Below are 41,375 nucleotides of genomic sequence, written 5' to 3'. Positions count from 1 at the left end.
TCTTTTAAGGGTCGTCGGAGACTACGACGTTGATAGGCTACAGATGTAAAACTGGTAACAGTAAAGTCGAGTAGTACTAATTGCCCGTACGCTTTAATTTTTTTAATCAATTTTGTGAATACAACATGGTTAATATCTGTTGCTGTTCATTTACAACTTCCCAATATGTAACTTATTGACTGGATAATCATGGTCGCAAGATCAAATCAAATCCGGTATTACCTTCTTATGGTGGTTTTACCGAGGGTGTTCACCTCTTCCCATACCGAACAGAGTAGTTAAGCCCCTCATGGCCGATGGTACTGCACAACAATGCGGGAGAGTAGGTAGCTGCCATATTTATTGAGCCCTGTAGTTTACTACAGGGCTTTTTTGTTTCTATACGGTGAGCTAAATAACACATAACGCTGCCGCATACTGCCCCCTTCAAACGATATTGTTATACACCCTGTAACGAATAAAAAAAGCCGTTCACGATCATGAACGGCTTTTGTATTTTCAGTTTGGTGGAAGCCTACGCATCCGCCTTTTTCTTACCCAGAAACTTCGCCCGGTTCTCCTGAAACTGCATGATGCTCATATCATACACCACGCTGTCCCGGTGATTGCGCCGATACACGAAATGCACTTTAGAAATATAAGGCTCTACGATCTTCACTTCATCTGCCTTCGCGGGTGATACTACCATCAACTGCAAATGCAATTGACGGCAAAGATCCATCAGGTAACGCGCCTTCTCCTCATCCTGCCGGCTGAAAGCCTCGTCCACACAAATGAAACGGAATGATTTGGTTTCATAACCATCACTGTGTATACCAAACTGGTGCGCAATTGCCGAACCCAGGATCGTATACGTCAGCTGGGCCTGCTCTCCCCCACTCAACTTTTCCGTGCCCGTATAGCTGCGATGCACCGTTACCATATCTTCCGCCTTCACCTCTTTCGCCGTAAACTTCAACCAGTTCCTTACATCCAACACCTCACGGCGCCAGTTCTCCTGCTTCGTTAGTTCATCGAGCAGGTCCTTGATCTTGATAAAACTATTCTCCAGGATACTGTCGTCCTGCGTACGTTGGTATTCAGCCAGGTTAGGCTTCCAGTTATTCAGCTGGTGCTTGAAATCCTTGATCTGCTGGTTCAACTCTTCCTTTACATCCAACTGAATAAACGTCTTGGGGTTCTGCCGGTAGGTGATCGCCTTCAACGCCTGGTTCAACTTGCTGATATTGTCTTTGATCTTCGCCGCTTCCGCATCCAGCCCTTCCTTGAAACTGCTCATGCGGTTGATCATCTCTTCGTTCAGGTACTTCTTAAAGCGTTGCTGCTGTTCCTTCAGTTCCTCCTGCTGCAACTTGCTCAGCAATACAATATACTCTGCCACAAACTCTGCACTGTCACTCAGGGTAAAAGTGCTGTTCTTCCAATCCGGGAACCGTGCATGCAGTGATGCATCGTCCGGATTCTTGAAACGACGCATGGCCTGTTCCAGCTTGCGTGTAGTATTTTGTACATCCTCTACATACACCATCGCTTTTTTGCGGATAGAGGTACGTATCTGGTTGCGCACCTTATCCAGCACATCGAGGTCGATGGTATAATCTATTTCTTCTTTGATATAGGTTTCTATGAGCGGTAAGAAAAGATCTACATCCACGCCGGCATAGCCATTCTTAATATCCTCCGACCGTTGGAAAGACATATTCCATCCTTCGATCTTATTTTTTAACCGACCCATTTTCTCCGCCATCGTTTCATGCTCCACCTTCAACTGACGCAGCTCCTCCCGCAATACCTGTTGCTGACTGCGCAAGGTCTCCATCGTCTTGTTGCCCTTCTGTAAGGCGAGTAACTGTTTGTTGGTCTGCTCGATGGTCGTAGTGGTAGCCTTCCAGTCAATCGCCTCAAATTCTTTGACGTCTATGATCTGTCGTAGTGTCCCCTGTTTCAGCTCCAGCTCTCTGATCTGCAACTCCTGTTTCTTGCTCTGTCGTTTACTTTCTTCGATGGCCTTTTCCAGTTCCGCGAGGTCCTTTACCAGCGACTTGATCTTGGCGTGGTTATCCCACCCCAATACATATTGCTGGCGACGCCTGGCGTCGGGACTGTCATTCTTTTCATGGCGGTGCCTGTTCTTGGTAAGGCCCTGCACCGTGATTGCCTTATCGTATTGCTGCAACTGCTTCACATTCTGCACTGCGGCATAGTCATACGACTGCAGCAATTGCTCATAAACCCAATTGGCATAAGGCGACTCCTCTCGAAGCTCCAACTTGTGCAGTATACTGTCGCGGTCGGCCTTCATCATGCGGCCCAGGCCTTCGTCTTTGTGGTAATGGTGATAAACGATCCTGCCACGCAGATCGTTTTCGTTGATAAAGCTGGTAGCTTGCTGGTAATACTTCGTAGGGATGATCATGCGCAAGGCAAACCCATGTAACAGGTTCTCCAACGCAGGCTCCCATTTGTGTTCTTCCGGTTTCACCTGGATCAGCTCGCCGATAAAAGGGATCTCATCGGGTGAGGCGTCGCAATGTTCCAGGATCTCGGCCCTGATCTGCGCTACCCTACCGGTAATATTATTCTTCTGCTGGCGCAGGCTGGAGATCTCCCGGTCCAGTTGATCATACTCACGCTGTTGCACCGCGATCACATCTTCGGCCTGGTAAAGCTTGCGACGTGCCACGGCAATATCATTATCCAGCGTTGTCATCTGCTGGCCTGCTTTTTCCCGGTATCGCTCCAGTTCCAGTTTAGAGGGATTGACACCAAAGCCGGCACTGCGCAGCCATTCATTTAACTGATCACTTTGGCTGATCTGCTGCTGCTTCTTTGCTTCCAGTTGTCGCTGCTCGCGTTCAAGGTCGGCGATCTGCCGACCGATATCGCTGTTGCGGATATCACTGTCGATCTTACGCTCGCGTTCATCGGTGCTGGCAATATGGTTTTCCAGTTCCTGCTTACTCTTTTTAACAGTCACCAATTGTTGGTTGGCTTCTTCGATCAGTTCGCTCAGCAACCCGCTTTCGAGCATAGCAAAATAGAGGGGCTGTATCTGTTGCAGGTTCTCGTAGTATTCCGATTGCTTCTTCAGCTCCAGTTCTTTCTGGTGCAGGTCTTGAATGGGCAACAGCAGCTCGATCTGCTTTACGGTCTTTTCGATCGCCGTGTGTGTGTCGCTCAACATCTGGAACTGATCCTTGAGGTTGAGGAACTCTGTTTCCATATCAGCCTCTTCCAGCATCTGGTTGCGGATGAAATCATCCAGGCTACCCAATATCTTTAAGCTGATCGTTTGGTTAAATAGCATCTGTGCCTTCTCGCTCCGCATACCGAAATAATGCCGCACCTTCTGTCCGTATTCTTTGGGGCCGTCGAAGAACTCTATCAGGTCCTTGCTGCCCCGTTTGGGAAAGCGTTGGCGCAATAGTTTCTTCCAGTTGCCGGCTGCATCAAAATGCTTGAAATCTTCTTCGATGCTCAATTCGGCATGGGCCACGATAAAGCTCTTCTTCAATTCTCCCTGGCTATACCAGCGGCACTGCACGAGGCTCACAAAACGATCTTCGTTCTTAAAAGTGCCAATGAGGATGGAATACGCTTTGGCTTTATCACTACGTAAGCGTTGGGCCGTTTGAATACCCGTTTCGCTATCCGTTTCTTCGCCATATTCCCCCAGCACATAACTGTCTTCACTACGCTCGTTCTTTGTTTTACCTTCTGCACTCTGGTTGAAGGAGCGCATCCGGCGTTCTGCTGCCAGCAAGGTCAGCATGGCATGCACCAACGTCGTTTTACCACTACCATTGGCGCCGGTGAGCAAACTATTCTCCCCCTCCGGACTAATGGTGTAGATTGCGCCGTCGAAGGTGCCCCAGTTGTACAATTGCATCTTGTGCAACCGGAACCCTGCCTTGCTGCTATCGGTACTAAACAGGCTTAACATCTTCTTTCAATTGGTTTAGGAATTCCAGGCATACATCGTTGCTGAAACGTGCTTTGATGATGCTGCGCACTTCAAACGTATCCTCATCCCGGTATTGACCATCTGCATCCGTTACCTTGATGTAGCCCAGGTCCAGCACCTGGTTGATATAGCTATCGAGGTCCTTCAGCAGCTTTACCTTATTACTTTTCTCCTTGAAGAAAGTTTCCAACTCTGCACGCAATTGCTTGCGTTTTATAAAGAATCTTTTGTTCTCCGTATTGCTGATCTCGAAGTCGTCGAGCAGCTTGCGCAGCAGTACGCACAACAGGCTTACCTCATACGTGAGTGGCCGGCGGCTGATAAGGCCGATGGTACTGCCGCGGTCATCCAGTTCTACCTGGCGTATGAACGCGTAGCCGTCTTCTTTTTGTATCACGGTATCCAATCCCAACCCGCTGAAATGCTGCGTGATCTCCACCTGGTATTTCAGGATCTGGTTCCAGTAGTCCTGGTCGTCGCTGTACACCGGGCCTCTCAGCAACTGCACGATCGACTTTGCATAAGGCAACAACGTCACACTCATTTCGTGAATATTATTTGCGGTAACCGTAAATGTTTTTTCTGCAACACGTCAAACAGGATATCCTCCGTCGCCTCCTCACTCACCGCATGTTTGTCGTATTGCTGGATCAGGGTAATATAAGCCAATAATTCGGCCAAACCCTTCTTCAGCGGATGGGCCTCCACCACCTGTTTGAGGCTTACCTGATTTTTATCCTTCAGCATGGACTGAATATTCTTCAGCAATAGGGCTTTATCGATCATATCATCACCGTACAATCCATTGAGTGCTTCGGCCGCATCCAGTTTGAAGGTGGCCAATTTAGGGGCTGCTTCAAATTTACTTTCGACGGGCTTCTCCCCCGGCCTGCGTTCGAGCGGCATCCTGATCTCGGGTTTGTCATCGACGGTGATGTAGAAAGGACGTTCCGCCACTGGTTTTTCCAATCGTTGAATGGCCATCTGGAATACCTGCTGTAATGTTTCCTTCAAGGCACGTCTATCTGCCTGTTCTTTTTCAGCAACGATACGGCTGAGCTTGTAGCCCAGCAGTTCGTTCGTGTCGAGCACCTTCCGGGCGGCGTAGTGCAGCCGCGTCTTCAACTTGCGTAGGCTCTGGTGTTCCGTAGTTACCTGGTGTGTTTCCAGCACGCGGTACACGGCATCGGTCAGTTGGTTCAGCTCTTCCTGCTTTTCGTCATTCATCAGGAACATCCAGAAAGCATAAAAGCTTTTGCCCTGGTCATTGTCGCGCAGCTCATCGAGGGCATCGAAGGTGAGTTTGAGCAACTGACCCTTGGTGAGCTTGGCATCGGCATGTTCGAGACTGATCTGCCGATAGATGTCCTTGAAATTATCTTCTACTTCTTTGAAATCGCCGGTGAGTTCGTTGCTCAGTCGAACAATTTCTTCCCAGCGGCTTTTGACCTGGTACCCTTCGAAGGTATAGGCCGTATTGCTGCGTTTGATATCGTTGATCTTGGCCTGTAGTTCTTTCTTCTCTTTTTCTAACGCCAGAATCCGTTCATCCGGATTGCTGTTGCTGTTCGTGACGAGGGCCTGCAACTTATTGAATAGGTCCTCAAACTTGCTCTCCGTACCTACAAATTCCCGCTCCTGCAGCAAGTCGTACACCTGGAAGGCCTTGGCGGTGTGCCGGCTCAACTGGTACATGACCTGTTTACTATGGTCATCGATAAAATTGTGCAGGTAGGCTTCGTCGGTCCAGCGGTTGATATAGTTGCGGGCCTTGTCTTCGTACGAGTAGCCGAGCTCGCGTACAGCTGTTTCCTGGTCGGCATCGGTATAGTCGATCTCCTGCAGGTAATTGGCCAGGTGCTGGATAAGGTCGGGACCGGGAATATATATCTTGTCGTGGTCCCTAAAAGCGGTGTGTAAGAAGCTGAGTATCAATGAGGCATTGCCCGTTCGCAACAACTTCAGCGTCACAGTATCCTTTATAAACTTCGAGTAAGTAAAAAACGGATGCGTCATTCAAGAATAATGGTGGACAACAAATCTAAGGATGTATTCGGCTCAGCGAACAGATATGGGCAAATGTGGATTATATGCCAGCTGTGGTGGGGAAATAAAAGTAGATTGTGGGGCAATCAGGGGCATCAGCAGCACAGCTCCATGGGCCAATCTCGTGGGCGAAAATGGTAAGCATGAACAAGGTGATCATGCCCGGCCCGGTATTTATGCGTTTTCTCTATACAAACCTTGCTATATGGCGAATCAGCAAATCCACCTTTCCAACCATTGGGGCTATTTCCGGTCCACTGGCGAAATATTCAATATTGTCTTCGAAAGAGACCTGCCGCATTCCGTCGACACCGTCTGGAATGCCCTGACGCAGCCTGACCAACTGGCCCAATGGCTGGGAAAAGCGACCGTGGAGCCACAGGTCGGCGGCACGGTGACCATTGATTTTCAAGGCATGGCCATTGTGGGCCAGGTATTGCAATGGAAAGACCGGGAGTTGATCGAATACACTTGGACCAGTGATTCTTTTCCCGGCGAACTCAGTATTGTGCATTGGGCGCTGAAGAAGAAATCCGACAATCGCTGTCACCTGCAATTTATGGAGAAACTGGTGTCGCCCCATTACCTCACCGGCGCTGGCCCCGGTTGGCATTATGTGCTGGATACCCTGGCCCTGGCACTGGATAACAAGCCCATTCCTGTTTGGAACGACCATTCGTGGCAGGAGATCGCCGAGCAGGCCAAAAACAAATACAAAGCCATTTTGACCGATATGCCGGAAGCGGAAAAGAGTACTGGTGGGGAAGATACACCTGGTGCGGCAGCGGGGATGGATCAACGCCCTGCGGCAGATTCTGATGCCGCTATTGTGGCCAGCGCCAACCACGCCACGGAACGTAAGGGCGATAGCACTTCGCCCGCGGAAACTGTCAGCGAAAACAGCGCTAAACCTGCCGCCAAAGCATCCTTGCTGATCCGCAAACCGGCCGCCGATGTATTCGAGGCTTTCATCGACCCGGCACATACCACACAATTTTGGTTTAGCCGCAGTACGGGTAAGCTCGAAGCGGGCAAATCCGTCACCTGGTATTGGGATGATTATGGCGTCAGCGGCGACGTGACCGCGCAAATGCTTACATCCGACTCGCTCATTGTGTGGACCTGGCCAGCCCAGGGTAATATCAACAGTACGGTAACCATTACGTTGGCACGACGTGGAGAAAATGCTGTATTTGTTACCGCCGAAGAAACCGGCTGGGATGCGGGTACGGAGGGATTGCATGAAATACTGGTAGGCCAAACGGAAGGCTGGGCGCTCGTGCTCACCGGCCTGAAAGCTTATCTGGAATATGGCCTTCGGCTCAACCTCGTCGCCGACCACAATCCTGAAGCGTTGAAAGAGGCACCCTAGTTTCGTGGCTCCTGCGGGAACAACGCCACCATCTTCTTACCTTGCGCCAGCGTTTAACAGCAATTACCATGGCAGCACCTGTTGTAACAGAAGTCGTATTGGAAGCACCGCCTACCGCAGTATGGGAAGCGATCACCGTAGCAGAGAAAATGAATCAGTGGTATTTCAAGATCCCGGTATTCAAAGCAGAAGTCGGGTACAGCTTTAAATATTTTGGCGGGGAGCCCGGAGGCAAAGAATATCCGATCAGCTGTAAAGTATTGGAAGTCGTTCCGGGCAGTAAACTGGTGCATACCTGGAGTTACGATGATTATCCCCACGAAACCATCGTCAGTTTTGAACTGTTTCCGGAAGAGGAGAAAAACACCCGTATACGTCTCAGCCATACCGGGCTCGATACGATGCCGGCCGCTTACCCCGAAAAGGTATCCGCCGCCAGTCACCAGCAAGGCTGGGATTATATCATCGGCCGGTCACTCCGCGGTTTTGTAGAAGAATAAACCGACCGCCAATAGCCGGCGAAAAAGAAAGACTTACAACAACGGCTTCACGTAGCCCCATACCGTATTGGCCACAATCTGGTGACCACGGGGTGTGGGGTGTATGCCATCCTGTTGGTTCAATTCAGGAACACCGCCCACCCCTTCCAGGAGGAAATTGATCAGGGGAATATTGTTTTTCTCTGCCAGCGATTTGAATACGGCACGGAAGTCGCCGGCATATTTGCTGCCCATATTAGGAGGCACCTGCATACCTGCCAATACGATCTTTGCCTGGGGGTATTTCGCCTTGACCCGGTCGATGATATCCTGCAAATTTTTTCCCGTCTCACTCACCGGAATGCCCCGTAATCCATCATTGGCGCCCAGCTCCAAAACAAATACATCGAGTGGTTGTTGCAGCAGCCAATCGATCCGTCCCTTACCGCCGGCAGTGGTTTCTCCACTCAGTCCCGCATTCACCACTTTATATCCCAACTGCAAAGAATCGATCTTACCCTGGATAATGGCGGGGAAAGCCTCCGACGGATCGACACCATACCCTGCCGTAAGGCTATTGCCGAAAAATACGATCCGCTTGCTGGAATCGGCCGGTGTGACGGCATTCGTTGAAGCAGTGGCCGAATCGGTTGAAGGCGTTTGCTGATCTTTGGTGGCTGGCTTATCCTTGCAACTGGTCATGGCCAGCAGGGCCATCAGACCGCTTATCACCCCTATTTTCGACATATAAACTTTCGGCATTTGATTTATGATTCCGTTAAACATGTAACGCTCTTTTATGTTCGTTAATGATGTATTTTCAGATGCTATAAATGTGGTGCCGCCCTGTACAATATCCGGGCAGCTGGCACGTCTACTTAAACAAACTTATGGAGTCTATTCTGAATATCCGGCAATTAAGTAAAACTTACCAGGGGGGAGGCCGCACCCTGCAAGTGTTGAACGATATCAACTTTATGGTAGAGGCTGGTTCCACGCTGTCGATTGTTGGTCCATCCGGTAGTGGCAAGACCACTTTACTGGGTTTGTGCGCTGGTCTCGATCGTGCCAGCAGCGGCAGCGTCGAGCTCAACAATATTACGCTCAACGAGCTCAGCGAAGATGAACGGGCGCAGGTGCGCAACCGGTATGTGGGCTTTATCTTCCAGAACTTTCAGTTGCTGCCTACACTGACGGCGCTCGAAAATGTGATGGTACCGCTCGAATTGCGGGGTGAGAAGAATATTCGTCCGCGGGCGATGGAGTTATTGGAAAAAGTAGCGTTGGCCGATCGCATGCACCATTATCCCCTGCAGTTATCAGGTGGTGAACAGCAGCGCGTATCCCTAGCCCGGGCATTTTCCAACAATCCGCGCATTCTCTTTGCCGATGAGCCTACGGGTAACCTCGATGCCGAGACCAGCGACCGTGTGATCAAATTACTGTTTGACCTCAACAAAGAGGCCGGCACTACCCTGGTCATCGTGACGCACAACCTGGAGCTCGCTGCCTTAACCAATCGCATCATCCGGATCAAAGGGGGCCACCTGATCAGCGATGAATACAATGCACCGGTAACGGCCGGCACACTGCAGGCGGAGTAATAGGCGCCGGCGTTCGGGACGCTGCTCGTTTGCTGCGATCAGTACCGGACATAAGTGTCTTCAGCCACATTTTCATTTCAGCAATCATTAACTTATAGCATGGACCGAGAACGGTTTGTTTATAAAAAGAAGCTCAACCTGCCCTGGCTGTTTCTCATGGCCTGGCGCAATAGCCGTCGCAACCGGTCGCGGTTATTCCTCTTTGTATCATCGATCGTATTGGGTATTGCGGCACTGGTGGCCACTTTTTCCCTGGGCGACAATGTGCGCAAAGACATCGATCAACAGGCGCAAACACTGGTAGGCGCCGACCTGGTGATTGAAAGCAATAAGCCCGTAAGCCCGAAGATCCGTCCCCTGCTCGACTCACTCGGTGATCAACGATCGGAAGAACGCACCTTCGCATCAATGATCTATTTCTCCAAAAGTGGTGGCACGCGGCTGGTACAGGTGCGGGCCCTGCAAGGTGATTTCCCGTACTATGGATCATTGGAGACAACTCCCGCCACTGCGGGTAAAGCATTCCGGTTGCAACAACAGGCGCTGGTCGATAAAACACTCATGCTGCAATTCAATGCCCAGGTGGGCGACAGCATTCAGATTGGCGAAGTGTCCTTTGCCATTGCTGGTGTACTCAACAAAGCGCCGGGACGAACCGGGTTGTCTACTACGGTGGCGCCACCGGTTTATATCCCCCTCAAATACCTCGAACAAACAGGATTGGTACAGAAAGGAAGTCGGGTAGCGGTCAATTTCTACTACAAATTTAAGCCGGCTACCGATATCGATCAACTGGTAAAAACCATTGAACCCCGATTGGAAAAAGCCGGGCTCGATTATGATACCGTAGAGGAACGCAAAAGAAATACCGGTCGCTCTTTCGAAGATGTCAACGAGTTTCTGACGCTGATTAGTTTTATCGCGCTGCTGCTCGGTTGTATCGGTGTGGCCAGCGCCATCCATATTTATATCCGCGAGAAGATCAGTTCCATTGCCATCCTGCGTTGCCTCGGTGTCAATTCGGGACAGGCCTTTCTCATCTATCTGATACAAATCGTCGGTATCGGTATTATCGGCTCCATACTGGGGGCCTTGTTGGGAACGCTTATCCAGCAGGTACTGCCTGCCGTGATCAAAGACTTTTTGCCCATCGAGATCAATGCCGGCATCTCCTGGCCTTCCATTTTCAAGGGCATTGGCCTGGGCGCCATCATTGCTGCATTGTTTGGGTTGTTGCCCCTGTTATCGGTGCGGAAAGTATCGCCCCTGTTTACCCTGCGCCTGTCGCTGGAGCCGGTACGGTCCTGGGGCGATCCGTTCAGGTGGTTGGTGTATGTGCTGATATTGGGTTTCATCGTTGTCTTCACCTGGTGGCAGGTACATAGCTGGGCGCAAGCTATCATTTTTACCGTCAGTATTTTGACAGCCTTCCTCGTATTGGCCGGTATTGCCCGCCTGCTGATGTGGGCCGTGCGCCGGTTCTTCCCGGCCAGCTGGAGTTATTTGTGGCGGCAGGGATTTGCGAATCTCTACCGGCCCAATAACCAGACATTGATACTCGTGACCACCATTGGCCTGGGTGCCCTCTTCATCAGTACCTTGTATTTTATCCAGAGCATGCTGATCAACCGCGTAACCCTTACGGGCAGCGGCAACCAGCCCAATATGGTGTTGTTCGATATTCAGAACACACAAAAAGATTCCGTCGCAGCGCTGACCAGGCAGTACAAACTGCCGATCATACAACAGGTACCGATCGTGACGATGCGGATAGAATCGATCAATGGAAAAACGGCCGCCGATGTGAAAAAAGATACCAGCTCGCAGATCAGCGAGCGGGCCTTCGAGTGGGAGTTTCGGGTGACCTATCGCGATTCATTGACGGATTCGGAGAAACTCACTGCCGGTAAATTATCGGGCCCGGTGAAGTATCCCGGCGATCGGGTGCTGATATCGATGGAGGAGCAATATGCGAAAAGGATCAATGTTAAACTGGGAGACAGCCTTGTCTTCAATGTACAAGGAGCATTGGTGCATACAGTGGTAGGTAGTATGCGTCAGGTAGACTGGCAGCGGGTGCAGACCAATTTCCGGGTCGTGTTTCCGCCTGGTGTATTGGAGCCGGCTCCACAATTCCACGTGTTGATCACGCGTGTGCCATCGCCGGAAGTGTCGGCGCAATTTCAACAGGCTGTGGTGCGGCAATATCCCAATATATCGATCATCGACCTGCACCTGATCTTAAAAGTGCTCGATGATGTGCTGAGCCAGATAGGTTTTGTGATCCGTTTTATGGCAGGCTTCAGCATTGTGACCGGCCTTATCGTGCTCATCGCTTCCGTGCTCATCAGCAAATACCAGCGCATGCAGGAAAGTGTGTTGCTGCGCACGCTGGGTGCCAGCCGCCGGCAGATACTCACGATCACGGCCCTGGAATATTTCTTCCTGGGTGCGCTGGCTGCGGCGACCGGCATATTGTTGTCGTTGGTGGGTAGCTGGGCCCTGGCACGCTATAGTTTTAAAACACCCTTTGCGCCCGATTGGTGGCCGATCCTTATCTTGTTTGTGGCCATTGCCGCCCTGACGATCCTCGTGGGAATTTTCAACAGCCGCAGTGTGGTGAACAGGCCGCCACTGGAAGTGCTGCGCAAAGAAGTGTAGGCGGGGAGAATGCTGGCTATTCAAATGTAAGTGTGTAATAACCAGTTGATTTGATGCGGAGAGCAGCTTTTTTTCGAACAAAAGCCCGGACGGGGCGTTATTTATTCATACAACAATAGCCACTATGACCAGTCGCAATGAAACCATCTTTCAAAATTACCTGGGTGTGATCGACGCCCACCTGGCCGATGTGCTGGAAGGCAAAGTGGATACGATGTTTGAGTTGCGCGATGTGGCGAAGCTGTTGTTCATTCATCCTGGTCACCTGAGCAATGTGATCAAGGAGCATACCGGCAAGCATCCCTGCTACTTCTACGAGAAGAAGTTATTGGCGATTGCCAAGCGCTACCTCGAAGATGAACAATACTCGGTAGCGGATGTGGCGCGGATACTGACCTATGATCCCTCCAATTTCACCAAATGGTTCCGGACTTACCAGGGCGTAACGCCTTCGCAGTACCGGGCTCAACTGGTGAAGCAGGCTGCAGCAGTAGCCTGATAACAACGTTCTATCGTCGGCTTTTTGATAAAGAAAACAAATGGGGCCTCCTGGCTCCATTTGTTGTTTTGGAGGTTTCCCCCAGTATACCGCCATGAGCCGCACAAGCTGCACAACGGCTTGTTATAAGACAGATATTTGCACCATTCAAATGATTCAGTATGGAACTAGGTATATGCACCTTTGTAGACCTGATGCCCGATCCGGTGACGGGGAAAATGATCAGTGGACAGCAACGCATGCAGGACCTGCTCGAAGAGATCGAGTTGACCGAGCAGGTGGGCCTCGACGTATTTGCCATCGGTGAGCACCACCGGGTAGAATACCTGGTATCTTCCCCTGCCGTTGTACTGGCCGCTGCGGCTGCCCGCACCAAACGCATCCGGCTGTCGAGTGCGGTGACCGTATTAAGTTCCGACGACCCCGTTCGGGTTTACCAGGACTTTGCTACCGTAGACCTGCTCTCTGGAGGCAGGGCCGAGATCATGGCGGGCCGGGGTTCTTTTATTGAATCGTTTCCCTTGTTTGGATTTGACCTGAAAGATTATGATACCTTATTTTCCGAAAAACTCGGCTTACTATTGAAGCTGAACGAGCAGGAGCGTGTGACTTGGAAAGGTAAACACCGCGCCCCCATCAATAACCTCGGTGTATACCCGCGTCCCCATCAACATAAACTGCCTATCTGGATTGCGGTGGGCGGTACCCCCGAGTCGGTGATGCGTGCCGGCAATTTGCACCTGCCCCTGGCATTGGCGATCATTGGCGGCGAGCCGCACCAATTTGCCCCGCTCATACAGTTGTACCGCGACACTGCCCTGGAAGCAGGTCTTCCGGTAGAACAGCAACAGGTGGGCATCAACTCGCATGTATTCATCGCCGACGATGCGCAAAAAGCCGGGAATATTTTCTTTCCGGGCTATGCACAGATCATGGGCCGCATTGGCCGGGAAAGAGGTTGGGGGCCTATGAGCCGCCAACAGTTTGAAGCAATGCGCAGTCCACGAGGTTCCTTGCTGGTGGGCAGTCCGCAGCAGATCATCGATAAGATTCTGTACCAATACGAGCTGTTTAAAAACACCCGCTTCCTGGCACAGATGAGCGTAGGGCCGGTACCTCATAAAGACATGTTGCGCTCGATCGAGTTGTTTGGTACTAAGGTGGCACCCGAGATCAGGAAGGCGATTGCGCAACCGGCTTAGGGGATTCTTATTCATCCCTTTCACCCGGCCGGTCAGCTATATGGTCGGCGATTTCGGAGGGGGCGATGATGTTGCGCCTGTTGGGTTGTTGTAGTTTGTTGTCAAACTATTCAGCCATGTTACAAATTATTCAGACGCTCGAGTTGCGTAAGCAGCAGTTGCGGCAGTCTCCGCTCTGCTCAATGCTCCGTAGTGAATCAATCCCACCAGCTTCACGGTTGAGCTTTACCCCCTCTATGTTGTTTTTTGTTATGGGCTTCAAAGACATCCTGTACATGATGAAGGATGAGCAGAGCACCGACCCCATGCAGCAAAGTGTAAATGTGCATTGCGACGAAGATTCCTATCACTGGCAATGGTACCTGAAAGACCTGGAGCGAATCAGCTATGGACAACAGTTTCTCGATCAGCCGGGTACCACCCTATTTACCCGCATCTGGGCCGATGATCTCGAAGCGGTACGAAAAGTTGTATACGAAACCATTCACCTGGCGCGCACCTTCTCTTTACCGTTTTACAAACTGGTGATCATCGAAGCGCTGGAAGCTACTTTTGAATGTTTCAACGAACCGGTGTTTGAACTGGTGCACACGATGGGTCTGCAGGATAAGCTGGAGTATTTTGGTGTATTACATGCACATTCCGAAGCCAACCATGCTATGGAAAAAACGAGTGATGGGCACGAAAGCGCCGCCTACAACAACTATGAGCCTACGAGCCATGAAACGCAGAATGCCGTATTCATCGTCAATAAGGTCTTCGACCTGTTTGTTCAGGCCTTTCAGTGCTGGTACCGGGAAGGAGAATTGGCGAGGTCCAGGCATGGGGCTGAAGTAACTGCCTGATGCAATAGAATCAATATTATCATAAGGTAATGGCCCGTAAGCCATACCCACTATAAAAGAGCAGGGAGCATCGTTGATTGGATACTCCCTGTTCTTTTATGCTTACATTAATACGCCGGTTCTTTGGTATACCGGTCGCGGTATTCACCCGGCGACATACCGACGACTTTCTTAAACACGTCGCGGAATGCCTTCACATCGGTATAGCCGATGTCGTACATGACCTCATTGATCGTTTTACCGCCGTGCTCTAATTGCTTCTTGGCGGCTTCTACCTTTACACGCTGCAGGTATTCAAATACAGAATTGGCAGTGGCCGACTTGAAACGGCGTTCGAAATTGCGCCGGCCCAGCGACACATGGGTGGCTACTTCATCTACCGACAACTTCTGCTGGTAGTGCTGCTCGATAAATTCCTGTGCTTTCAGGATACTTTCGTCGTTGTGTTGTTTGTAGCCCTGGAAGATGATGAACTGCGACTGGCTCGTACGGCCCATGTCCAGGGCAAACAACTTGGCGATGAAAATGGCGATGTCGCGGCTGGCCTGTTTCTCGATGTAATACAAGATCAGGTTGAGATACGAGTAAGCGGCACCGCTGGTATAAATGCCGTTCTCGTCTGTGAGCACTTTATCGTCTACCACCTGTACACGGGGATAGCGGTCGCGGAACTCATTGACATGAACCCAGTGGGTGGCGCAACTGCGCCCGTCCAGCAAGCCGGTGGCGCCCAACAGGAAAGCGCCTGTACAAAGGCTCATCACTTCGGCCCCTTGGGTGTATTGATCAATGATCCACGGAACGAGCCCCTGGTTGATCTCTACACTTTTAAAGATATCGCCGTGAAGGGCGGGAATGATGATAAGGTCTGTTTTGAAATCTTCTGTGATCAGGTGGCTGGCGTGTATGCTGAAGAAGTTCTGCTTGAGGAACTGGCTTCGGTGTTTACCCACCAATTGAAAATGAAAGAAAGGAGGCCGTCCGGCACGTTCGGCAATCCGGTTAACTTCTGCGAGGATGTGGTGTATCCCTTCGACGTTGGTAAGGCTTATATCGCCCTCAGGGATCAGGACTGATACATATTTCATGGCATAAATTTACATGATCGTATGTGCTGGTAGTTATCCAGCGGAAACAAAGTCGCTTTCACCCCGAATGGTGAAGTGCAATTATTATGCGTTATACAATTGATAGACCGCGCACAGCAATGACAATCGACGGGCGTGTATCGTTGTACGGAATAGAATAAAGATCAAATTGTATTTTATTGAATCTATACAAGTTGCGGGTTGTTGCAGGTGAGGCATTCAAATCATGCCTGCCGTGTAGTTGGCACGGCGGTTTACTGAATTAATTGGATAGATTTGCGATAACCGTATCAGGAACGGAATTGCCACCAGCCGATTATTTTACATTATGAAACATTTGCTCATCTGTCTTTCGTTGCTGTCTACCTGTTTGCAGGGTGTATTGGGTAATCATGATAGCCGTTTGGCCGAGCTCAGTACCGCCATTCAGCGTACCGCCGAATACGATGCAGCCCGGATCAAAGAGATCGATCAGCTGCGGCAATCCCTTCAGGTAGCCGGCCTGTCATTACCTGATCTTTTTGCCCGTCATGAAAAGATCTACGAAGCCTATAAGATATTCAACTATGATTCAGCCTATAGTTATGCCATCCGGCTGGTGCGCATTGCCCGTGAGCTCAAGGACAGCCGCTACCAGGTAGCGGCACAAATGAAACTCAGCTTTATCCTGCTCTCGACAGGCCTTTACAAAGAAACCCACGATTCACTCGTATCTCTTGCCCGGCAGCCGATTCCGGATAGCCTCAAGGGTAATTATTATGCCCTCTGGGGCCGGTACTGTTATGACCTGGCCGGTTATGCCAACGACAATTACCATTCGGTCGATTACGATATCCAGGGAAATCAATACCTCGACTCTGCCCTGAACTGGTACCACCCGGGATCTTTTGATCACACCTACTACAGCGGCTTAAAGTACTTCAAACAGAATAAACGCAAAGAAGCGGCCAGTTTTTTCGAGCAGCTTATGACGCGCGCTGATCTCACCCATCACCAATTTGCCCTGGTGGCTTCTACCCTGAGTGGCATCTACCAGCAAAATGCCGATATGGACAAGGCCATCGATCTACTGGCACAGGCCACCATCGCAGATATAAAATCCTGCACGAAGGAAACCGTGGCGATCTTTCACCTGGCAGAACTACTGTATAAAAAAGGCGATTTGCGCCATGCAGCCATGTGTATCGAGAGCGCCATTGCCAATGCAGAGTTTTACGGGGCCCGCCAGCGCAAGGTGCAGGCTAGCTCCATCCTGCCGCTGATCGAAAGCGAACGGATCAACGGTATGGAAAAGCAGCGAAGCCTGCTGATCAAATACGCTGTAGTGGTAACCATCCTGGTGCTGGCCCTGGTGGCGTTGACCTGGGTCATATTGCGACAAGTAAAAAAGCTTAAGCTGGCACAGCAGGCGCTGAAGGAAGCCAATAACGCGCAACAGGCCGCCAATGCGCAGCTGCAGGAATCGAACCGGCGGCTGGCCGAGGTGAACGAGAAACTGGAGGAAGCCAACAAGATCAAAGAAGAGTATATCGGCTACTTCTTCAACATGGATTCTGAATATTACAATAAAATCGACAAGATCAAAGGCACCATCGAACAGAAGCTACAAGAGAAGCGGTATGAAGACATTCGCTTCTTTCTCAATAAGATAGACGCCCGCAAAGAAAAAGATGAGCTGCTGCTGAGCTTTGACCAGATCTTCCTGAAGTTGTTTCCCCATTTTGTGCAGGAGGTGAATGCCCTGTTGCGGCCCGAAGAAAAGATCACCCTGCGCGAAGGGGAATTGCTGAATACCGACCTGCGGATCTTCGCCCTGATGCGGATGGGCGTAGCCGATCCGGAAAAGATCGCGAGCATCCTGGAATACTCCGTCAAGACCATTTATAGCTATAAATCCCGCATTAAAAACAAGGCAGCGGTTTCGGGCGAAGAGTTTGAGGAGCGGATCATGCGGATCAAAACCCTGTAGCCGGCGCCGCCCCCTTGGTACCGCGTCCACGTCTAACTTGTCGTACTGTCCCAAAAATGGACAAGCCTAGCTCAACCGGAGCCAGACCCTAGCCAGACCCTACCCAAACCGGCGTGTTTCCAAAATCGGGAACAAGGCGTCTGTGATTGGTGCTGCCTCGTCCACGTTTCAAACTGCCGCTCGCTGAGCCAGCCGTTGGGCTTTATTACCTCCCTCCTGGTCACCCCAGTGACGCTGAAAGGTCAGTTCCCGGTCCCGACAGCACGAGCTGCCTTTCCCAATTGCGCCCCTTTTCTGTCTGTTTTCGTTCTATAGTGAAAAAGTTGCATGTTTTGTAAGTGGTTATAATCCATTTGATTAGGTTGTTCAAACACGACATTTTCCCTTATATTCTTTCCATTGGGCTTATAAAACTTTGCCCTGCTTGCCGGCCTCCGTTCCTTTACCATCCATTGATTGTAAAACGAAACGATTGCACATGCCCCCAATGAGAAAAGCAAGCAGCTGCGCCAACGCCCTGTCGCCTCCCAGTCGATGCCCGACTACCACCCGCCGTGTCGGATGCCCCTTTGAATCACCGGCCTGTCCAGGCCGGCCGCCGGTCGGGTCCCCAATCTTCCAGTAAGGCTTTGATTACCCACGTTCAATACAACTTGTCATTATGAATCAATTCCGCCATTTGAAATGGCTGCTGTTACTGTGCACCAGTTGCCTACTGTATGCAGCCCATGCCCAACAGCCATCTACCCCCGTTACCGGCTCCGTTAAAAACGAGCGCGGCGAACCGTTACCAGCCGTCTCCGTGAAAATTGCCGGCACCGAACGGGGAACTGTCACCGATCAGCAGGGAAAGTTCAGTATTACTGTCCCCGAAAATACCAGGCTCCTGATCTCCTATGTGGGCTACGACAGTCTGCTGGTAACGGCCCGGACCTCGCTCGAACTGGTGCTGAAACCTGCTGCCAACGCCCTCAATGATGTGGTCGTGATCGGCTACGGTACTACCCGACGCAAAGAGCTCACAGGCTCCGTGGCCACCGTAAACGCCAAAGATTTCCAGCAAGGTGTCATCACTACTCCCGAACAATTGATTGCCGGTAAAGTGGCTGGGGTGTCTGTCACCTCCAACGGTGGAGCACCCGGCGCAGGCAGCGTGATCCGCATCCGTGGCGGCGCCTCCCTCAATGCCAGCAACGATCCGCTCATCGTTGTCGATGGGGTTCCCCTCAGCGGCAATAATATTTATGGTGCGTCCAATTCCCTCAGCCTCATCAACCCCAACGATATCGCCACCTTTACGGTGCTTAAAGACGCAGCGGCAACGGCTATTTATGGCTCACGCGCTTCCAACGGGGTTATCCTGATTACCACCAAAAAGGGCGTCAGTGGCCAGCCTCAATTCAGTTTCAGCACCCAGGTGTCGGTATCCACCATCGCTAAAAAGATGGATGTGCAGTCGGCGGGCGATTTCCGTAAATACGTCGACTCGCTTGGCGGCGGCACCTACGACAATATTCATTCGTACAAATCCCTGCTGGGCAATGCCAGTACAGATTGGCAGGATGAGATCTTTCAGACAGCTATCGGCACCGACAACAACCTCAGCATCGCCGGTGCGGTGAAGAACACGCCTTACCGGGTATCGCTGGGGTATCTCGATCAGCAAGGTATCCTGCGTACCGATCACCTGCAACGTATGTCGGGCGGTATCAGCCTGAGCCCCCGGTTGTTCGACAACCACCTGAAAGTCGACATCAACCTGAAAGGAGCGTACAATAAAACGCGATTTGCCAACAATGCCGCCATCAGTTCGGCCGTGTATTTCGATCCTACCCAACCGGTACATGCCACCTCGCCCTATGGCAACTATTTCGAGTGGGCTTCGGTAGATCCGTCTTCTGGCGCTGTAACGCTCAATAAGCTAGCACCCCGCAATCCGGTTGCCCTGCTCGATCTGTATAATAACTCCAGCAATGTATACCGCAGCTATGGCAATGTGCAGTTTGACTACAAATTCCATTGGCTACCCGAATTACACGCCAACCTCAACCTGGGTTATGATATCGCTAAAGGAGATGGCAAGATCGATGTGCCTGCTTTTGCCGCACAGAATTTTCTCGATGGCGGTCAGCGCAACAAATACTCCAACAGGATCAACAACAAGGTGGGTGAGTTTTACCTGAACTATACCAAAGACCTGAAAGACATCAAGAGCAATATCAACGTGACTGCTGGTTATGGCTATTATAACAACCTTTCCACCAACGATTTTTACGCGGCCTTCCGGGCTAATGGCGATACCATTCCCGGTTCAAAGCCTGTATTCCCAACGGATAAACCGGAAAACACGCTCATCTCTTATTACGGTCGTTTGATCTATACTTTCAATAGCAAGTACATCTTTGCGGCCTCTATCCGTACAGACGGATCATCACGTTTTGCGCCCGATGTACGCTGGGGTACTTTCCCGTCGGCCGCTTTTACCTGGCAAATGAATCGTGAGTCATTCCTGCAGGATGTGAAATCACTGTCGAACCTTTCGCTGCGCCTCAGCTATGGTGTAACCGGTAACCAGGATGGCATTTACAATTATCCCTATCAGTCGATCTATTCCCTGAGTGGCAATGGTTCGGCCGTACAATTTGGCAATAGCTGGTATTATATGGGAACACCGGCAGCCTACGATGCAGGCATCAAATGGGAGCAAACAGCTACTTACAATGCTGGGCTCGACTACGGTTTTTTCAACAACCGCATCAATGGTAGCGTGGATGTTTATTTCAAAAAGACCAAAGACCTGCTCAATACCATTCCTATCCCTGCCGGCTCCAATTTCAGCAGCACCATCCTGACCAATGTGGGTAACGTAGAAAACAAAGGTGTGGAACTGGCGATCAATGCTGCTGTCATTAAAGGGAGTAAATTTAACTGGGACGTGAGCTTCAATGCGGCTTACAACGAAAATAAGATCACCAACCTGACTGCTACCAAGGATTCCACCTACCCCGGCACGTTGACCGGCAACGGCGTTATCCAGATCAACTCCGTGGGTTACCAGGCCAACTCGTTTTATGTATATCACCAGCAATACCTGAACGGGAAACCGGTAGAAGGCGTGTATGTAGATATCAACAAAGATGGTGTCATCAACCAGAAAGACCTGTATCGGTACAAGTCTCCCTTCCCCAAATTCACGCTCGGCTTTTCCACCCAGTTTACCTACGGTCGCTGGGCCTTGAATACCGTGTTGCGTGCCAATATCGGTAACTATGTATACAATGGTATTGCTACCGGGTCGATCCGCGCGAACCTGCTCAATCCGCTGGGCTACCTGGCCAATGGAATGAATGATGTTTACAATACAGGGTTTATCAACGGGCAAAATCAATCGGATTATTATATCGAAAATGCCTCCTTCCTGAAGATGGATAACCTGGGCCTGGCTTACAATGTGGGCAGGCTGTTGCACGACAAAGTGGGATTGCGCCTCACTGCCAATTGCCAGAATGTGTTTACGGTCACCAAATACAAAGGGCTCGATCCGGAGATCTATGGGGGTATCGACAACACCATTTATCCGCGTCCGCGCATCGTAACCATTGGTGCCAGTCTTCAATTTTAGTGTTCATTCAAAACAAGAGAACCATGAAAAAGTATTTTCATCTCTATACAACCGTACTGGCTGTAGCATTGCTGCTCTCGTCTTGCCACAAAGACCTCGACCTGCAGCCGGTCAATGCCAACACGTCCGAAAAACAATACAGTACGCTGGAAGGATATAAGCAGGTGCTCGCCAAGGTCTATGGCGCTTACTCATTGGTCAGCAGCTCGGGCGTAGGCAATTCCGATGTAAACATTGCGGGCATTACCGATGCGGGGACAACCGACTTCATTCGTAGCTGGTGGAACCTCCAGGAGCTAACCACCGATGAGGCCATTTGTGCCTGGAACGATGCCGTGCTCCTTAGCTTTCACAACATCAACTGGACCTCGGGTAATGTCTTCATCAATGCGACCTATGCACGCAGTTTATACCAGGTCACGGTAGCCAATGAGTTTATTCGTGAATCGACCGATGAAAAGCTGGCGGCACGTGGATACAAGGAAGCCGATGCTGCGACCATTCGCCAGTTCAGAGCGGAAGCACGTTTCCTGCGCGCCTTTCAATATTGGGTGCTGATGGACCTGTTTGGCAATCCGCCTTTTGTAACGGAAGACGATCCCATTGGTAAATACATTCCCAAACAGATCAAGAGAGCCGATCTTTTTACCTATGTAGAAACGGAGTTGAAAGCCATCGAAAACGAGCTGGCTGCTCCCCGGCAGAATGAATATGGCCGGGCCGACCGGGGCGCCGCCTGGGCACTGCTGGCCAGGCTTTACCTGAATGCCAAAGTATATACCGGCACCGATCGTTATACCGACGCCATCGTCTATTCGGGCAAAGTAATCGAAAATGGTTATGCGCTGAAGAGTAACTACAAAACGCTCTTCATGAGCGACAATGACAAGAACAATACGGAAGTGATATTGCCGATCGCTTATGATGCGACCAATAGCCAGAACTATGGCGGTACCACCTTCCTGATCTGTTCCGCCCATGGTACCAACCCGGCCGATAACCAGGCATTTGGTATTCCCAGTGGTGGCTGGCTCGGCAACCGCAGTACGAAAAACCTACCGTTGGCATTCGGCGACTATAGCGGCAATGCCGACAAGCGGGCTTTGTTTGGCCCCGGCAACCTCGAGGTCAATGATGTCGTGGTATTCAATGATGGGTTGGGCGTCTACAAGTTCAATAACATCAGTTCAACCGGTACCACACCGCCTTCTCCCAATGGCGTATTATGTAGCGTCGACTTCCCCTTGTTTCGCCTGGCGGAAATGTACCTCGTCTATACAGAGTCGGTGTTGCGCGGCGGTACTGGTGGTACACAGGCCAAGGCCATTGAATACATCAACCTGCTGCGTGCACGCGCTTATGGCAACAACAGTGGCCAGGTATCCACCTTTACGGTCAATGATGTGCTGAATGAGCGGATGCGGGAATTGTATTGGGAAGGATTCCGCAGAACGGACCTCATCCGCTACGGTCAGTTTACCGGTAGCAGCTACCTGTGGCCGTGGAAAGGTGGGGTGAAGAATGGTGTAGGTGTAGACGCGCATTTTGCGCTCTTCCCCATACCGGCCGCGGAAATCATCGCCAATCCCAACCTGGTACAAAACCCTAACTATTGAGTTAACCTTTCAACTACGATTGTATGCGAACTATCGTCCACTACTTATTGATCATAGCAGCGAGCTGCTGCCTCTTCGCCTGCCAGAAAGATGGCGAAGACTACCAGTTGCGGCCTGGCAGTTTCGGCGGTAATGCGCTGTCTGCTTCCTCCACTACCGTGGTACTCACGGCTGCCAAAGAGAATGATACAGCCCTCAGGTTTCAATGGTCTGCTGCCGATTTCGGCGTACAGCCGGTGATCAGTTATGTGTTGCAACTGGGTCGCGTGAGTGATACTGCCAACAGCTGGGCCACCGCCAAATCGATCACCATCGATGCCAACCGCCAGCAATATGCTTTCGTGACCAAAGACCTCAATAACCTGCTCAACGGCATGGGCATTACACCGGGGGTGGCCAATACCATCGCCGTGCGGATAAGGGCCAATGTGAACCAATACAATGGCGCCGCATCGACTGTGCCACCGGTATTCACCAATACGGTATCACCGCAGATCACTTCTTACGGGTTGGACCTGTACGTGCCTGGCGATTACCAGGGATGGAGCCCGGCCACTGCACCCAAGCTGGCCCCGGTGGCTGGCCGCGCAGGATTGTATGAAGGGTATGTGTACATGGCAGGAGCCGGACAACATTACTTTAAATACACCAACGCCCCTGATTGGAATCACACCAACTATGGTGATGGCGGCAGCGGCAGCTTCAATACCGATGGCGCGGCGGCTGGGTTGTCTGTACCCGATGGCGGCTATTATTACCTCACGGCGAACCTCAACAACAATACCTGGACGGCTACCAAAACAACCTGGGGTATGCTCGGCGATGCTTCGCCAGGTGGTTGGGATACCGATACGCAGCTGAGCTATGACGAGGCGGCGCAGGTGTGGAAGGTGACTGCCAATATGAAAAAGAATGGCTCTTTCAAGTTCAGGGCCAACAAGGCGTGGGACCTGGATTTGGGTGTCGATGGTGCCGGTAAACTACAGTATGCCGATAATCCCTTCCTGGGCTACACGGCCGGGCTGAACAACCTGACGGTACCGGAGGATGGCAACTACTCCATCACACTCGACCTGCATGTGGCCGGCAACTATACGTATGTTTTGCACAAGAATTAATAAGCACAAACCCTTTATGAAAATAACTATGTATTCGATCTTACTTTCCTGGCTGTTCCTGGCGTGCAGCAAGACCAACGATGCCCCCCCTGTGGTGCCACCACCCCCCGTCGATGATACCCCTGCGCAATATGGCGTCCCGTTTGCCAATGTACCGGCTCCGGCCGACGCCGTCATCTACCAGGTGAATATGCGGGCTTTTAGTGCGTCTGGTAACTTTCAGGGTGTTATTGCGCGGCTCGATAGTATCAAGGCCCTTGGCGCCAATGTGGTGTACCTGATGCCCATCTATCCCGTTGGCTCGCTTAAAGGCGTGAACTCTCCGTATTGTATCAAGGATTACAATGCGGTCAATACCGAGTTCGGAACCCTCGATGATCTGCGGGCGCTGGTAGACGGTGCACATACACGCAACATGAGTGTGATACTCGATTGGGTGGCTAACCATACCGCCTGGGACAATCCCTGGATCACGGCCCATAAAGACTGGTACCTGCAGGATGCGGGTGGCAATGTGGTGAGTCCGCCCAATATGGGCTGGAACGATGTGGCGCAACTCAATTTCAGCAATGCAGCCATGCGCCTCGAAATGATCAAAGCGATGAAGGGTTGGGTATACAAAGCGAATGTCGATGGTTTTCGGTGTGATTATACAGACGGTCCGCCCCTCGATTTCTGGAAGCAGGCCATCGATACCCTGCGCAATATCAAAACACACAAATTGCTGCTGATGGCAGAAGGCTCACGGGCGCTCAACTATACCGTAGGCTTCGACTATAACTTTGGCTTTGGATTCTTCGGGCAACTCAAGGCTATTTACGAACAAAAGAAATCGGTGTTGACCATCGATAGCCTCAACCAGGCGGAGTATGCCAATGCGATCAGTGGGCAGCAGATCATTCGTTACACAACCAATCACGATGTAAATGGATCAGACGGTACACCGCAGGAACTGTTTGGCGGAGACAGAGGCGCCATGACGGCTTTTGTGATCACGGCCACGATGAAGAGTGTACCCATGATCTACAATGGCCAGGAAGTAGGCATGGCCTCCCGCATTCCATTCCCTTTCACCAGCGTGAAAGTAGATTGGACGAAGAATGCGGCCACTACAGCAGAGTATAAAAAGATCATTGCGTTGCGGAATACCAGTGCTGCTATACGCCGCGGTGTCGTGACGAGTTATAGTACGGGTGACCTGTGTGCGTATACCAAGGTACTGAACAACGAAAAGGTATTGGTCATCGCCAACCTGCGCAATAGCGCACAAACGTATACGGTGCCGACAGCAATAGCCGGGAGTTACAAAGAAGCATTCGGTGGAAATACGGTGAACGTGAGTGGCGCACTCAACCTGGCGCCTTATGAATACAGGATACTGCAAGCGCAATAAGAAGCTTTCGTTAGCGGGTAAATAATGGGTATCTGCAAAACATCCTATTTGCCCCATGGCCACCGGGACGCCGGCGGCCATTTTATTGTTGAAGATTCTTTAATAGAGTTGCTGCTAGAAGGGCATTTTAACCCAGGGACTGTTGGGATCGGTGAGCAACAAGTTCATGCCCAGCTGCATGCCTTCAAAATCGTCGGCTTCAATGCCGTTCCATACGCAACGGGCAAACTGATAGGATACGGAAAGCTGGTTCCAGGAGGTGTACATACTTCGGATGGGGCCTACACAACGCATGATATAATCCATCGCTTCCGAGCGGGTAAGATAGCCGGCATCAAAGCTGGCGCGGCTCAGGTTGATGATGCGGGCAAAATCCCAGATCAGCATTTCGGGGTGTGTGCCGTTGCCGATCAGTTTGTGTTCCTGGAAAAGTTCGATGGCGTCCCGCATATTGCGCAATCGCTGCATGGCAGCTTCTTCTTCCATTTCATTCTTCACCACATGCTCACGCAGGAAGGCCTTGCTTTCTTTGATCGACACCGAGTTCATCGCCTGCCAAATGATGTCGTATTGAATACGATGCCCCTCATTGAAGAGCCAGTAGATGGTGTCATGGGCTTCTTCTTTGCTATCGATATCCCACCATTGCGCCAGCATATCCCGGCATTCGTGACGGGTAAAGCCGGTGGTGAGGTCATTGAGGTATTGTCCGTTGAGCAGGGCGAGATCGGCGCCACAGGCTACTGCCCATTGTTCTTCCTGACTTAAGGAACTATCTGGATTGAGCAAGATACCGGAAGCCGCCTCGTCATTTTCTTCATCACCTGCTTCGCCGTGGAAGAAGGCATTGAATTGCTGCATATTTTGACTGAACTGGTTGAGCTGGCTGGCCCATTGATTGGTGAACTGCATGGATTGCTCCATCTGTTGTTTGTACAGCGCAATGGCTTCATCACTCATGCCCATCGCTTTCAGCGATTGCAGGTATTGGTCCATCATATGTTGATCCATAAGGAAGGGTTTCTGATTGCGGGCAAAATCCGTACCAGTGCAATTGTCGCATACCAATTAATTGCCTTATATTCATACAAATACAATATTACCATGGCTACCCCGAAAAAGAAATCGATTGCCCGGCGCGCTGCAGCAAGCGGCAAAAAGGCTGTTGCTACGAAGAAAACAGCCACTAAGAAGGCGGTAAGTGTTGCGAAAAAAAGGGTGGCCGCGCCGCGGAAAAAGGCCGCTGTGAAAAAAGCGGTGGGCAAAAAGATTGCTGCAAAAAAAGCCGTTTCTACCAAAGTGCCATTGAAGAAAGGGGTGGCGAAAAAAGCAGCTGCTGGAAAATCAACCATCAAGAAATCGGCTGCCGGCAAGCCGGTTGCCCGTAAGCGGTCAGTCAAGAAGGGAAGCGCCAAGGCGACCGCATCTGCAAAAAAAGCTGCCTCCCGCAAAAGTACTACCACAAAAAAGGCTGGCCGTGTTGCTGGAACCTTTAAAGGGCTTCCTCCATTGATCAGACCTTCCGTACCGGGAGAAACGGTTATTGTAGAAGACATCACGATCACCGATGGAAAGGAGATCGTTTTTGCCATGGAGCTCATTTACACAGAGCGCCTGGTTAGTAATGACAATGTTTTTGACCTGCACACCCAACGCGATGATAAGGGGCAGGTGATCATCGATGTATACAACGTCCGCAAAGATGGGTTGGTGAGCATACCGGGCCATCGCCGGATCATCTTCATTGGCGAGGCAATCAGCGAACCATTGACCAATGATGAATATCTCCAGGAATATGCCGCCTTGAAACAGGCGCTGGAAAATCTCGTGCTATCGGAGCTGGCGTGACCCATGTGGTGGTAGCTGTTGCAATGAGTAGGTGGGTGGCCTCGGCAACGATTGCGTAATTTCTACTTTTATCCTGCCTGAAATACGCTTATCTATGCAGGTCGGCGGCTATGTTTTACTGATCGCCGGCTGTTGATACCACCGTTGAAAATCATCTGCATGAAGACATTGCTTGTTAGTTTGCTGACCTGTATCGGTATGGCCAGTTATGCCCAGGGGCCTCTTACAACGCCCGAAAAATATGCTCAGTTTATTCCCTTGTATGCACCCGGCACCATGCCCAATAGCAAAGGGCTGCAGTTATCAGACAGTATAGCGAACGAAAGAATATACCGGGTTGGTACTCCCGGTATGTATGCCTTTTTCCCGTCGGCCCAGGAGAATAAAGGAGCGGCAGTGCTGATCTGTCCCGGTGGTGGTTATGAGCGACTCGCCTATGTGATCAGTGGTATACAACTGGCTAAATGGTTCAACAGCATTGGTGTCAGCGCTTTCGTATTGAATTACCGTTTACCCAATTCACCCGACCTGGTGCAGCGCGAGATCGGTCCTTTGCAGGATGCCCAGCGGGCGATGCGCATCATACGGCAGCGTGGTGCCGAATGGGGCATCAGAAAAGACAAGATTGGTGTACAGGGCTCTTCGGCCGGTGGTCACCTGGCAGCCCTGCTTGGTACTGCTTCCAAAGATGCGACGGGGGTAAAGGACGCCCTGGATACCGTATCGTTTCGGCCCAACTTCATGATCCTCGTGTCTCCGGTGGTAGACCTGGGTAAGTACGCCCACAAAGGCAGCCTGAAGAATTTACTGGGCGATCAACCAACGGATGCCCTGATCAAACAATACTCCACACAACTACGGGTGACGGCTGCTACGTCGCCTGCTTTCCTCGTTCACGCGTTCAACGACAATGGCGTGGTGGTGCAAAACAGTTTGCTCCTATACGAAGCATTGGTGCAGCACAAGGTGCCCTCTTCCCTGCATGTATTTCCTTTCGGCGGTCATGCCATTGCATTGCGCAACAATCCCGGCAGTACAGAGCTGTGGACGGAGCTTTGTGAAAAATGGATGATCGAGATGGGCTTTATGCCACAGAGCGTTGCCAAGTAGATACTCCTAAAGCCTTGGTGAATCTATTGCGGTGTTTGTTCTGTGGGTTGGCCCTGAAAAGGCTTTGCCGCAAGGGAACTGTGGAAGTTAGCAAAATAATGAACCAGTTTGAACCACCTGAACTTTTGTGGAAGGCTATCTAGGTCGCACACCAGTTGTGCACGTGTCAACGACTTGAGTCCATCGATGGAGGTGATACCGGCTGTTACTGTTCTCAATTGTTGCAGCGACATCCATCCCATGGCATGCAATGCATGGATGGTGATGGAGAAGTTGGCTTTGGCGGCTGCCGGATAAGGCAAATGATCGAGTTGCCGGTTGATCGACGATATCTCTGCCATGAACTGGTGTTGCAGCTGCCCAAAGTTGCGGTGTAGGTTGGGGAGTGTATAAACATCTTTGTGAATATCCTTCCATACATCGAAAGCATCATTGGTCAATTGCATGAGTCCGGCTATCGGGTACAGCATGGTCTCGAGAGCTGGTGATGGGTAGTGGTTCAACGCTGCGCAAAACAGCAGGATCCCATAATAGCTTTTGTTGTAAGTGATCTGGTATAATTCTTCTTCCTGGATGAAACGGTCCCTTTGTTTTTGTGATTCATGCTGCCACCTGGTCACCGTTTGCAAATGCTGTGTAAACAGGGCGCGGTTCGGAACTTCTTGTAACAATTCCCGATAGATGGCCAACACGATCTCATCGGCTGCCTGCTGGGGGACATATTGATCAGGGGCTTCTATGAGCTGCAGGATCTCGTGCTGTTGTAGAATATCATTATCCAGTAGGTCATCAAACAAGGGCGCAAATACACTCAGCAGCCCGATGCGGCGCTCTTCTTCCGGAGTGAGTGCACGGCCAGTCAGCTGGGACAGGTTGTCGCAAACAACGTTGTGCGCCAGTTGCCAGTATTTGACAAAACGCTTGATCTGTTGTGGTGTAAAAGATGCCTGGTGCTGGCGAGCCGCTGCAGGAAGCAGGTTTTGCAGGTGCTGCTTGAAATAGTCTTCCTGCTTTTTCAGTTGCCAATATAGCTTTCCCAGCCTGCGCACGACCTGCCAATAACTAACAGCCACCGGAGTAGCATACGATGGGGCTGCGGGGTCGATAGTACCTGTTGCTGATGTCGGCATGAGAATGCTTGTTTAAACGGCCTAAGGTAGGAACTATCCGGTTGCCGGGAAAATCCGGCGTACAGGTGCCAGCCTGTAAGCTTGCATAAAAATACCCCCGCCCTGTTGGGGATGGGGGTATTGCTTCCACGACTTGAATGGATCGACTATTCCGGAACCACTAGGGATTCGTAGACCAGAGACCGAACTCCTTGATAAAGGCGCGTTGCGGCAACTTAAGATTATGTACGATCACATAGGCCAGGTCTTCCGGCTGTAACACCTTTTCTTCATTACCATCGGTAAACTTAGCCTTCATCGTCATCTCGGTGGCAATGGTGCTGGGATTAACGGTCGTCACGCGAATGTTTGACTTCCGGAATTCCTGCATCAGGCTCTCGCTCATATTGATGAGGGCCGCTTTAGAAGCTCCATATACACTCATGTTGGCGGCGCCTTTCAGGCCAGCTGTAGAGGCCACATTGATGATGTCACCGCGGCCCTGCTGCAGCATCAACGGCAATACTTCATGGGCTACGTAGTAGGCACCCAGCAGGTTTACCTGTATCGCTTCTTCCCATTCTGCCACAGGCAGCTGCAGGAACCCACCGGTTTTCAATATGCCGGCGTTATTGATCAGGATATCGATACCGGTATTGGTGGCCGCTACTTTGTCGATGGCGCTTTTCACTTCCGCATAGCTGCCCACGTTGACGGGGTGCCAGGAGATATTGATCGTCGCATTGATGGCCTTTGCTTCAGCAGCTACCTTTTCCAGGTCGGTAGCTGTTCTGGCCAGCAGCACGAGATGTACTCCTTCTGCTGCCAACGCTAGTGCCATGGCCCTGCCCAATCCTTTTCCGGCACCGGTAATGAGGGCTGTTTTACCTTGTAATGACTGCATATGTTCGATCTTTTAATGTTTATGACTGGCGCAAGATCAACATTTTTGCATCAATAAAGTTCAGGCCCGGCCGGGATTAATAAAGGCATTTTGTTGCGGAAACTTACTGACGAGCGTGTCAGGTATGCTGAAGTTGCCGGCGAGCAGGTCATTGGGGTTGCTGGCCAACCAACGGCTAAGATCGAGCGATTGGTATTCTCCGCTGTTGAAGCCGATCAATATTTTGCAAACGTTCTGTCCGGTGTTTTTAATGTAGTGGCCTGCACCCATGGGGACATAACCGATATCACCCGCTTCAAATTGTTCGGTGATGGCCTGGCCTTCGGCCAGGAAAACCGTGATCTCTGCCTGCCCGCTGAGAAAGTACTGCCATTCATCGGCATTGGGATGCCAGTGTAGCTCGCGCAGGGCACCAGGTTGCAATTCCAGGATAGACCCAGAAATGGTTTGGCTGATCGGAAACTCACGGGACGTTACCAGCTTTTGAGTGCCGCCGCCTGGTATTACACGGGGCTGTTGGGCCTCCAGCGGATAGCGGTGCATGGTGGTCAGCGAGGGTACCGGCCTGGGCGTAGCGATGGTCGATCCGATGGAGGGAACGGCGCTTTTGGCAAAATAGGCTTCACCTTTCGGCAACAGTGCTACCTCTTCCACCGTGATACCCAGGTTTTGCGCTGCAATGGCCGGGGGCACGTGGGCGATGAAGTCTGTGATGCTGAACGTATGGTCTTCTGAGAAATCGCCGTTGTCGAAGATCAGGATGAAATGCGCGTCCTGGTCACCGATATTCTGGATCGCATGGCCATATCCCTTGGGGAAATACCAAGCATCGCCGGGAGTAAAAGTATCGATATACGATTGACCATCTGGATGAAGGATGGTCGTGCGCAATGTGCCGGTAATAACATAGGCCCACTCTGCTGCGTTGGCATGCCAGTGCAACTCACGCATAGCTCCTGGTTCGAGGCGCATGGAAACACCTGCAATGCCGATAGAGGCAGGGAATTCATGCACGGAAGCGCCACGGGTAATGCCACCGGGACCCGTGCGGGGCGTTTTCTTTTCGAGGGCGTATTTGAAGGTGCTGGTAGCTGAAGCATTCATGGTTAAGTTATTTGAGCGTTTATGGCCGTGCTGCCGGATTTACACTGAACACATTGATCAACGTCAGGTAAGGTGTGGCTGGTGGAATGTTTTGCATGGCTTAAAATTTGAAAGTTGCGAAAGTTGCCTGGAGCAAGTGGCTGATCGCCACTTGCCTCAAGCTGGGTTTTTCACACGGATCGTTTTCCTGTCCATTGATGATGTCCGTCCTGTAAATCGGTTTGGCTGATGTTGCTGTTTTCATGGCTGAAAGGTGCCTGCCTGCTCGCTGGCGGTTACCACCAGATCGGCTACTGCTTTCGGGTGAGAGGCAAAAATGGAATGACTGCCACCCGGTATCTCTTTCACTACTTTGCTGCGGGCACGTGTTGCATACAGCCGTTCAAGGTCCGGATTGATGATCCTGTCGGCCTGCGCCACCATATACCAGGATGGTTTTGTTTTCCAGGCTGGTTGATGAATGATGGCGTGGAAGGCCTTGTCGGCCACCGGCATCTGGGATATGGACATAAAACGGGCCTGCTGTATCGGGAGATCGCCGGCGAAGTCGGCGGGGAATCGTTGCGGATCGATCATGTCGAACCCGTCGGCCCCTTTGATCAACGACTTGTAGGCGGAAGGATACTTTTTACCATTGTCTGCCTCCGATTCGCCCTCATCCGGCGCGTGGGCTGCGATATATACCAGCCCCGCAACCTTCGGATGGTTGCCGGCGATCGTAATGACCGCCCCGCCGTAACTATGACCAACGAGCAGACAGGGACCATCCTGTTGGTCGATCACTCTTTGTACGGCTGTCACATCGGCTTCGAACGAGGTAAGTGGTTGTTGTGTAATGCTAACGTGATAGCCTTTTTCCGTGAGCTGGTGGTACACAGCCTGCCAGCCGGAGCCATCGACAAATGCGCCGTGAACCAGGATGATATTCCTGATACGTGGGTTGGTTTGTGCCTGAGCGCTATCAAAGTTCATCAGCGCCGAAACAAACAATACGATTGCGAGCAGGCAACCTTTTGTACTGGTTAAGTTTTTCATCGCTTCTGATTTTATTCGTTAGAAAAGGTGATGTTAGCGAAGGTGTGACCGGAGCATCCAGGCCATCTTTTCATGCGTTTCCAGCAGCCCGGTAATAAAGTCGCTGGTACCGGCATCCTTCAATTCGTTGGCGAAAGGATTGACGTCTTCGCGCAGGTGAATGATGATACTTTCATGATCGCCCAGCAACTCCTTGATGTAATCGGCACCGTCATTGGCCGATCTGGATTTTTCTGTGAGGTGCGTTAGCTGCAGGTAGTCTGCCAGCGTGGCGGGGGCATAGTGGCCGAGTGTGCGGATGCGTTCTGCCACGTCGTCCATAATATCATCCAGCTGCTGATACTGGGCTTCGAAAAACTTGTGTTTGTTGTAGAAATCAATGCCTTCCACGTTCCAGTGTGCGTTGCGGGTTTTGAGGTAAAGGAGGAATTCGTCGGCCAATACGCCATTGAGTTTTTGGGCAACTTGTAATAAATGATCATCGGAAATGCCAATTGAAGGTTTCATAAATGAAGATGGTTGGTAGATGATTGTTGTTTGCTGGTGCAACTTACGCTCGTTGCCGGGCTGGCGTATGCTCTAAACGACGCCGGGGCAAAAACGGTCGACGGGAAAGGAATACCGGATTACGACAGGTTTGTGTGCAATCCGTGAAATAGAAACCTATGGCAATTGATTATATTTGAACCATGAATGTGCTCATCGTTGACGATAATGAAATAGCCCGTGACGCCCTCCGCCAGATAGCCGGCAGGATCAAAGATGTACATATCATCGGTGAATGTTCCGATGCCATGCAGGCTTATAACCTGTTGAAAGAAGCGCATGCCGACGTTATATTACTCGATATCGAGATGCCTGGTATGACGGGGTTGGAGCTTACCCGCAACCTGGAAAAAGGACCGCTGATTATCTTCACCACCTCGAAAAGGGATTATGCAGTAGAAGCATTCGAGTTGAATGTGGCCGATTACCTGATCAAGCCCGTCTCCTCGGCCCGCCTCATCCAGGCCATCGACAAGGCCCGGGAGCTGCTGGACAGTGCCGGCGAGGAAATGAAGGTGAACGATGATGAATTTATTTTTATCCGTGATTCGAACATCATCAAGCGATTAAAACTGGATGATATCCTTTTCGTAGAGTCCATGCGCGACTATGTCAAGCTGCATACTGCGCAGCGTTTTTATGCTATTCACAACACCCTCAAGACGGTGGAAGACCGCCTGCCCGACAACCGGTTTTTGCGGGTGCACCGGTCTTATATCGTGGCAGTCAGCAAGATCGACACGATCCGGGAAGGGGTAATCGTCATACAGGATAAAACAGTGCCAGTAGCCGACGCCTACCGGTCGACCCTCAACAAACGGATGAACGTGCTGTAAAGCCGTCGGGCCAAAATCCCTGTTTGTCGATCCTTTTTCCCTGCCCATTGCTTGCCGGAGTTGTACGAATTACTGTCGATTACTTTTGATATCGGATCTATGCCGTATCGGCTCCGTACCTAAAACTTGATTACCCCCATGTCTGGCAAGCGTATCATATTATACATCATTGGCCCATTTATTCTAGGTACACTCGTGTTGGTGTACCTGGAGTACAATTCTACCAAACACGTCAATGCCCTCGTTACGGCCAACAACAAGTTGCTGGACGAGTTCCAGATTACCCAGAACCTACTGGATGCAGCTAAAAGCAAGGTGGTGATCGAGAGAAAGATTCGGGGGTTCATCGAGTCTGGCGACACTTCTTACCTGAGCGGTCTCGACAGTGAGTTTCATGAAATACAGGCTGCACAGGATTTTCTGCATGGCATAGCCGACGATTCCGGCAGTGTGGTTCTGATCTCCGAACTGAACCGGTCCATCAAGCTGAAAGTAGACCTGTTTCATGACATTCTCGACGCTTACCACAAACACGGGATTAAAGCAGCAGAAGACACGATCAATGCCAATTTGCCCGAGTGGGTGTCGTACGATATCGAAAAGTATTTACGCAGGATCAGCAATGCCCGGGGGAGCCAACTGGGGCTGATCACTGGTGCCGTGCAAAAGAGCGGGAAGAAAGCCATCGAATTTAGCTATATCGTCATGGGCCTGGTGTTACTGGCCGCCTTGCTGGTGTTTGTGTATATTATCTACATCATTAAAAAGCTGATCCGTTCGGAGAAGATGTTGCGCGATACGGCGCGCGTAAAGGAAAACTTCCTGGCCAACATGAGCCATGAGATTCGTACTCCCATGAATGCGATCGTTGGGTTTACTCAATTGCTGGGACAGAAAAACCTCGATGAAGATGCCAGGCATTATGTGCAGACGATCGAGCGTTCGGGCGAAAACCTGCTCGCTATTGTGAACGATATCCTGGATATTTCTAAGATCGAAGCAGGCATGATGCGGATAGAGCATGTGCCCTTTAGTTTACGGGGCCTGGTCGACTCCATCGAAACGATGGTGCAGCCGCGGGCTACCAGCAAGGGTATACAATTGAAGGTCGAGATCGATCCGTCGATACCAGATATACTGGAGGGTGATCCTGTACGCCTTACCCAGATACTCAATAACCTGTTGGGTAATGCCCTGAAGTTTACGGCAGAAGGTGCCGTGTCGTTGAAAGTATCGGCTGAAGAACAGCGGGAAGGCACGGTGAAAGTGAAGATACAGGTGAGTGATACGGGGATAGGCATAGATGCCCAAAAGCTGAAACAAATATTCGGTCGCTTCGAGCAGGCGGATGATACCATTACCCGTCAGTATGGTGGCACGGGCCTGGGACTTTCCATTGTGCGTGACCTGGTTACCCTGCAGGGCGGCACGATCGATGTGGAAAGCAATCCTGGCAGAGGCACTGCCTTTTCGGTACTGATTCCCTACACCATCTCCACCAGCCAGATCGTCGACAATTTATCGCTCACGCAGGTGCCATTGACGGACCAGTCAACCTCCAATGTCGTGGTATTGATCACCGAAGACAATGAGTTTAACCAAAGCCTGCTCATACACATTTTCAAGAACTGGAATATCCGCTATGATATTGCCAACAACGGCCAGGAAGCGATTGACAAACTGAATAAACGCCGGTACGACCTGGTACTTATGGATATACAAATGCCGGTGATGGACGGCTATACCACCGCCCGTAAGATCAGGAATGAACTGAAATCCGACGTGCCGATCATCGCTATGACGGCCCATGCGATGCCGGGTGAAAGGGAGAAATGTCTGAGCTTCGGGATGAACGAGTACATCGCCAAACCGGTAAAACAGGAACACCTGAGTGCGCTGATCAGTAAGTTTACCACCTTTGTACAACCGGAACCGCAGGGCGAAGCGATGTTGGCCGCCGGTCAGGATTACCAATACATCAACCTCGATTATCTGAAAGATGTAGGGGATGGCGACAAAGTATATGAACGGGATACCACCCGTAAATTTTTGCGGGCAGTGCCGCTGGCGTTGGAAGGACTCGAGCTGGCGATGTATGAAGGAAACGATGCAGAAATGAAAAGGATCGCCCACAACCTGAAAACCACGATCTCCGTAATGGGTTTGAATGATTTGCTAAACCCTTTGCTCGATGAGATCGAATTCTTCCAGGATGATTACCCCAAATTGCAACAAACGATGGCTGCCTTGCAGGAGCTGTTCGATAAAGCGATGGGAGAAGCCAGGGAGTTTCATAAAACACTGGCATAACTACAAACTTGGTAACAGCAGCATATAAGCCGCCTGCACAGGCGGCTTTTTCGTGTTCCCCCTACAGTGGAGGAGGCGCGCAAGTTGTTGAAAGGCATGGTGTTGTTGCTGGGTATAGCGTGAAGGGCTAAAAAAATCTCAAAAAAAGGAGGCTTGCCGTAACTTTTTCCTTTGCCCGACCACAGATAGTTAAAATCGAATCCCTTGGCCGATCAACAAAGAAAAGAAGCTTTCGCCGAACAAATTGCAGGCAATGAGGCATTGATCTGGAAGATCTGCCACCTGTATGGCAATACACCAGAAGACCGGCAGGATCTTTTCCAGGAGATCATGGTGCAGACCTGGCAATCCTTCGACCAGTTTCGCGGAGAAGCAAAATTCAGTACCTGGGTGTACCAGGTGGCGCTCAATACCGCGATCTCGGGTATTCGTAAAAAACGAAGATCGATCACGATAATGCCACAGGAGGTGATGTCGGATATGGCAGATCATTCTCCCCCGGATGATGAGCAATTGCAAATGCTGCACAAAGCCATTCGCCAATTGAACGGGATTGAAAAAGCGCTTACCCTGCTGTACCTCGAAGACAGATCATACCGCGAAATGGAGGCGATCCTGGGCATCAGTGAAGCAACACTACGCGTGAAAATGAACAGGGTAAAAGAAAAACTAAGAAAACTCACTAAAGCATAACGTTATGGAACTGGACGACCTGAAAGCTACCTGGAAAAATAGTACATCAAACCATACATCCACATCTAAAAACAAAATCATGGAACTCAGTCAACAAAAGAGCTACGGCCCGGTGGCCGCGCTGAAAACCGCTTTGGGAAAACAAGTAATGATCATCCCGTTTCTGATCGTCGTGCTGATCGTACAAGCGTTGAGAAAGCCCGATCTGCAGGCTGATCCCTTTTTCGGTCTTTTTGCAGGGATCATCGTATTGGCATCCGCCTTTTTCGTATCGGCCTATTTTATTCTCGGCAACATGAGCCGTTCAGATGCACCCGTGGCAGATCGGTTGAAAAGCCAGGTGCGCTCGCTCGGCCAACTCTTGTGGTGCTACCGCCTGGTTTCACTGGCAGGGGTGGTGATGCTCGCCGTATTCCTCGAAGTTTTTAAAGGAGTAGGAACGGCCAGGTTGATGGAGCCCTGGTATGAGATCGACAGCTGGTTACGGTGGGGTACTTATGCCGTGTTGTTGATCATTGTTTTCATCTTATCCCGGTCTCGTTTTCACAAGGATTTCGGCAAGCACCTGGACGAGATCAGGCAAAACCTTTCAGCCATCGAATAGCCATGGATTTTTAAAGCATGAAGCCGGTCCTTTGGACGGCTTTTTGCCGTTGTGGGAGGCACAGGTGATTTGCTGATAATGGGCTGGTATGGTTACTGTAATATATTGTAATTAAGCTAATGTGGGTGACGTGTGCAGGCTGCTAGGAAGGATATCTCGAAATCATTTCGTAAATTTGCGCCTTCTTACAACGACATCATAACACATTATAATAAATGATTCATTTCTTTGAGAACCAAAAGGACTTCGTCTATTGTGTTCAAACAGAAAACGATCTCTCTCCGGAAGACATTCAAAAGCTCAACTGGCTCTTTGGCAACGCGCAAAAACTTCCCGAAAATACGGTCAACCGTTCTTATGTAGGCCCCCGCGCCGCGATGGTAACTCCCTGGAGTACCAATGCTGTGGAGATCACGCAGAACATGGGTATCGCAGGCATTATCCGTATTGAAGAATTTGCCGCCGTGCCAGCCGACTTCAACGATTTCGATCCGATGATTTCGCAGAAGTACATCGCCTTGACCCAGGATATCTTCACCATCAACATCAAACCGGAAGGCATTCTGGAAATAGAGGATATCGCTGCTTACAACAAGCAGGAAGGTTTGGCGCTGAGTGGGGAAGAAGTGGAATACCTGAACAATCTCTCTAAGAAGATTGGCCGCAAGCTGACGGACTCTGAGGTATTTGCCTTCTCACAGGCCAATTCGGAGCACTGCCGCCACAAGATCTTCAACGGCACCTTTGTCATCGATGGTGAGGCCATGCCGACCTCCCTCTTCAAATTGATCAAAAAGACTTCTGAAACGAACCCCAACGATATCGTTTCGGCGTATAAAGACAACGTAGCGTTTGTAAAGGGGCCAACAGTAATCCAGTTCGCGCCCAAGTCGGTAGACAAGCCCGACTTCTACGAAGAAAAAGAATTCGAGTCTGTACTTTCCCTGAAGGCAGAAACACACAATTTCCCGACGACGGTTGAGCCTTTCGCAGGCGCAGCCACCGGTTCTGGTGGCGAGATCCGCGACCGTTTGGCGGGTGGCCAGGGTGCCCTGCCCTTGGCTGGAACAGCGATCTACATGACCGCTTATTCCCGTTTGCTGGAAGACAGGCCCTGGGAAAAAGCCATGGAGCCCCGTAAATGGTTGTACCAAACCCCCATGGATATCCTCATCAAGGCTTCTAACGGAGCTTCTGATTTTGGCAACAAGTTTGGCCAGCCCTTGATCACCGGCTCTGTATTGACCTTCGAACATGAAGAGAATGGCCGCAAGCTGGGATATGATAAAGTGATCATGCAGGCAGGCGGTATCGGATACGGTAAACTGGATCAGGCAAAAAAACATACACCCAAAGAGGGCGATAAGATCGTTATCCTGGGTGGAGAAAATTATAGGATCGGTATGGGTGGTGCCGCAGTATCTTCTGCTGACACTGGCGCTTTCGGTTCCGGCATCGAACTGAATGCGATTCAACGTTCCAATCCGGAAATGCAAAAGCGTGCTGCCAACACCATCCGGGCGTTGGTAGAGCAGGGTAATAACCCGATCGTTTCTATCCACGACCACGGTGCAGGTGGACACCTGAACTGCTTGTCGGAGCTGGTAGAAGAAACGGGTGGATTGATCGACCTGGACAAACTGCCTGTGGGAGACCCCACCCTGTCGGCCAAAGAGATCATCGGCAATGAATCGCAGGAAAGGATGGGATTGGTGATCGGCGAAAAAGACATCGATACTTTACAACGTGTAGCCGACCGCGAGCGTGCCCCAATGTATACAGTAGGCAACGTAACGGGTAACCATCGCTTCACTTTCCAGTCAGCCACCTCTGGTGTTAAGCCGATGGATTTTGCACTGGAAGATTTCTTCGGCTCTTCGCCCAAGACGATCATGAAGGATAAAAAGATCCAGCGCCCCTACAGCGAATTGACCTATGATGTAAACAAAGTGCCCACCTACCTGAGCCAGGTATTGCAGTTGGAAGCAGTGGCGAGCAAAGACTGGTTGACCAATAAGGTAGACCGTTGTGTGGGAGGCCGTGTAGCCAAGCAACAAACTGCCGGACCGCTGCAGCTGCCTTTGAACAATGTGGGTGTGATGGCGCTGGATTATAAATCGAAAGAAGGGATAGCCACTACCGTTGGTCACTCGCCATTGACGGCGCTGGTTGATCCGGCAGCCGGTTCCCGCAATGCGATCGCTGAAGCCTTGTCCAACCTGGTGTTTGCGCCCATTAAGAATGGACTGAAAGGAGTTTCCCTCTCCGCCAACTGGATGTGGGCTTGTAACAATGAAGGTGAAGATGCACGTTTGTACGAGGCGGTAAAAGCCTGTTCCGACTTTGCCATCGCATTGGGCATCAATATCCCGACAGGAAAAGACTCGCTGTCGATGAAGCAGAAATATCCTCACGGGGATGTGATTGCACCGGGTACGGTGATCATTTCTGCCGCGGGTAACTGTACGAACATCAGAAAAGTGGTAGAGCCTGTGTTGTTAAGAAGTGCAGGTTCGGTGTACTATATCGGATTGTCGAAAGATGCTTTCAAATTAGGTGGTTCTTCCTTTGCACAGGTCAACAACAAGATCGGAACGGAAGTGCCAACGGTCAAGGATGCGGCCTATTTCGCCAAAGCCTTTAATACGATCCAGGAGCTGATCAACAACGATCAGATCGCAGCCGGCCACGATGTGGGATCTGGTGGTTTGATCACCACATTACTTGAAATGGTGTTTGCTGATGTGAACCTGGCAGCGGATTATGACCTGAGTGGTTTGCAGGAAGCTGATACTGTGAAGGTATTGTTCAATGAGAACATCGCCCTGGTGCTGCAACCCAAGCATGATGCGGCCTTTGAACAGGCGCTTCAGCAAGCCGGTATCGAGGCCGTGAAGATTGGTGTGGTGAAAGAAGGAACTGAGGTAAGCCTCACAAACAATGCGGAGTCTTTCACTTTCAATGTGAGCGAAACACGTGATACCTGGTACAAGACTTCCTTCCTGCTGGACCAGAAGCAATCAAAGAACGGAACCGCGATCGAGCGTTTCAATAATTATAAAGTACAGCCGCTTCGCTATAATTTCCCTACGCAGTTCAACGGAAAGAAACCAGCGATCGATACCTCCAAGCCACGTCCGAAAGCTGCCATCATCCGCGAGAAGGGGTCCAACTCGGAACGGGAAATGGCTAATGCCATGTTCCTGGCAGGCTTTGATGTGAAAGATGTGCACATGACCGACCTGATCTCCGGCCGCGAAACGCTGGAAGATATCCAGTTCATCGGGGCTGTAGGTGGATTCTCCAATTCGGACGTACTGGGTTCTGCCAAAGGCTGGGCCGGTGCGTTTATGTACAACGAGAAAGCGAAAAAGGCATTGGACAATTTCTTTGCCCGCCCCGATACCTTGTCGGTGGGTATTTGTAACGGTTGCCAGTTGTTTATGGAGCTGGAATTGATTCACCCTAATCATCCGGAGCATGGTAAGATGTTGCACAATACCTCTGGCAAACACGAGTGTAACTTCGTTTCCGTAAAGGTGCAGGAGAACAACTCGGTCATGTTGAAAACACTCGCGGGATCAACATTAGGAGTATGGGTGTCGCATGGTGAAGGTAAGTTTAACCTGCCCAACACCGAAGATCAGTACGGCATCGTAGCGAAATATGCTTACGACACGTACCCACACAATCCCAACGGCTCTGGCTACAATACCGCCATGCTGTGTGATGCTACGGGTCGTCACCTGGTGACCATGCCGCATATAGAGCGTTCTATCTTCCAGTGGAACTGGGCCC

30 protein-coding genes and 2 rRNA genes (1 of these 32 cut by a window edge) are annotated in these 41,375 nt (G+C 50.8%); 21 read left to right on the top strand and 11 right to left on the bottom strand.

Features of this window, described 5'->3' with window-relative positions:
• Positions 1 to 101: ribosomal RNA gene (locus P2W70_RS07730) — 23S ribosomal RNA — on the top strand; the annotation flags it as partial.
• Between the two features lie 126 nt (positions 102 to 227).
• Positions 228 to 339, top strand: a 5S ribosomal RNA gene (gene rrf, locus P2W70_RS07725).
• 175 nt (positions 340 to 514) lie between these two features.
• Here the strand turns inward: rrf and P2W70_RS07720 are convergent.
• From P2W70_RS07720 to P2W70_RS07710, 3 genes are read right to left on the bottom strand one after another with little or no spacing between them, the layout of a single operon-like run.
• A complete protein-coding gene (locus P2W70_RS07720; protein WP_276480862.1) occupies positions 515 to 3,943 on the bottom strand; it encodes an ATP-binding protein in 3,429 nt (1,142 codons plus the stop codon).
• Positions 3,927 to 4,508, bottom strand: coding sequence for a DUF4194 domain-containing protein (locus tag P2W70_RS07715; RefSeq protein ID WP_276480861.1), 582 nt, complete (start codon positions 4,506 to 4,508; stop codon positions 3,927 to 3,929). Before P2W70_RS07715 ends, P2W70_RS07720 begins: the two co-directional genes overlap by 17 nt.
• Positions 4,505 to 5,980 carry a DUF3375 domain-containing protein gene (locus P2W70_RS07710; RefSeq protein ID WP_276480860.1) on the bottom strand — a complete coding sequence of 492 codons (1,476 nt, stop codon included), beginning with the start codon at positions 5,978 to 5,980 and terminating at the stop codon, positions 4,505 to 4,507. Before P2W70_RS07710 ends, P2W70_RS07715 begins: the two co-directional genes overlap by 4 nt.
• Positions 5,981 to 6,215: 235 nt before the next feature.
• Here P2W70_RS07710 and P2W70_RS07705 point away from each other — a divergent pair, with 235 nt between their 5' ends.
• Both P2W70_RS07705 and P2W70_RS07700 read left to right on the top strand, forming a co-directional pair.
• Positions 6,216 to 7,382, top strand: coding sequence for an SRPBCC domain-containing protein (locus tag P2W70_RS07705; RefSeq protein ID WP_276480859.1), 1,167 nt, complete (start codon positions 6,216 to 6,218; stop codon positions 7,380 to 7,382).
• A gap of 68 nt (positions 7,383 to 7,450) precedes the next feature.
• Positions 7,451 to 7,882 carry an SRPBCC family protein gene (locus P2W70_RS07700; protein WP_276480858.1) on the top strand — a complete coding sequence of 144 codons (432 nt, stop codon included), beginning with the start codon at positions 7,451 to 7,453 and terminating at the stop codon, positions 7,880 to 7,882.
• A gap of 33 nt (positions 7,883 to 7,915) precedes the next feature.
• Here P2W70_RS07700 and P2W70_RS07695 read toward each other — a convergent pair whose 3' ends face one another.
• On the bottom strand, positions 7,916 to 8,623 hold the full coding sequence (locus P2W70_RS07695; protein WP_276480857.1) for an arylesterase: 708 nt from the start codon (positions 8,621 to 8,623) through the stop codon (positions 7,916 to 7,918).
• Between the two features lie 128 nt (positions 8,624 to 8,751).
• On the opposite strand from P2W70_RS07695, the gene P2W70_RS07690 reads away from it, so the two are divergent.
• From P2W70_RS07690 to P2W70_RS07670, 5 genes are all read left to right on the top strand, one after another.
• Positions 8,752 to 9,465 (top strand): ABC transporter ATP-binding protein, encoded by a 714-nt coding sequence (locus tag P2W70_RS07690; protein WP_276480856.1) that lies wholly within the window; start codon positions 8,752 to 8,754, stop codon positions 9,463 to 9,465.
• A gap of 99 nt (positions 9,466 to 9,564) precedes the next feature.
• On the top strand, positions 9,565 to 12,126 hold the full coding sequence (locus tag P2W70_RS07685; protein WP_276480855.1) for an ABC transporter permease: 2,562 nt from the start codon (positions 9,565 to 9,567) through the stop codon (positions 12,124 to 12,126).
• Between the two features lie 124 nt (positions 12,127 to 12,250).
• A complete protein-coding gene (locus P2W70_RS07680; protein WP_276480854.1) occupies positions 12,251 to 12,625 on the top strand; it encodes a helix-turn-helix domain-containing protein in 375 nt (124 codons plus the stop codon).
• A gap of 161 nt (positions 12,626 to 12,786) precedes the next feature.
• Positions 12,787 to 13,827 (top strand): LLM class flavin-dependent oxidoreductase, encoded by a 1,041-nt coding sequence (locus P2W70_RS07675; RefSeq protein ID WP_276480853.1) that lies wholly within the window; start codon positions 12,787 to 12,789, stop codon positions 13,825 to 13,827.
• 116 nt (positions 13,828 to 13,943) lie between these two features.
• The gene (locus tag P2W70_RS07670) at positions 13,944 to 14,672 is read left to right on the top strand and encodes a hypothetical protein (protein ID WP_276480852.1); all 729 of its coding nucleotides are present in this window, start codon (positions 13,944 to 13,946) and stop codon (positions 14,670 to 14,672) included.
• A gap of 107 nt (positions 14,673 to 14,779) precedes the next feature.
• On the opposite strand, the gene P2W70_RS07665 is transcribed toward P2W70_RS07670, so the two are convergent.
• On the bottom strand, positions 14,780 to 15,760 hold the full coding sequence (locus P2W70_RS07665; protein WP_276480851.1) for a GlxA family transcriptional regulator: 981 nt from the start codon (positions 15,758 to 15,760) through the stop codon (positions 14,780 to 14,782).
• A 328-nt stretch (positions 15,761 to 16,088) separates the two neighbouring features.
• Between P2W70_RS07665 and P2W70_RS07660 the strand changes: the two genes are divergently transcribed.
• From P2W70_RS07660 to P2W70_RS07640, 5 genes are all read left to right on the top strand, one after another.
• Complete coding sequence (locus P2W70_RS07660; RefSeq protein WP_276480850.1) at positions 16,089 to 17,729, top strand: DUF6377 domain-containing protein; 1,641 nt, start codon at positions 16,089 to 16,091, stop codon at positions 17,727 to 17,729.
• Between the two features lie 661 nt (positions 17,730 to 18,390).
• Entirely contained in the window at positions 18,391 to 21,351 is a 2,961-nt protein-coding gene (locus P2W70_RS07655) for a SusC/RagA family TonB-linked outer membrane protein (protein ID WP_276480849.1), read from the top strand.
• Between the two features lie 23 nt (positions 21,352 to 21,374).
• Complete coding sequence (locus tag P2W70_RS07650) at positions 21,375 to 22,967, top strand: RagB/SusD family nutrient uptake outer membrane protein (RefSeq protein ID WP_276480848.1); 1,593 nt, start codon at positions 21,375 to 21,377, stop codon at positions 22,965 to 22,967.
• 23 nt (positions 22,968 to 22,990) lie between these two features.
• Positions 22,991 to 24,085: a SusE domain-containing protein gene (locus P2W70_RS07645; protein ID WP_276480847.1), complete on the top strand. Its 1,095-nt coding sequence runs from the start codon at positions 22,991 to 22,993 to the stop codon at positions 24,083 to 24,085.
• Between the two features lie 16 nt (positions 24,086 to 24,101).
• Positions 24,102 to 25,478 (top strand): alpha-amylase family glycosyl hydrolase, encoded by a 1,377-nt coding sequence (locus P2W70_RS07640; RefSeq protein ID WP_276480846.1) that lies wholly within the window; start codon positions 24,102 to 24,104, stop codon positions 25,476 to 25,478.
• 114 nt (positions 25,479 to 25,592) lie between these two features.
• Here P2W70_RS07640 and P2W70_RS07635 read toward each other — a convergent pair whose 3' ends face one another.
• Positions 25,593 to 26,489, bottom strand: coding sequence for a DUF1266 domain-containing protein (locus P2W70_RS07635; protein WP_276480845.1), 897 nt, complete (start codon positions 26,487 to 26,489; stop codon positions 25,593 to 25,595).
• Positions 26,490 to 26,582: 93 nt separating this feature from the next.
• Here P2W70_RS07635 and P2W70_RS07630 point away from each other — a divergent pair, with 93 nt between their 5' ends.
• Positions 26,583 to 27,326 carry a hypothetical protein gene (locus P2W70_RS07630; RefSeq protein WP_276480844.1) on the top strand — a complete coding sequence of 248 codons (744 nt, stop codon included), beginning with the start codon at positions 26,583 to 26,585 and terminating at the stop codon, positions 27,324 to 27,326.
• A 159-nt stretch (positions 27,327 to 27,485) separates the two neighbouring features.
• Positions 27,486 to 28,436 (top strand): alpha/beta hydrolase, encoded by a 951-nt coding sequence (locus P2W70_RS07625; RefSeq protein WP_276480843.1) that lies wholly within the window; start codon positions 27,486 to 27,488, stop codon positions 28,434 to 28,436.
• A 23-nt stretch (positions 28,437 to 28,459) separates the two neighbouring features.
• Here P2W70_RS07625 and P2W70_RS07620 read toward each other — a convergent pair whose 3' ends face one another.
• The 5 genes from P2W70_RS07620 to P2W70_RS07600 all read right to left on the bottom strand — a co-directional run bounded on the left by P2W70_RS07620 (position 28,460) and on the right by P2W70_RS07600 (position 33,095).
• The gene (locus tag P2W70_RS07620; RefSeq protein WP_276480842.1) at positions 28,460 to 29,566 is read right to left on the bottom strand and encodes a class 1 isoprenoid biosynthesis enzyme; all 1,107 of its coding nucleotides are present in this window, start codon (positions 29,564 to 29,566) and stop codon (positions 28,460 to 28,462) included.
• A 160-nt stretch (positions 29,567 to 29,726) separates the two neighbouring features.
• Entirely contained in the window at positions 29,727 to 30,449 is a 723-nt protein-coding gene (locus tag P2W70_RS07615; protein WP_276480841.1) for a 3-ketoacyl-ACP reductase, read from the bottom strand.
• A 60-nt stretch (positions 30,450 to 30,509) separates the two neighbouring features.
• Positions 30,510 to 31,553 carry a cupin domain-containing protein gene (locus P2W70_RS07610; protein ID WP_276480840.1) on the bottom strand — a complete coding sequence of 348 codons (1,044 nt, stop codon included), beginning with the start codon at positions 31,551 to 31,553 and terminating at the stop codon, positions 30,510 to 30,512.
• 240 nt (positions 31,554 to 31,793) lie between these two features.
• Positions 31,794 to 32,588: an alpha/beta hydrolase gene (locus tag P2W70_RS07605; protein ID WP_276480839.1), complete on the bottom strand. Its 795-nt coding sequence runs from the start codon at positions 32,586 to 32,588 to the stop codon at positions 31,794 to 31,796.
• Between the two features lie 33 nt (positions 32,589 to 32,621).
• Positions 32,622 to 33,095, bottom strand: a complete 474-nt coding sequence (locus P2W70_RS07600; RefSeq protein WP_276480838.1) for a Dps family protein — start codon at positions 33,093 to 33,095, stop codon at positions 32,622 to 32,624.
• Positions 33,096 to 33,277: 182 nt separating this feature from the next.
• On the opposite strand from P2W70_RS07600, the gene P2W70_RS07595 reads away from it, so the two are divergent.
• The 5 genes from P2W70_RS07595 to purL all read left to right on the top strand — a co-directional run.
• Entirely contained in the window at positions 33,278 to 33,970 is a 693-nt protein-coding gene (locus P2W70_RS07595; protein ID WP_276480837.1) for a LytR/AlgR family response regulator transcription factor, read from the top strand.
• A gap of 138 nt (positions 33,971 to 34,108) precedes the next feature.
• Positions 34,109 to 36,280 carry an ATP-binding protein gene (locus P2W70_RS07590; protein ID WP_276480836.1) on the top strand — a complete coding sequence of 724 codons (2,172 nt, stop codon included), beginning with the start codon at positions 34,109 to 34,111 and terminating at the stop codon, positions 36,278 to 36,280.
• Between the two features lie 204 nt (positions 36,281 to 36,484).
• Positions 36,485 to 36,973: an RNA polymerase sigma factor gene (locus tag P2W70_RS07585; protein WP_276480835.1), complete on the top strand. Its 489-nt coding sequence runs from the start codon at positions 36,485 to 36,487 to the stop codon at positions 36,971 to 36,973.
• A 79-nt stretch (positions 36,974 to 37,052) separates the two neighbouring features.
• Positions 37,053 to 37,577 (top strand): hypothetical protein, encoded by a 525-nt coding sequence (locus tag P2W70_RS07580; protein WP_276480834.1) that lies wholly within the window; start codon positions 37,053 to 37,055, stop codon positions 37,575 to 37,577.
• Between the two features lie 215 nt (positions 37,578 to 37,792).
• Positions 37,793 to 41,375: the 5' portion of a phosphoribosylformylglycinamidine synthase gene (gene purL, locus P2W70_RS07575; RefSeq protein ID WP_276480833.1), read on the top strand. Its footprint extends 89 nt past the window's final position; 3,583 of the gene's 3,672 nt are visible here — the first part of the coding sequence; its start codon is at positions 37,793 to 37,795; its stop codon lies beyond the right edge, outside the window.

Origin of the sequence: Paraflavitalea pollutisoli (assembly GCF_029360705.1) — a bacterium.
Classification (GTDB): Bacteria; Bacteroidota; Bacteroidia; order Chitinophagales; family Chitinophagaceae; genus Paraflavitalea; species Paraflavitalea pollutisoli.
The sequence above is the reverse complement of the archived record's forward strand: the minus strand, read 5'-3'. Positions and strand labels throughout refer to the sequence as shown.

Excerpts from the sequence above, each read along its gene's own strand:
- P2W70_RS07720 (WP_276480862.1), bottom strand. The coding sequence starts at position 3,943 with ATGTTAAGCCTGTTTAGTACCGATAGCAGCAAGGCAGGGTTCCGGTTG.
- P2W70_RS07715 (WP_276480861.1), bottom strand. The coding sequence starts at position 4,508 with ATGAGTGTGACGTTGTTGCCTTATGCAAAGTCGATCGTGCAGTTGCTG.
- P2W70_RS07710 (WP_276480860.1), bottom strand. The coding sequence starts at position 5,980 with ATGACGCATCCGTTTTTTACTTACTCGAAGTTTATAAAGGATACTGTG.
- P2W70_RS07705 (WP_276480859.1), top strand. The coding sequence starts at position 6,216 with ATGGCGAATCAGCAAATCCACCTTTCCAACCATTGGGGCTATTTCCGG.
- P2W70_RS07700 (WP_276480858.1), top strand. The coding sequence starts at position 7,451 with ATGGCAGCACCTGTTGTAACAGAAGTCGTATTGGAAGCACCGCCTACC.
- P2W70_RS07695 (WP_276480857.1), bottom strand. The coding sequence starts at position 8,623 with ATGCCGAAAGTTTATATGTCGAAAATAGGGGTGATAAGCGGTCTGATG.
- P2W70_RS07690 (WP_276480856.1), top strand. The coding sequence starts at position 8,752 with ATGGAGTCTATTCTGAATATCCGGCAATTAAGTAAAACTTACCAGGGG.
- P2W70_RS07685 (WP_276480855.1), top strand. The coding sequence starts at position 9,565 with ATGGACCGAGAACGGTTTGTTTATAAAAAGAAGCTCAACCTGCCCTGG.
- P2W70_RS07680 (WP_276480854.1), top strand. The coding sequence starts at position 12,251 with ATGACCAGTCGCAATGAAACCATCTTTCAAAATTACCTGGGTGTGATC.
- P2W70_RS07675 (WP_276480853.1), top strand. The coding sequence starts at position 12,787 with ATGGAACTAGGTATATGCACCTTTGTAGACCTGATGCCCGATCCGGTG.
- P2W70_RS07670 (WP_276480852.1), top strand. The coding sequence starts at position 13,944 with ATGTTACAAATTATTCAGACGCTCGAGTTGCGTAAGCAGCAGTTGCGG.
- P2W70_RS07665 (WP_276480851.1), bottom strand. The coding sequence starts at position 15,760 with ATGAAATATGTATCAGTCCTGATCCCTGAGGGCGATATAAGCCTTACC.
- P2W70_RS07660 (WP_276480850.1), top strand. The coding sequence starts at position 16,089 with ATGAAACATTTGCTCATCTGTCTTTCGTTGCTGTCTACCTGTTTGCAG.
- P2W70_RS07655 (WP_276480849.1), top strand. The coding sequence starts at position 18,391 with ATGAATCAATTCCGCCATTTGAAATGGCTGCTGTTACTGTGCACCAGT.
- P2W70_RS07650 (WP_276480848.1), top strand. The coding sequence starts at position 21,375 with ATGAAAAAGTATTTTCATCTCTATACAACCGTACTGGCTGTAGCATTG.
- P2W70_RS07645 (WP_276480847.1), top strand. The coding sequence starts at position 22,991 with ATGCGAACTATCGTCCACTACTTATTGATCATAGCAGCGAGCTGCTGC.
- P2W70_RS07640 (WP_276480846.1), top strand. The coding sequence starts at position 24,102 with ATGAAAATAACTATGTATTCGATCTTACTTTCCTGGCTGTTCCTGGCG.
- P2W70_RS07635 (WP_276480845.1), bottom strand. The coding sequence starts at position 26,489 with ATGGATCAACATATGATGGACCAATACCTGCAATCGCTGAAAGCGATG.
- P2W70_RS07630 (WP_276480844.1), top strand. The coding sequence starts at position 26,583 with ATGGCTACCCCGAAAAAGAAATCGATTGCCCGGCGCGCTGCAGCAAGC.
- P2W70_RS07625 (WP_276480843.1), top strand. The coding sequence starts at position 27,486 with ATGAAGACATTGCTTGTTAGTTTGCTGACCTGTATCGGTATGGCCAGT.
- P2W70_RS07620 (WP_276480842.1), bottom strand. The coding sequence starts at position 29,566 with ATGCCGACATCAGCAACAGGTACTATCGACCCCGCAGCCCCATCGTAT.
- P2W70_RS07615 (WP_276480841.1), bottom strand. The coding sequence starts at position 30,449 with ATGCAGTCATTACAAGGTAAAACAGCCCTCATTACCGGTGCCGGAAAA.
- P2W70_RS07610 (WP_276480840.1), bottom strand. The coding sequence starts at position 31,553 with ATGAATGCTTCAGCTACCAGCACCTTCAAATACGCCCTCGAAAAGAAA.
- P2W70_RS07605 (WP_276480839.1), bottom strand. The coding sequence starts at position 32,588 with ATGAAAAACTTAACCAGTACAAAAGGTTGCCTGCTCGCAATCGTATTG.
- P2W70_RS07600 (WP_276480838.1), bottom strand. The coding sequence starts at position 33,095 with ATGAAACCTTCAATTGGCATTTCCGATGATCATTTATTACAAGTTGCC.
- P2W70_RS07595 (WP_276480837.1), top strand. The coding sequence starts at position 33,278 with ATGAATGTGCTCATCGTTGACGATAATGAAATAGCCCGTGACGCCCTC.
- P2W70_RS07590 (WP_276480836.1), top strand. The coding sequence starts at position 34,109 with ATGTCTGGCAAGCGTATCATATTATACATCATTGGCCCATTTATTCTA.
- P2W70_RS07580 (WP_276480834.1), top strand. The coding sequence starts at position 37,053 with ATGGAACTCAGTCAACAAAAGAGCTACGGCCCGGTGGCCGCGCTGAAA.